This is a genomic window from Variovorax sp. LG9.2, from assembly GCF_035018885.1.
Lineage (GTDB): Bacteria > Pseudomonadota > Gammaproteobacteria > Burkholderiales > Burkholderiaceae_C > Variovorax.
On sequence record NZ_JASJXB010000002.1, the window covers coordinates 227,018 to 283,671 of the forward strand.

General features: G+C 63.9%; 56 protein-coding genes (2 of these 56 running past the window's edge). 30 read left to right on the top strand and 26 right to left on the bottom strand.

The annotated features are described in order from the left end of the window. Both QN413_RS03170 and fabI read right to left on the bottom strand, forming a co-directional pair. A protein-coding gene (locus tag QN413_RS03170) for a DNA ligase (protein WP_323495193.1) crosses the window boundary here: on the bottom strand, positions 1-823 show its 5' portion. The gene continues 53 nt to the left of window position 1, outside the view; 823 of the gene's 876 nt are visible here — the first part of the coding sequence; its start codon is at positions 821-823; the stop codon falls past the left edge of the window. 37 nt (positions 824-860) lie between these two features. Continuing rightward, complete coding sequence (gene fabI / locus QN413_RS03175) at positions 861-1,652, bottom strand: enoyl-ACP reductase FabI (RefSeq protein WP_323495194.1); 792 nt, start codon at positions 1,650-1,652, stop codon at positions 861-863. A 37-nt stretch (positions 1,653-1,689) separates the two neighbouring features. Here fabI and QN413_RS03180 point away from each other — a divergent pair, with 37 nt between their 5' ends. The 12 genes from QN413_RS03180 to QN413_RS03235 all read left to right on the top strand — a co-directional run bounded on the left by QN413_RS03180 (position 1,690) and on the right by QN413_RS03235 (position 17,802). After that, the gene (locus QN413_RS03180; RefSeq protein WP_323495195.1) at positions 1,690-3,486 is read left to right on the top strand and encodes an extracellular solute-binding protein; all 1,797 of its coding nucleotides are present in this window, start codon (positions 1,690-1,692) and stop codon (positions 3,484-3,486) included. Positions 3,487-3,496: 10 nt separating this feature from the next. Beyond that, on the top strand, positions 3,497-4,531 hold the full coding sequence (locus QN413_RS03185) for a microcin C ABC transporter permease YejB (protein WP_323495196.1): 1,035 nt from the start codon (positions 3,497-3,499) through the stop codon (positions 4,529-4,531). A 4-nt stretch (positions 4,532-4,535) separates the two neighbouring features. After that, positions 4,536-5,594 (top strand): ABC transporter permease, encoded by a 1,059-nt coding sequence (locus QN413_RS03190; RefSeq protein WP_323495197.1) that lies wholly within the window; start codon positions 4,536-4,538, stop codon positions 5,592-5,594. Then, entirely contained in the window at positions 5,591-7,213 is a 1,623-nt protein-coding gene (locus QN413_RS03195) for a dipeptide ABC transporter ATP-binding protein (RefSeq protein ID WP_323495198.1), read from the top strand. The genes QN413_RS03190 and QN413_RS03195 overlap by 4 nt, the downstream gene beginning before the upstream one ends. A gap of 8 nt (positions 7,214-7,221) precedes the next feature. Beyond that, a complete protein-coding gene (locus tag QN413_RS03200; RefSeq protein WP_323495199.1) occupies positions 7,222-8,427 on the top strand; it encodes a YbfB/YjiJ family MFS transporter in 1,206 nt (401 codons plus the stop codon). A 141-nt stretch (positions 8,428-8,568) separates the two neighbouring features. Beyond that, positions 8,569-9,222 carry a ribosome maturation factor RimP gene (gene rimP, locus QN413_RS03205; RefSeq protein WP_323495200.1) on the top strand — a complete coding sequence of 218 codons (654 nt, stop codon included), beginning with the start codon at positions 8,569-8,571 and terminating at the stop codon, positions 9,220-9,222. 15 nt (positions 9,223-9,237) lie between these two features. After that, positions 9,238-10,722, top strand: a complete 1,485-nt coding sequence (gene nusA / locus QN413_RS03210; RefSeq protein WP_187052082.1) for a transcription termination factor NusA — start codon at positions 9,238-9,240, stop codon at positions 10,720-10,722. 24 nt (positions 10,723-10,746) lie between these two features. After that, a complete protein-coding gene (infB, locus tag QN413_RS03215) occupies positions 10,747-13,644 on the top strand; it encodes a translation initiation factor IF-2 (protein WP_323495201.1) in 2,898 nt (965 codons plus the stop codon). Between the two features lie 21 nt (positions 13,645-13,665). Further along, complete coding sequence (gene rbfA / locus QN413_RS03220) at positions 13,666-14,037, top strand: 30S ribosome-binding factor RbfA (protein WP_187052080.1); 372 nt, start codon at positions 13,666-13,668, stop codon at positions 14,035-14,037. A gap of 2 nt (positions 14,038-14,039) precedes the next feature. Next, positions 14,040-15,020 (top strand): tRNA pseudouridine(55) synthase TruB, encoded by a 981-nt coding sequence (truB, locus tag QN413_RS03225; protein WP_323495202.1) that lies wholly within the window; start codon positions 14,040-14,042, stop codon positions 15,018-15,020. Beyond that, entirely contained in the window at positions 15,017-16,843 is a 1,827-nt protein-coding gene (gene typA / locus QN413_RS03230) for a translational GTPase TypA (RefSeq protein ID WP_187052078.1), read from the top strand. The genes truB and typA overlap by 4 nt, the downstream gene beginning before the upstream one ends. A 38-nt stretch (positions 16,844-16,881) precedes the next feature. Beyond that, entirely contained in the window at positions 16,882-17,802 is a 921-nt protein-coding gene (locus QN413_RS03235) for a DMT family transporter (protein WP_323495203.1), read from the top strand. 66 nt (positions 17,803-17,868) lie between these two features. Here QN413_RS03235 and QN413_RS03240 read toward each other — a convergent pair whose 3' ends face one another. The 6 genes from QN413_RS03240 to smpB form a co-directional block, all read right to left on the bottom strand. Next, positions 17,869-18,252 carry an ATP-binding protein gene (locus tag QN413_RS03240; protein ID WP_323495204.1) on the bottom strand — a complete coding sequence of 128 codons (384 nt, stop codon included), beginning with the start codon at positions 18,250-18,252 and terminating at the stop codon, positions 17,869-17,871. A gap of 72 nt (positions 18,253-18,324) precedes the next feature. Continuing rightward, positions 18,325-19,170 (bottom strand): anti-sigma factor, encoded by an 846-nt coding sequence (locus QN413_RS03245; RefSeq protein WP_323495205.1) that lies wholly within the window; start codon positions 19,168-19,170, stop codon positions 18,325-18,327. A gap of 7 nt (positions 19,171-19,177) precedes the next feature. Continuing rightward, positions 19,178-19,684 (bottom strand): sigma-70 family RNA polymerase sigma factor, encoded by a 507-nt coding sequence (locus QN413_RS03250; RefSeq protein WP_323495206.1) that lies wholly within the window; start codon positions 19,682-19,684, stop codon positions 19,178-19,180. 155 nt (positions 19,685-19,839) lie between these two features. After that, positions 19,840-20,943, bottom strand: a complete 1,104-nt coding sequence (locus tag QN413_RS03255) for a glycosyltransferase (protein ID WP_323495207.1) — start codon at positions 20,941-20,943, stop codon at positions 19,840-19,842. Continuing rightward, complete coding sequence (locus tag QN413_RS03260) at positions 20,940-21,548, bottom strand: putative colanic acid biosynthesis acetyltransferase (protein WP_323495208.1); 609 nt, start codon at positions 21,546-21,548, stop codon at positions 20,940-20,942. The genes QN413_RS03255 and QN413_RS03260 overlap by 4 nt, the downstream gene beginning before the upstream one ends. A gap of 87 nt (positions 21,549-21,635) precedes the next feature. After that, complete coding sequence (gene smpB, locus QN413_RS03265; protein ID WP_187052072.1) at positions 21,636-22,115, bottom strand: SsrA-binding protein SmpB; 480 nt, start codon at positions 22,113-22,115, stop codon at positions 21,636-21,638. Positions 22,116-22,178: 63 nt separating this feature from the next. On the opposite strand from smpB, the gene QN413_RS03270 reads away from it, so the two are divergent. Beyond that, complete coding sequence (locus tag QN413_RS03270; protein WP_323495209.1) at positions 22,179-22,625, top strand: type II toxin-antitoxin system RatA family toxin; 447 nt, start codon at positions 22,179-22,181, stop codon at positions 22,623-22,625. A gap of 5 nt (positions 22,626-22,630) precedes the next feature. Then, positions 22,631-22,960, top strand: a complete 330-nt coding sequence (locus QN413_RS03275; RefSeq protein ID WP_323495210.1) for an RnfH family protein — start codon at positions 22,631-22,633, stop codon at positions 22,958-22,960. A 38-nt stretch (positions 22,961-22,998) separates the two neighbouring features. Here QN413_RS03275 and QN413_RS03280 read toward each other — a convergent pair whose 3' ends face one another. After that, positions 22,999-23,535 (bottom strand): DUF4124 domain-containing protein, encoded by a 537-nt coding sequence (locus QN413_RS03280; RefSeq protein WP_323495211.1) that lies wholly within the window; start codon positions 23,533-23,535, stop codon positions 22,999-23,001. 194 nt (positions 23,536-23,729) lie between these two features. Here QN413_RS03280 and guaB point away from each other — a divergent pair, with 194 nt between their 5' ends. The 6 genes from guaB (at position 23,730) to QN413_RS03310 (ending at position 29,991) form a co-directional block, all read left to right on the top strand. After that, entirely contained in the window at positions 23,730-25,199 is a 1,470-nt protein-coding gene (gene guaB / locus QN413_RS03285; protein ID WP_323495212.1) for an IMP dehydrogenase, read from the top strand. Between the two features lie 8 nt (positions 25,200-25,207). Further along, on the top strand, positions 25,208-26,833 hold the full coding sequence (guaA, locus tag QN413_RS03290) for a glutamine-hydrolyzing GMP synthase (protein WP_323495213.1): 1,626 nt from the start codon (positions 25,208-25,210) through the stop codon (positions 26,831-26,833). Between the two features lie 167 nt (positions 26,834-27,000). Further along, positions 27,001-27,633, top strand: coding sequence for an FMN-binding negative transcriptional regulator (locus QN413_RS03295; RefSeq protein ID WP_323495214.1), 633 nt, complete (start codon positions 27,001-27,003; stop codon positions 27,631-27,633). Between the two features lie 39 nt (positions 27,634-27,672). Then, complete coding sequence (locus tag QN413_RS03300) at positions 27,673-27,921, top strand: hypothetical protein (protein WP_323495215.1); 249 nt, start codon at positions 27,673-27,675, stop codon at positions 27,919-27,921. 55 nt (positions 27,922-27,976) lie between these two features. Next, entirely contained in the window at positions 27,977-29,047 is a 1,071-nt protein-coding gene (gene tadA / locus QN413_RS03305; protein ID WP_323495216.1) for a tRNA adenosine(34) deaminase TadA, read from the top strand. After that, a complete protein-coding gene (locus QN413_RS03310; protein ID WP_323495217.1) occupies positions 29,044-29,991 on the top strand; it encodes an LD-carboxypeptidase in 948 nt (315 codons plus the stop codon). The genes tadA and QN413_RS03310 overlap by 4 nt, the downstream gene beginning before the upstream one ends. Before the next feature lie 47 nt (positions 29,992-30,038). On the opposite strand, the gene QN413_RS03315 is transcribed toward QN413_RS03310, so the two are convergent. Further along, positions 30,039-30,491, bottom strand: coding sequence for a hypothetical protein (locus tag QN413_RS03315; RefSeq protein WP_323495218.1), 453 nt, complete (start codon positions 30,489-30,491; stop codon positions 30,039-30,041). 242 nt (positions 30,492-30,733) lie between these two features. Between QN413_RS03315 and QN413_RS03320 the strand changes: the two genes are divergently transcribed. From QN413_RS03320 to QN413_RS03350, 7 genes are all read left to right on the top strand, one after another. Then, positions 30,734-31,678, top strand: a complete 945-nt coding sequence (locus QN413_RS03320; RefSeq protein ID WP_323495219.1) for an adenylate/guanylate cyclase domain-containing protein — start codon at positions 30,734-30,736, stop codon at positions 31,676-31,678. A gap of 216 nt (positions 31,679-31,894) precedes the next feature. Continuing rightward, positions 31,895-34,174: an AMP-binding protein gene (locus QN413_RS03325; protein ID WP_323495220.1), complete on the top strand. Its 2,280-nt coding sequence runs from the start codon at positions 31,895-31,897 to the stop codon at positions 34,172-34,174. 25 nt (positions 34,175-34,199) lie between these two features. After that, the gene (locus tag QN413_RS03330; protein ID WP_323495221.1) at positions 34,200-35,171 is read left to right on the top strand and encodes an ABC transporter permease; all 972 of its coding nucleotides are present in this window, start codon (positions 34,200-34,202) and stop codon (positions 35,169-35,171) included. 91 nt (positions 35,172-35,262) lie between these two features. Next, complete coding sequence (locus QN413_RS03335) at positions 35,263-36,276, top strand: sugar ABC transporter substrate-binding protein (protein WP_323495222.1); 1,014 nt, start codon at positions 35,263-35,265, stop codon at positions 36,274-36,276. A 22-nt stretch (positions 36,277-36,298) separates the two neighbouring features. After that, entirely contained in the window at positions 36,299-38,413 is a 2,115-nt protein-coding gene (locus tag QN413_RS03340; RefSeq protein WP_323495223.1) for an ABC transporter permease, read from the top strand. Next, entirely contained in the window at positions 38,413-39,579 is a 1,167-nt protein-coding gene (locus tag QN413_RS03345; RefSeq protein WP_323495224.1) for a strictosidine synthase, read from the top strand. Before QN413_RS03340 ends, QN413_RS03345 begins: the two co-directional genes overlap by 1 nt. Beyond that, a complete protein-coding gene (locus QN413_RS03350; RefSeq protein ID WP_323495225.1) occupies positions 39,576-41,135 on the top strand; it encodes a sugar ABC transporter ATP-binding protein in 1,560 nt (519 codons plus the stop codon). Before QN413_RS03345 ends, QN413_RS03350 begins: the two co-directional genes overlap by 4 nt. 69 nt (positions 41,136-41,204) lie before the next feature. Here the strand turns inward: QN413_RS03350 and QN413_RS03355 are convergent, their stop codons facing one another. Together QN413_RS03355 and QN413_RS03360 are read right to left on the bottom strand one after the other, a co-directional pair. Continuing rightward, positions 41,205-41,669 carry an SET domain-containing protein gene (locus QN413_RS03355; protein WP_323495226.1) on the bottom strand — a complete coding sequence of 155 codons (465 nt, stop codon included), beginning with the start codon at positions 41,667-41,669 and terminating at the stop codon, positions 41,205-41,207. Positions 41,670-41,808: 139 nt separating this feature from the next. Next, a complete protein-coding gene (locus tag QN413_RS03360) occupies positions 41,809-42,054 on the bottom strand; it encodes a hypothetical protein (protein WP_323495227.1) in 246 nt (81 codons plus the stop codon). Between the two features lie 79 nt (positions 42,055-42,133). On the opposite strand from QN413_RS03360, the gene QN413_RS03365 reads away from it, so the two are divergent. Both QN413_RS03365 and QN413_RS03370 read left to right on the top strand, forming a co-directional pair. Then, on the top strand, positions 42,134-42,784 hold the full coding sequence (locus QN413_RS03365) for a response regulator transcription factor (RefSeq protein ID WP_323495228.1): 651 nt from the start codon (positions 42,134-42,136) through the stop codon (positions 42,782-42,784). Then, positions 42,777-44,552 carry a hybrid sensor histidine kinase/response regulator gene (locus tag QN413_RS03370; protein ID WP_323495229.1) on the top strand — a complete coding sequence of 592 codons (1,776 nt, stop codon included), beginning with the start codon at positions 42,777-42,779 and terminating at the stop codon, positions 44,550-44,552. The genes QN413_RS03365 and QN413_RS03370 overlap by 8 nt, the downstream gene beginning before the upstream one ends. Before the next feature lie 21 nt (positions 44,553-44,573). Here QN413_RS03370 and QN413_RS03375 read toward each other — a convergent pair whose 3' ends face one another. From QN413_RS03375 to QN413_RS03435, 13 genes are all read right to left on the bottom strand, one after another. Next, positions 44,574-45,458: a FoF1 ATP synthase subunit gamma gene (locus tag QN413_RS03375; protein WP_323495230.1), complete on the bottom strand. Its 885-nt coding sequence runs from the start codon at positions 45,456-45,458 to the stop codon at positions 44,574-44,576. After that, entirely contained in the window at positions 45,455-46,987 is a 1,533-nt protein-coding gene (locus tag QN413_RS03380; protein WP_323495231.1) for a F0F1 ATP synthase subunit alpha, read from the bottom strand. Before QN413_RS03380 ends, QN413_RS03375 begins: the two co-directional genes overlap by 4 nt. Next, complete coding sequence (locus QN413_RS03385; RefSeq protein WP_323495232.1) at positions 46,971-47,714, bottom strand: hypothetical protein; 744 nt, start codon at positions 47,712-47,714, stop codon at positions 46,971-46,973. Before QN413_RS03385 ends, QN413_RS03380 begins: the two co-directional genes overlap by 17 nt. 15 nt (positions 47,715-47,729) lie before the next feature. Further along, positions 47,730-47,975: a F0F1 ATP synthase subunit C gene (locus QN413_RS03390; RefSeq protein WP_012494624.1), complete on the bottom strand. Its 246-nt coding sequence runs from the start codon at positions 47,973-47,975 to the stop codon at positions 47,730-47,732. Then, the gene (locus QN413_RS03395; RefSeq protein WP_323495233.1) at positions 47,972-48,673 is read right to left on the bottom strand and encodes a F0F1 ATP synthase subunit A; all 702 of its coding nucleotides are present in this window, start codon (positions 48,671-48,673) and stop codon (positions 47,972-47,974) included. Before QN413_RS03395 ends, QN413_RS03390 begins: the two co-directional genes overlap by 4 nt. Then, positions 48,670-48,969 (bottom strand): ATP synthase subunit I, encoded by a 300-nt coding sequence (locus tag QN413_RS03400; protein ID WP_323495234.1) that lies wholly within the window; start codon positions 48,967-48,969, stop codon positions 48,670-48,672. Before QN413_RS03400 ends, QN413_RS03395 begins: the two co-directional genes overlap by 4 nt. Continuing rightward, positions 48,966-49,256: an AtpZ/AtpI family protein gene (locus QN413_RS03405; RefSeq protein WP_323495235.1), complete on the bottom strand. Its 291-nt coding sequence runs from the start codon at positions 49,254-49,256 to the stop codon at positions 48,966-48,968. Before QN413_RS03405 ends, QN413_RS03400 begins: the two co-directional genes overlap by 4 nt. Further along, positions 49,253-49,726: a F0F1 ATP synthase subunit epsilon gene (locus tag QN413_RS03410; protein ID WP_323495236.1), complete on the bottom strand. Its 474-nt coding sequence runs from the start codon at positions 49,724-49,726 to the stop codon at positions 49,253-49,255. Before QN413_RS03410 ends, QN413_RS03405 begins: the two co-directional genes overlap by 4 nt. Further along, positions 49,723-51,159 (bottom strand): F0F1 ATP synthase subunit beta, encoded by a 1,437-nt coding sequence (atpD, locus tag QN413_RS03415; RefSeq protein ID WP_323495237.1) that lies wholly within the window; start codon positions 51,157-51,159, stop codon positions 49,723-49,725. The genes QN413_RS03410 and atpD overlap by 4 nt, the downstream gene beginning before the upstream one ends. Further along, positions 51,156-51,452: a hypothetical protein gene (locus QN413_RS03420; protein ID WP_323495238.1), complete on the bottom strand. Its 297-nt coding sequence runs from the start codon at positions 51,450-51,452 to the stop codon at positions 51,156-51,158. The genes atpD and QN413_RS03420 overlap by 4 nt, the downstream gene beginning before the upstream one ends. 16 nt (positions 51,453-51,468) lie before the next feature. Continuing rightward, the gene (locus QN413_RS03425; RefSeq protein WP_416352128.1) at positions 51,469-53,853 is read right to left on the bottom strand and encodes a phosphoketolase; all 2,385 of its coding nucleotides are present in this window, start codon (positions 53,851-53,853) and stop codon (positions 51,469-51,471) included. A gap of 16 nt (positions 53,854-53,869) precedes the next feature. Beyond that, positions 53,870-54,397, bottom strand: a complete 528-nt coding sequence (locus tag QN413_RS03430) for a universal stress protein (protein WP_323495240.1) — start codon at positions 54,395-54,397, stop codon at positions 53,870-53,872. 150 nt (positions 54,398-54,547) lie between these two features. Continuing rightward, positions 54,548-55,306, bottom strand: coding sequence for a hypothetical protein (locus QN413_RS03435; protein WP_323495241.1), 759 nt, complete (start codon positions 55,304-55,306; stop codon positions 54,548-54,550). Positions 55,307-55,501: 195 nt separating this feature from the next. Between QN413_RS03435 and QN413_RS03440 the strand changes: the two genes are divergently transcribed. Next, entirely contained in the window at positions 55,502-56,284 is a 783-nt protein-coding gene (locus QN413_RS03440) for a Crp/Fnr family transcriptional regulator (RefSeq protein WP_323495242.1), read from the top strand. Here QN413_RS03440 and QN413_RS03445 read toward each other — a convergent pair. Continuing rightward, positions 56,238-56,654, bottom strand: the 3' portion of a protein-coding gene (locus QN413_RS03445) for a PAS domain S-box protein (RefSeq protein WP_323495243.1). The gene runs 1,713 nt beyond the window's last position; only the last 417 of its 2,130 coding nucleotides appear in the window; its start codon lies off the right edge, out of view; the stop codon is at positions 56,238-56,240. The genes QN413_RS03440 and QN413_RS03445 overlap by 47 nt on opposite strands.

Sequence of the window (56,654 nt, forward strand, 5' to 3'; positions counted from 1 at the left end):
CGCTGGCGTTTGCACCGTTGAAACGGTAGGTCACCCAGGCGCCCACCGCCGGCGGGTTGTCGCGCTGCGCATCGGTGAAGCCGCCGCCGAGCTTGAAGCGTCGCCCTTCGGGTGTCTCGACCAGCAAGGCGCCGAGTCGACCGGTGTGTCGGCCCTTTCCCGGTAGTTGCTCGACCACGCGCGCCTCGGCATCGTCATAGGGTTTGAACTTGAGCAAGTCGCCATTGCGCTCGCCGCGATAGAGCGACGCGCCGCGATGCAGCATCAGCCCCTCGCCGCCCAGCTTGACGGTCTTGTCGAGCAGGGCCTGCAAGTCGGCATGCGTGGTCGTGTGCTCTTGAGCCACCGGCATCACCCAGGGCGCGCTGGTGATTGGCAGCAGCTTTTTCAGCGCGGCCAGCCGGAGGTCGAAAGTGCCGGGTTGGGCTGGCAAGTCGAACACCATGAAGCGCATCTCGCGCCAGGCAGCGTCGTTGGGCGTCTGGCTGCGCACGGTCGAGAGCGCACGCTCGAACTGGCCATGTCCGGCCCACAACTCACCATCGAGCGGCGTGCGAGGCAGTGGCGCAGTGAACCAGATGGGCGCTGTCACGCGCTCTCCGCCGCGCGTCCACAACTGCTTGCCATCCCAGTAGCCTCGAACGCCGTCGTACTTCTCGCTGACCCAGAAGCCGTCGAGCGACATGCCGCGGCGGTACACCTCGGCCAGCATCAGCGGTGGTGCCGGCTCGCGCGCGTAGGCTGCAGGAGCCAGCGATGTGACACTGGTGGCCGTGGTGATCGCAGCAGCGAAAGCCGCGTATAGAAAAATGCGCCGTTTCATATGGCCCTCCCAGGCACTCTCTCCGCGACGGGACCGGTCAGGATGCCGGTTCGTCGATTCCGCCGACGACCTGGCTGAAGCCACCGTCGACATAGGTGATTTCGGCCGTCACGCCGCTTGCCAGATCGCTCAACAAGAACGCAGCGACGTTGCCGACGTCTTCGATGGTCACGTTGCGACGCAATGGCGAAACCTCGGCGACGGCCGACAGGATCTTGCCGAAGCCCTTGATGCCGCTGGCCGCCAGCGTCTTGATTGGTCCGGCACTGATGCCGTTGACGCGCATGCCCTTCGGGCCGAGCGACCCGGCGAGATAACGCACCGAGGCTTCGAGCGACGCCTTGGCAAGACCCATCGTGTTGTAGTTGGGCAGCGCGCGAATCGCGCCGAGGTAGGTCAGTGTCAGCAGCGCCGACTTGTCGTTGAGATAGGGCAGTGCCGCCTTGGCCATGCCCGGAAAACTGTAGGCGCTGATGTCGTGTGCGATGCGGAAGCCTTCGCGCGTGATGCCTTCCAGGAAGTCGCCCGAGATCGCTTCGCGCGGCGCGAAGCCTATGCTGTGCACGAAGCCGTCGAACTTGGGCCAGCTTTGAGAAAGGTCGGCGAACAGTTTGTCGATTTGCGCGTCGTCACTCACGTCGCAATCGAAGATCAGCGTGGAGCCGAACTCTTTCGCGAAGTCGGCGGTACGGTCCTTGAAGCGCTCGCCGACGTAGCTGAATGCCAGTTCTGCGCCTTGCTGGTGGCACGCTCTGGCGATGCCGTAGGCGATGGAGCGGTTGCTCAGCACGCCTGTGATCAACAGTTTCTTGCCCGAAAGAAAGCCCATAAATTTGCCTCACATAAATCTTGTGCAGAATTCTCGCATGCGATGTTGGTTGCTTTGTCTGTGGATGCTCGTGGCAGCCCCCTCGTGGGCAGCCCATGCCTACGCACAATTCGGCGATATCAAATACCCCGAAGGCTTCACGCATTTCGGTTACGTCAACCCCGACGCACCCAAAGGCGGGGAATTGCGCATGGTGCCGCCGATCGCGGTCACCAATTTCGACAAGTTCAACCCGTTCACGCTCAAGGGCACCGCGCCGGCAGGACTGGGGTTGTTGGTGTTCGAGAGCTTGCTCATTGGCAATTCAGAAGAAGCCACGACCGCATACGGCCTGCTCGCCGAAGATGTCACGGTGGCGCCCGACATGCTGTCCGCTACTTTCAAACTGCGGCCGACGGCGCGCTTCAACGATGGTTCGCCAGTGCTGGCCGCCGACGTGGTCCATTCGTTCGAAACGCTGACCGGCAAGCTGGCCGCTCCCCAGTTTCGAACGATCTACGCGGAGGTGAAGCGTGCGGTGGCTGTCGACGAGCGCACCGTGCGATTCGAGTTTGCCAACCCCAATCGCGAATTGCCGCTGGTGGTAGGTGGCATGGCGGTGTTCAGCCGTGCATGGGGTGGCGGCAAGCCGTTCGATCAGATCACCAGCGATGTGCCGATTGCGTCCGGCCCGTACAAGCCAGCCAGCGCGCGGCTGGGACGCGATATCACCTACCTGCGTGACCCGAACTACTGGGGTGCGCAGTTGCCCGTGCGCAAGGGGCAGTTCAACTTCGACCGACTGACATTCAAGCTCTACCTCGACGAGACGGCGCGCTTCGAAGGCCTCAAAGCCGGTGAGTTCGACTTCATGCGCGAGTTCATTTCGCGCAATTGGGCGCGGCAATACAGCGGCAAGCAGTTCGATTCGGGCGAGGTCAAAAAGCAGGTCTTCGAGAACCGCAACCCTGGCGACTTTCAGGGGTACGTGTTCAACCTGCGCAACCCGAAGTTTCAGGACGTGCGCGTGCGACAAGCGATTGGCTTGGCGATGGACTTCGAATGGCTCAACCGGCAGCTTTTCTACGGCCTCTACAAACGCGTGGACGGCTATTTCCCAAACAGCGAATTTCATGCGTCGGGGTCGCCGACGTCGGACGAGCTGGCATTGCTCGAACCCTTGCGCAAGGAGCTGCGGCCCGTTGTGTTCGGGCCCGCTGTCGTGTCGCCGACGACCCTGCCGCCGGCGAGCTTGCGCGACAACTTGCGGCAGGCGCAACAGCTGCTGGCACAAGCTGGCTGGACATATCGCGACGGCGCGCTGCGCAATGCGAAGAACGAGGTCTTCGACATCGAGCTGCTCAACAACCAGGCATCGTTGATTCGGCTCATCACGCCGCTGCAAACGTCGCTGAGCAAGCTGGGCATCGACCTGCGGGTGCGCACTGTCGATGGCTCGCTGTACCAGCAGCGCATGGACAACTTCGAGTTCGAGATGACCACGGTGCGACTGCCTGGCAGCAATGCGCCGGGCGGCGAGATGTTCGAGCTGTTCGGTTCCAAGGCGGCGGCCACGACCGGCTCATCGAACATCTGGGGCATCGCCGATCCGGCGGTCGATGCGCTGCTGCAGAAGGTGGTGCAGGCCACGACACGCCCCGAGCTAACCGCCGCGATGCGCTCGCTCGACCGCGTGTTGTCGCATGGTTACTACTCCATCCCGCAGTGGTACAGCGATGCGTTCCTGGTCGGCTATCGGCCGGCTGGCTTTGTGCTGCCGCCGACCCTGCCGCCGTTTTATCAGCCAGATTCGTGGGCTATGGCGACCTGGTGGGCGTCGCCTTCCAACAAGTAGATCAACGCCAATGGCCGGCTATATCCTCAAACGCTTGTTGCTGATGGTGCCGACGCTGCTCGGCGTACTCATCCTGACGTTCGTGGTGACCCAGTTCGTGCCCGGCGGGCCGGTAGAGCAAATGGTCTCGCAGCTGCAAGGCCGCGACTCGGGCGGTGAGCGTGCAGCGTCGAGCGGTGCAGGTTACCGCGGGCGGCAGGGACTCGATGCCAAGCGCATCGAAGAAATCAAGCAGCTTTATGGCTTCGACAAGCCGCCGATCGAGCGCTTCTGGGGCATGCTGAAATCTTTCGCGCGTTTCGATCTCGGGCAGAGCTTCTATCAACGCAAGGACGTCTGGCAACTGGTGAAAGAAAAGCTGCCGGTGTCGATCAGCCTCGGGTTGTGGACCTTCTTCATCAGCTACCTCATCGCGGTGCCGCTGGGCGTCGCCAAAGCGGTACGCGCCGGTTCTCGCTTCGACTTCGTGACCACGCTGGTCGTGCTTGTCGGCTATGCGATTCCCGGCTTCGTGCTCGGGGTGGCGCTGCTGGTGATCTTCGGCGGGCAGTTGCAGTGGTTTCCGCTGCGCGGGCTCACCTCGTCTAACTGGGACAGCATGACCTGGGGCGCACGCATCGTCGACTATCTGTGGCACATCACCTTGCCCATCACCGCGATGGTGCTCGGCAGTTTTGCGGTGACCGCCATGCTCACCAAGAACTCGTTCCTCGAAGAGATCCGTAAGCAATACGTGCTGACCGCGCGCGCCAAAGGTCTGTCGGAGCGGCAAGTGCTGTGGAAGCATGTGTTTCGCAATGCGCTGATCCCGATCATCACGGGCTTTCCGGCGGCTTTCATCGGTGCGTTCTTTACCGGATCGTTGCTCATCGAAACGCTGTTCTCTCTGGACGGGCTGGGTTTGCTGAGCTATGAGAGCGTGATCCGTCGTGATTACCCGGTGGTCCTCGGCACGCTTTACCTCTTCACCCTGATCGGCCTGGTGACCAAACTCATCAGCGATCTTTGCTACGTGTGGGTCGACCCGAGAGTGAAGTTTGACTGAGCCCATGAACACGATCGTGGCGCCTGCGCGCTCAGCCCCGTCGCTGTCACCGGCGCGGCGCGCGTGGCGGCGTTTTCGACGCAACCCGCTCGGGTTTTGGAGTCTCGTGCTTTTCAGCATCCTCGTCGTACTGAGCCTGTTCGCCGAATTGCTGTCGACCGACAAGCCGCTGGTGGTTCGATACGAAGGCCAAACGTACTTTCCGGTGATGCGCGACTATGCCGAAAAGACCTTCGGCGGCGACTTCGAAACGCCTGCCGACTACCTCGACCCCTTCATCCGCGAGCGCATCACGCGAGGACCGAACTGGGCGCTCTATGCGCCCAACCCGTACGGGCCAAAGACGCTTAATTATTTCGCGAAGTTTCCCAATCCTTCGGCGCCGTCGCGTGACAACCTTTTCGGCACCGACGACCGTGGGCGCGACCTGCTGGCGCAACTGATCTACGGTTTCAGGGTGAGCGTGTTGTTCGCGTTGGCGCTCACGTTCATCGGCACTTTGCTGGGCGTGATCACCGGCGCCATCCAGGGCTTCTTCGGCGGCAAGACCGACCTTGCGTTTCAACGCTTCATCGAAATCTGGGGCTCGATGCCGGAGCTCTACCTGCTCATCATCTTCAGTGCGATCTTCGCGCCCAGCATCGCATTGCTTTTGATTCTGCTGAGCCTGTTCGGCTGGATGGGCTTGTCCGATTACGTCCGTGCCGAGTTCCTGCGAAATCGCCAGATGGACTACGTGCGCGCCGCACGCGCACTGGGGGTCGGCAACATGCAGATCATGTGGCGCCACATCCTGCCCAACAGCATGACGCCGGTGGTCACGTTCTTGCCGTTTCGCATGAGTGCCGCGATCCTGGCGTTGACCTCGCTGGATTTTCTGGGGCTCGGTGTACCGCCAGGCACGCCATCGCTGGGCGAATTGCTGAGCCAGGGCAAGGCCAACATCGACGCCTGGTGGATCTCGCTGTCGACCTTTGCCGTGCTGGTCGTCACGCTCATGCTGCTCACTTTCATGGGCGATGCGCTGCGCGACGCGCTCGACCCGCGCAAGGCCGAAAAATGAAGTTCGAACCGCTGCTCGAGGTGAAGAATCTGCGGGTCGCATTCGGCGACAAGGAAGTCGTGCACGGTGTCGACTTCAGCATCGGTGCGGGCGAAAAGCTTGCGCTCGTCGGGGAGTCGGGTTCGGGCAAAACGGTGACTGCGTTGTCGCTGTTGCGACTCGTGCAAAACGCCACGGTGAGTGGCGTCGCCAGGCTTCAGGGTGGCGACAAAGATTCAGGTTTTCGCGATCTGCTGTCGCTCCCTGAGCAGCGACTGCGCGGCATCCGCGGCAAGGAGATCGCGATGATTTTCCAGGAGCCGATGACAGCGCTCAACGCGCTCTACAGCGTCGGCGACCAGATCGCGGAGGTGCTCGAACTGCACGAAGGCCTGTCGGCGCGTGCTGCCCAGGCTGCAGCGGTCCAGCTACTGGCCGACACCGGCATCGCCGAGCCGGCACGGCGGGCGCAGGCACTACCACATCAGTTGTCGGGCGGGCAGCGCCAGCGCGCCATGATCGCCATGGCCCTGGCCTGCAAGCCGCGGGTGCTGCTGGCCGACGAGCCGACTACTGCGCTCGATGTCACGGTGCGGGCGCAGATTCTCGAACTGCTGGCCGACCTGCAGCGCCGCTACGGCATGGCGGTGCTGTTGATCACGCACGACCTGAATCTGGTCCGCAAGTTCGCCGATCGCGTGGCCGTGATGGAAAACGGCGACATCGTGGAGCAGGGCGATGTTGCGGCGGTGTTCGACGCGCCGCGCCATGCCTACACGCGCAAGCTGATCGACAGTCATCCGGTGCGCAACGTGAGCCCGGTGCCGAGCAAGAACGATGCGGCGCCTGTGCTTCAGGCCGAAGCGCTGCGAGTGGTCTACCCGGTGCCGCGCCCCGGCATCGCCGGATGGTTCAGCAAGGGATCGTTCGTAGCCGTCGAAGGCGCGGATTTCCGCATCGTGCCGGGCGAAACGCTGGGTGTGGTCGGCGAGTCGGGCTCGGGCAAGTCGACGTTGGCGCTGGCCGCGCTGGGCTTGCTGCCGCACGGTGGCACGCTTGCAGTGACGGGGCAACGCTGGGCCGCCGGCAAGGGCGCTGATCGGGCACTGCGCCGCGTCATGCAGGTCGTCTTTCAAGATCCGTTCTCGTCGCTCTCACCGCGGATGACAGTCGAGCAGATCGTCGGTGAGGGGCTGCTTGTGCACGAGCCGGCGCTCGGCTCGTCCGCGCGGCGGGATCGCGTGCTGACGGCGCTGGCCGATGTCGGCTTGACGGAGGTTCAATTCCACGCGCTGCTCGACCGTTATCCGCATGAATTTTCGGGTGGCCAGCGGCAGCGACTGGCCATTGCGCGTGCCCTGATCGTCGACCCGCAGTTGCTGGTGCTCGACGAACCTACAAGTGCGCTCGACGTCACGGTGCAAAAACAGGTGCTCGGTCTCCTGCAAAAGCTGCAGCGCGAGCGCGGGCTGAGTTACCTGCTCATCACGCACGACGTCGAAGTGATTCGGGCCATGGCGCATCAGGTGATCGTCATGAAGGACGGTGCCATCCTGGAGCGCGGCAGTGTCGATGAAGTGCTCGACTCACCACACCATCCCTACACGCAAACACTGGTCCGGGCTGCATTGGCCACCTGAAATGAAGAATGACAAGTTTTGAATCGGATCGACGCGGAGCCTGGCGTGCGGCGCTGGCTTGCATGGTCACGCTCGCGGTAGCCATGGGCCTGGGGCGCTTCGCTTTCACACCGATGCTGCCGATCATGTTGCATGAGGGCAAGCTCGACCTGCAGGCGGGCGGTTTGCTGGCGTCGCTCAACTACCTGGGTTACTTCGTTGGTGCGGTAACCTGCGCGTCGCTCCGGGTCAAGGCCACAACGATGGTGCGCAGCGGCCTGATTGCGACCGCGGCGTTGCTGATCGGAATGGGATTGCTGCACGGCTTCAGCATCTGGGGCGTGCTGCGGACGGCCGCTGGCGTGATGAGTGCTTGGGTGTTTGTCTTTGCGTCCGGCTGGGGCGCACGCCGGCTCGCAGAAACCAATTCGCCGATGCTGGGCGGCGTGATCTTTACCGGGCCAGGCGTTGGCATCGCGACGACCGGCCTGCTTGGCGGCGTGGTGGGGCGGTGGGGCTCCGATGCGGCGTGGATCGGTTTCGGCATCGTGGCGCTGGCGCTGATCGCGGTGATCTGGCGCGTGTTCGACGATGGCGCGAAGGCAGTGCCAGCGTCGGTGGGCATGTTAGCGACGCCTCGTTCTGCTGCAGCGACTCAGGCGGCGCGCGGGGACGCCGGCTGGTTGATCGCTCTGTACGGTATCGCCGGCTTTGGGTACATCATCACAGCGACGTTTTTGCCTGTCATCGCGCGGCAGGCGTTGCCTGGGTCTCCCTGGCCAGACCTTTTCTGGCCCTTGTTCGGGCTGGCGGTGATCGTCGGCGCGCTGATCGGCGCCCGAGCGCCAACGCATTGGGACAACCGGCTGCTCATGGCCATTGCCTATGCGCTGCAGGCGGCAGGTGTCGTGCTGTCGGTGGTTTGGCCCACCATCGTCGGCTTCGCGCTTGGCAGCTTGCTGCTCGGCTTGCCGTTTACGGTCATCACGCTGTTTGCCGTGCGCGAGGCGCGGCGGCTCCGCGGCAATTCAGCGGCAGGGCTGATCGGCTATGCGACGGCGTCTTATGGCGTCGGCCAAATTCTGGGGCCGCTTTTTGCTGCGCCGCTGGCGCAGCGCACCGGTTCGTTCGGGGTGCCCTTGCTGGTCGCGGCGGCAGCCTTGGCGCTCGGCAGCGTCATGTTTGCGTGGGTATGGTCGAAATCGCGTGCCTCAAGCCGCGTGGCAGCCGTCTAAGGCCTGGGAAAGCCTTTATTTGTCACCTGAATGGCATATAATTCGAGGCTCACGACCAAACGGGCGGGTACCAACCGCCCGTTTTTTTTGGTCTGTGCATTTCCGGCATTCCGGCTTTCCAGATAGGGCACCTTCGAACACGTGGCATTGCAGCAGACAGTGGAACAAACCGTGGTCGCGACCGTTAAGGGGTTGGGCTACGACCTCGTCGAGATCGAAAGATCGGCCGGGGGGTTGCTGCGCGTGACGATTGATTTGCCATGGAAGGCCCCCAACTCGGAAGCTGTGGCTGCCGGCTTGCCCGATGCTGCCGTCACGGTGGAAGATTGCGAGAAGGTCACGCGGCAATTGCAGTTCGCGTTGGAAGTGGACGGTGCTGAATACAAGCGGCTCGAGGTTTCCTCGCCGGGTATTGACCGGCCGCTGCGCAATGAGCAGGATTTCGAGCGTTTCGCAGGCGAGGTGATCGACCTCACGCTGAAGGCCCCCATGGGAGCGGCCGCGGCGGGCCAGGTGTCGCCCACCCGCAAGAAGTTTCGCGGCACGCTGGAGCGTGTCGAAGGTGCGGCTGGCGCCGACGGAAGCGATTCCGTCAGAGGCTGGCAGATCGTCTGGAGCGAAGAGCCGAAGACCAAGCCTGGACAAAAAGTGAGCAAGAAGCGTGAGCCGGCCCCGTTGCAGGCGCTCGGCTTCAGGTTGGACGAGCTGCGTGACGCGCGGCTCGCGCCGATTGTGGATTTCAAGGGTCGCAAGACGAAAACCGCCAAAGCCGCCACAGGCAATGGACAGGATTGATCGAGGAGCAGTGGCATGAATCGCGAAATGTTGATGTTGGTGGATGCGATCTCGCGCGAGAAGAACGTCGAACGTGACGTCGTCTTCGGCGCGGTCGAGTCTGCGCTGGCCCAGGCCACCAAGAAGCTCCACCAGGGCGACGTGGACATCCGCGTGGTCGTGGACCGCGACAGCGGTGACTACGAGACTTTCCGCCGTTGGCATGTCGTTCCGGATGAAGCCGGCCTGCAGCTGCCCGACCAGGAAATCCTCCTGTTCGAAGCCAAGGAAGAGATGCCCGACATCGAGGTCGACGAGTACATCGAAGAAACGGTGGACTCGGTACCCATCGGCCGCATTGGCGCGATGGCGGCCAAACAGGTCATCCTGCAAAAGATCCGCGACGCCGAGCGGGAGATGCTGCTCAACGATTTCATGTCGCGCGGCGATAAGATTTTCGTCGGCACCGTCAAGCGCCTGGACAAGGGCGACATCATCGTCGAGGCTGGTCGCGTCGAAGGGCGCCTGCGCCGCAGCGAAATGATCGCCAAGGAAAACCTGCGCAATGGCGACCGCGTCCGCGCCATGATCATGGAAGTCGACCTGACGCTGCGCGGCGCGCCGATCATCCTGTCGCGCTCGGCGCCGGAATTCATGATCGAGCTGTTCCGCCAGGAAGTGCCAGAAATCGAACAGGGCCTGCTCGAAATAAAGAGCTGCGCTCGCGATCCGGGCTCGCGTGCCAAGATCGCCGTGTTGTCGCACGACAAGCGTGTCGACCCGATCGGCACCTGCGTCGGCGTGCGCGGTACGCGTGTCAATGCCGTTACCAACGAGCTGGCCGGCGAGCGCGTCGACATCGTGCTGTGGTCCGAAGATCCAGCGCAGTTCGTCATCGGTGCTTTGGCTCCCGCCAATGTGTCGTCGATCGTCGTCGATGAAGAAAAGCACGCCATGGACGTGGTGGTCGACGAGGAAAACCTCGCCATCGCCATCGGCCGCGGTGGGCAGAACGTGCGCCTTGCGTCCGACCTGACCGGCTGGAAGATCAACATCATGGACGCCAACGAGTCTGCGCAAAAGCAGGCCGTCGAAACCGATGCCAGCCGCAAGCTCTTTATGGAAAAGCTCGATGTCGACGAGGAAATGGCCGATATCCTGATCTCCGAGGGCTTCAACAGCCTCGAAGAAGTGGCTTACGTGCCGATCTCAGAACTGCTTGAAATCGAGAGCTTCGACGAAGACACGATCAATGAGCTGCGCACGCGTGCAAAAGATGCGCTGCTCACAATGGAAATCGCCAAGGAAGAGGGCGTCGAGACCGTCTCGCAAAATCTGCGCGACCTCGAAGGCCTGGACCCTGAGTTGATTCCAAAACTGGCCGAGGCGGGTGTACACACCCGTGACGACCTGGCCGACCTTGCGGTCGATGAACTTACCGAGATCACCGGCCACAGCGCCGCTGACGCCACGACCCTCATCTTGAAAGCCCGCGAACATTGGTTCGCTGGCCAAGAGTGACGGTCATGAAGGCACGAAACCAATATGTCCAGTACCACTGTCGCCGAGTTCGCGAACGAGCTCAAGAAGACTCCCGAAACCTTGCTTGACCAGCTCAAGAGCGCAGGCGTGCCCAAAGCCGCGCCTACCGATGCGCTCACGGAGGCCGACAAGCAGCGCTTGCTCGGTTTCCTGAAGGCCAGCCACGGCACGGCCGAGCCCGAGCGCAAGAAAATCACGCTCACCAAGAAGTCGACCAGCGAGATCAAGCAGGCCGACGCGATGGGGCGTGCCCGCACGATCCAGGTCGAAGTGCGCAAGAAGCGCACATTCATCCAGCGCGATGAAGGGCCGACCGCGGCGCCCGAGCCGGTGCATGAGGCTGAGGCGCCTGCTGCCCCTGGCATAGACGAAGCTGAATTGGCGCGGCGCGAAGAAGAAGCTCGCCGTCAGGCCGAACTGATTCGCCGCCAGGAAGAAGAACTGGTCGAAAAGCGCCGCATTCGCGAAGAAAGCGAAGCGCGAGAGCGCGAGCACGCCGAGCGTGCTGAAAAAGCCGAACAGGAAGCACGCGCCGCCGAAAAGAAGGCGGCTGCTGTGCCGGCCGTCGCGACCGAAGGCGCGTCCAGCAAGGCTGCGATAACCGAAGAAGCGACCAGTGCTGCTGCCACCAAGGCGGCAGCCGACGCCACCGTGGCGCAAGCCAAGGAAGACGCCAAAGCCAAGGCCGCGGCCGATTCGAAGGCCCGTGCCGACGAAGAATCTGCACGTGCCAAGGATCTGGACGAACGCCGCCGCAAGGCACTCGCCGAAGCCGAAGCCATCCGCGCGATGATGAATGCGCCCGCTCGCGTGCTTGTGCCGCACAAGGTGCCCGAAAAGCCTGCGCCAGAAGTCAAGCCGGCCGTTAAGGGCACTTTGCACAAGCCCGCCACGCCCGCGGCACGTCCCGGCGCACCTGCAGCGCCTGGCACGACCGCGCCCGGCGCCAGCAAGGACGTCAAGTCCGCCAAGCTCTCGTCGAGCTGGGCTGGCGATCCGGCCAAGAAGAAGGAAATCAAGACCCGCGGCGATGCCAGCGGTGGCGTCGGTCGCGGCAATTGGCGCGGAGGCCCGCGCGGCCGTCGTGGCAGCAACGATCGTGGCGGCCACGAAGATCAGCAGCAAGCCGCTCCGGTCGAAGCGCGCGTGCTCGACGTGCACGTGCCGGAAACCATCACCGTGGCCGAGCTTGCGCACAAGATGGCCGTCAAGGCCCAGGAAGTCATCAAGCAGTTGATGAAGGCCGGGATCATGGCGACCATGAACCAGTCACTCGACCAGGACACCGCGATGGTGATCGTGGAAGACATGGGTCACAACGCGATGGTGGCGGCACTGGACGATCCGGAAGCCTTCACCGACGACGACGCGGCCGCACAGACCGCAGAGTCGTTGCCACGTGCACCCGTGGTTACGGTCATGGGTCACGTCGACCACGGCAAGACTTCGTTGCTCGACTACATCCGCCGTGCCAAGGTCGCAGCGGGCGAAGCCGGCGGCATCACGCAGCACATCGGTGCCTACCATGTGCAAACCGATCGTGGAATGGTGTCGTTCCTTGACACCCCGGGTCACGAGGCGTTCACCGCCATGCGAGCCCGTGGTGCACAGGCCACCGACATCGTCATCCTCGTGGTGGCGGCCGACGACGGTGTGATGCCGCAGACCAAGGAAGCCATCAAGCATGCGAAAGCTGCCGGTGTGCCGATCGTGGTCGCGATCAACAAGATCGACAAGTCCGATGCCAACCTGGACCGCGTCAAGCAGGAGCTGGTGGCCGAAGAAGTCGTGCCCGAAGAGTACGGCGGCGAAGTGCCTTTCATCTCTGTCTCGGCCAAGACCGGCCAGGGCGTTGACGAACTGCTCGAGCAAGTGCTGCTGCAGGCTGAAGTGCTCGAACTCCGTGCGCCGGTCGATGCCGCTGCCAAGGGTCTGGTCATTGAAGCGCGCCTCGACAAGGGCCGTGGTCCCGTCGCGACCGTGTTGGTCCAGTCCGGTACGCTGAAGACTGGCGATGTGGTGCTCGCCGGCTCGACCTATGGCCGCGTGCGCGCCATGGTGGACGAAGACGGCAAGACGATCAAGACCGCGGGTCCATCGATTCCGGTCGAGATTCAGGGCCTGACCGAGGTGCCGCAAGCCGGCGACGAGTTCATGGTGATGGCCGACGAGCGCCGTGCGCGCGAAATCGCCACCTACCGTGCCGGCAAGTTCCGGAACACTAAGCTGGCGCGTTTGCAGGCATCGAACCTGCAGAGCATGTTCACGGACCTGTCTGCAGGCGAGGTGCAGACGCTGCGCCTGATCATCAAGGCCGACGTTCAGGGTTCGCAGGAAGCATTGGCGCAATCGTTGCTCAAGCTGGCGACCGAAGAAGTCAAGGTGCAGATCGTGTACGCCGGTGTCGGCGGCATCAGTGAGAACGACATCAACCTGGCCATCGCGTCGAAGGCGGTCGTCATCGGCTTCAATGTGCGGGCCGACTCTGGTGCGCGCAAGCTGGCCGAGAACAACGGCGTGCAGCTGAACTACTACAGCATCATTTACGACGCTGTGGACGAGATCAAGGTTGCGATGTCCGGGATGCTGGCGCCCGAACGCCGCGAAGAGATCATCGGCTCGGCCGAGATCCGCACGGTGTTCGTCGCTTCCAAGATCGGTACGGTCGCAGGTTGTATGGTCACTTCGGGTTCGGTCAACCGCAGTGCACATTTCCGTTTGCTGCGCGAGAACGTGGTCGTCTATACCGGCGAGGTCGACTCGATCAAACGTATGAAAGACGACGTGCGCGAGGTCAAGGAAGGCTTCGAATGCGGTATCAAGCTCAAGAACTACAACGACATCAAAGAGGGCGATCAGCTCGAGTTCTTTGAGATCAAGGAAATTGCCCGGACGCTGTAAAGCGCCCAAGCGAACCTGGCCATGCCCAAGAGAAAAGCCGCAGCCCCCAACCGCTCGTTCAAGGTTGCTGATCAGATCCAGCGCGATCTGACGGAACTGATCGCGCGCGAGTTGAAGGACCCGCGCGTAGGCATGGTCACGATCCAGGGGGTCGAAGTCACGCCCGACTACGCGCACGCCAAGATTTTCTTCAGCGTGCTCACGGGCGACATTGTCGAGACCACCGAAGCGTTGAATCAGGCAGCCGGATTTCTCCGCAACGGCCTGTTCAAACGCCTCCATATCCATACCGTGCCGACGCTGCACTTCCTGTTCGACCGAACCACCGAGCGTGCGGCCGACATGAATGCGTTGATCGCTCAGGCCGTCGCCTCCCGCTCGAAGGACGAGTAGCCATGAACGCCCCTCGCACCAGGGTGCAGCGGCGCCCCGTGCATGGGGTGTTGTTGCTCGACAAACCTCTCGGCCTTTCGAGCAACCAGGCGTTGCAGCGGGCCAAGTGGCTGCTGCGCGCAGAAAAGGCGGGGCATACCGGCACGCTCGATCCGTTGGCGACTGGCGTATTGCCGTTGTGCTTCGGTGCAGCGACGAAGTTCAGTCAACTGCACCTCGAGGCCGACAAGACCTACGAGGCCACGGCCCGACTGGGCGTGAAAACATCGACCGGCGATGCTGAAGGCGAAGTGATCGCAGAACGTGCAGTTCACCTCGCTGCCGAAGACCTGAAACGTGTCGAGGCGCGGTTCACCGGGCCGATCCGCCAGATTCCGCCGATGTACAGCGCGTTGAAGAAAGACGGCAAAGCGCTGTACGAATACGCCCGCGAAGGCATCGAGGTCGAGCGTGCGCCGCGCGACGTCGTCGTGCACAGGCTTTCGGTCACTGAGACGCCCGACATGGCGCCGTACCGCGCCGTGAAGATCGCCGCGACAGTGACCAAAGGAACTTACATCCGCACGCTCGGCGAAGACATCGGCGAAGCATTGGGTTGCGGCGCTCACCTGACTGCATTGCGCCGCACCGCGACGGGTGACTTCGACGTCTCGCAATGCGTGACGCTCGAAGCGCTCGAAGCCATGGCCGAAGACGAACGGCTCGCGCTCTTGCTCCCTGCCGAGTCCCTCGTCGCCGGCCACGACCGCGTCACGTTGGGCACGGAAGATGCGGCGCGGTTCCTGTCCGGCCTGCGCCGGCGCGGCGATTGGGCCGATGCAGCCGAGGTGGCGGTATTCGGCATTGAGCCTGCTGCGTTTTTGGGCTCGGCCCATATCGTGGCCAACGAATTGATTCCGGGGCGCTTGCTGAACCCCATTGAAATCCAGCAAATCCTTTTGAACGCCCCCGTCCCCCATTTTTTCTGCGAAACGACATCATGAGCATCAAGCAAATCCGCAATATCGCCATCATTGCCCACGTCGACCATGGCAAAACCACGATGGTCGACCAGCTGCTGCGCCAGTCCGGCACCTTCGCCGAGCACGAGAAAGTGGTCGACACAGTGATGGACAACAACGCGATCGAAAAAGAACGTGGCATCACGATTCTTGCCAAAAATTGCGCCGTGACCTGGGAAGGCACGCACATCAACATTGTCGACACTCCCGGTCACGCCGACTTCGGCGGCGAAGTTGAACGCGCACTGTCTATGGTCGACGGCGTTGTGCTGCTGATCGACGCGCAAGAAGGCCCGATGCCGCAAACGCGCTTCGTGACCAAGAAGGCACTAGCCCTCGGCCTCAAGCCTATTCTGGTGGTGAACAAAGTCGACAAGCCCGGTGCGCGCCCTGACTTCGTTGTCAACGCGGCGTTCGACCTGTTCGACAAGCTCGGTGCGACCGACGAGCAGCTCGATTTCCCGGTGGTGTACGCCTCGGGCATCAATGGCTGGTCGTCGATGGAAGAAGGCGAGGCGGGTGAGCAGTGGGGCCCCGACATGTCGGCGCTCTTCAACACCGTGCTCAAGCACGTGCCGGCTCAAAAGGGTGACCCGGATGCACCGCTGCAATTGCAGATTTCCGCACTCGATTTCTCCACCTTCGTCGGCCGCATCGGCGTTGGCCGCATCAGCCAGGGCACCGTCCGGCCGATGATGGACGTGGTTGTGATGGAAGGTACGGACGGCAAGGCCGTCAAGGGTCGCGTCAACCAAGTGCTGACGTTCCAGGGACTGGAGCGCGTGCAAGCGACGGAAGCCGGTCCGGGCGAAATCGTGCTGATCAATGGCCTGACCGACATCGGTATCGGCGTCACCGTGACCGATCCGATCAATCCGGCACCGTTGCCCATGCTCAAGGTCGACGAGCCGACGCTGACGATGAATTTTTGCGTCAACACGAGCCCGCTCGCCGGTCGTGAAGGCAAGTACATCACCAGCCGCCAGATCTGGGACCGCCTGCAGAAAGAGCTGCAGCACAACGTAGCGTTGCGCGTCGCCGAAACCGGGGAAGAAGGCATCTTCGAGGTCATGGGCCGCGGCGAACTGCACCTCACCATCCTGCTGGAGAACATGCGCCGCGAAGGTTACGAGCTCGCTGTGTCCAAGCCGCGCGTGGTGTTCAAGGATATCGACGGGGTGCGCCACGAGCCGATCGAAATGGTGACCATCGACGTCGAGGAGCAGCACCAGGGCGGCGTGATGCAAGCCATGGGCGAGCGCAAGGGCGATCTGGCCAACATGGAATCGGACGGACGCGGCCGTGTTCGTCTGGAGTACCGCATTCCGGCGCGCGGCCTGATCGGCTTCACCAACGAGTTCCTGAACCTGACGCGTGGCTCGGGTCTGATCGCGAATATCTTCGACAGCTACGAACCGCACAAGGGCGACATCGGCGGCCGCAAGCAAGGCGTACTGATCTCGATGGACGACGGTGAAATTTTCACCTACGCCCTGGGCAAGCTGGACGACCGCGGCCGTATGTTCGTGCGCGCGAACGATCCGGTTTATGAGGGCATGATCGTCGGCATCCACAGCCGCGACAACGATTTGGTGGTCAACGCCACCCGTACCAAGCAGCTGACCAACTTCCGCGTGTCTGGCAAGGAAGACGCGATCAAGATCACACCGCCGATCGAACTCACGCTCGAATACGGCGTGGAGTTCATTGAAGACGACGAGTTGGTCGAAATCACGCCAAAGAGCGTTCGTCTGCGCAAGCGGTTCCTGAAGGAACACGAGCGCAAGCGCGCCGGCCGCGACTAAAAAACTGCGGGCTTTCGAAGACCGTGAGTTCGAGTCGGATGGCGGCTGACGAACATGCGGTGACTTCGGGGCGCATGGCCCACGGACGTGCCGTGTGGCTCATGGTTCTCGTCACGCTGATGTGGGCTACAGCCGGCGTCGTGACGCGCCACTTGGAGCATGCACGGAGCTTCGAGGTCACTTTTTGGCGAGCGTCATTCACCGTGTTGTCGCTGCTTGTGATCCTGCCGACCTGGCGCGGCCGGGCGGTGTTCTCGACGATCCGGCAGGGCAACCGTTCCCTCTGGGTATCTGGCGTCTGCTGGAGCGTGATGTTCACGGCCTATATGGTCGCGCTCACGCTGACCAGCGTCGCGAACGTGCTGGTGACGATGGCGCTGGCGCCTTTATTCACCGCGCTCGCGGCTCGTCTGTTCATCGGGCACCGGCTGGCAACGCGCACCTGGATCGCGATCCTCGTCGCGGGCATCGGCATCGGTTGGATGTACGGCTCCGAATTTTCGAGCGCCGGTGGTCAGCTTCTCGGCACACTGGTTGCGTTGTGCGTACCGTTGGCCGCTGCGGGCAATTGGACGGTCACGCAACACGCGCATGCAGCCGGACACGATGTGGACATGGTGCCTGCGGTGTTGATCGGTGCGGCTTTGTGTGCCTTGGCTACTTTGCCGCTCGCATGGCCCTTTCAAGTCAACGCTCACGACCTCGGCTTGCTGGCATTTCTGGGATTGGTCCAGCTGGCCATTCCCTGCGTGTTTTCAGTGATGTGCGCCCGTGTGCTCAAGGCACCGGAGTTGTCGCTGCTGGCGCTGCTCGAGGTGATCTTCGGCATCGCTTTGGCTTGGCTTGGCGCGGGCGAAGAACCCGCTTTCCGCGTGCTCGCCGGGGGTACTGTGGTCATCGCTGCGTTGGTCGGCAACGAGTGGCTCGGACTTTCGAGGCGCAGCGGCAAATCGGTCTGAGCCAAGAAAATAAAAAAGCCGGCACTTGGCCGGCTTGGCTGAGCCAGCGCGCAGGCGCTCAGGCGCTCAGGGGCGCGCAAGCTTCCACGCATTGTTGAAGTTGTCGCCCGTTCGATCGCCCGCCCTGGCGTCGTTCGCGTAGTAGTAGAGCGGGGAGCCCTTGTAGGCCCACTGCTGGGTGGCATCGTCGCGCACGATGATGGTGTAGCCGCCCATCGGCTTGGCCGTTGCGGCGACCGGCAGCGCCGGCCAGAGCTTGGCGCACGCCGCATTGCAGACCGACTTGCCGCTGTTGACGGTGTCGCGGTTGAACGTGTAGAGCGACTTGCCGTCAGGCCCGACGAGCACGCCATCAGATGTCTTTGTCGGCGTGTCGGCCATCATGGACGACATGCTTGCGCAGCCTGCCAGCAGGGTGACGGCGAGGATCGATGCACTGAGCAGTTTCATATCAAGTTTCTCCTTCGGTTTCAAAAAAACGCCGGCACATTGGAGCTGTGCCGGCGACCAGTCTAAATTGCCCTAAGACAGCTGACGGTAGGTGACCGTCGCCAATTTCATCAACGCGTCGCGCGGCAATTTGCCGGCGACGGCATAGCCGAACCCATGATCGACCCAGTAGAAGCTGGGTACCGGCCCCTCCGATGTGAAACGGAATGCCGTTTCCCGAGATGGCGTGAAGGCACTCGCCGCGGCGTCCAGGGCACCGATGTAAAGGGTCACCCGTTCGCCAGTGGCGCTTTCGAACATGAACTGGGCGCGCGCGCCTTCGTCGCCCGGCAACAGCCGACCTCCGACCAGCGAATAGCCTTCGCTCGAGAGATCCGGCACTTTGAGTGGCCGGTCGAGCCGCTTCGAGAGCCATTGCACCAGATGCTGTTGCTCGGCGGCAGCGACCTCCACGGGATGGCGCTTTTCGGGCGCATACACCGCATGCGCCACCGACGCCGCATGCACGAATTCGTGCGACGCAAGCGCCCCTGTGGGCGCCGGTCCGGGCCCAGGCGCCTTCGCCAAGGTCGTGCCGTGCGACAGCGTCCACTGTGCGTTGACCAGCCAGCCGGCGCCAAAGGCGATCGCGAAGCCCGCGGCCATTCCACCCCAGCGCGTCCACACCGACTGCGCTGCATGGCGAGCCGATCGGGCGCCCAGCGCGTTCAGTAGTGGTGCGGGGATCGGTTCGTCGAGCAAGCTGAGGTGCAACTGGCGGAGCGCATCGCGCTGCACTCGCCACGAGGCGACGCGGGCCGCAAGAGCCGGCTCCCGCTTCAGCAAATCGTCGATCGCGGCACCGCGTTCGAGCGCCAATTGGCCGTCGACGAAAGCATGCAGTTCATCGTCGGAAACGGAGGAAATGTGGGCGTTCATGTTCAGCTCACTTGAGGCGGCGCAGGCCAGGTCGGTTAGGCGTTGCGCTGGTACCTTCCATCAGCTCGTGCAAACGTGCGCGAGCACGCGACAGCCGGGACATGACCGTGCCGGCCGGGATGCCGAGTACTTTTGCGACTTCGGCATAAGAGAGGTCTTCCAGTGTGACCAACAAGAGCACCGCGCGCTGTTCCTCGGGCAGTTGATGCAGGCAACGTTGCAGATCGATACCGTGGTCGCGCCCTGACTCGACGGCGCGAAGTTCATTCGATACGTCTTCGAGCGACACGGTTGCGCGAGGCGGCGTCCGGCGCATTTGGCTGGCAAAGAGGTTGTGCATGATGGTGAAAAGCCATGCGCGCAGATCGCTGCCGACGGTCCAAAGCCGCCATTTGCTGCAAGCCCGCTCCAGCGTGTCCTGAACCAGATCGTCGGCCGCCCAGGCGTCGCCGGTCAGCACGCGCGCATAGCGTCGCAAGCTGGGAATGTGTTCGATCAGGGGCTGCGAATCCATGCGTTGGCTCAGTGCGTCGCCGTTTCGCCGCGACAGAGCGAAGCGGTAACGCAAACGATGACATTGGCGAGGAGTCGTGTGGAAGACAAGGCGGTGCTCCTTTCCACACACGAACGCCGAAAGTCGTCGGTTTATTCCACCGACCCGCAAAAAGACTAAGTGGTGCTCAGGACCTCGCTATAAGCCGAGACAAATCGCTTTGCGATTCGCGGCCAGTCATACGCGTCTGCGAACGCCACGCTCGCGCTGCGCATCGACTGCTGGTGCGGCTGATCCATCGACAGGAACTCGACCAGTTTCGCAAAGTCGGCGTCGCTGCCGTCGAATGCGAGGCAGAGGCCGTTCTGGCCGTTCTGCACGAACTTGTTCATTGGCTCGACGTCACGGCACACCACGAGCAGCCCAGCCGCCATCGCCTCGAGCAAGGTCAGACCGAAGCCTTCGTATTCGCTGGCGGTCGCGAAGACGGTTCGATCGCGCAAGGCTGCTTTCAAATCGATATCGTTCATCGGCGGCGCCAGCCGCACGCTGTCTTGCAAACCCGCGCTGTCGATGCGCGCCTGGAATTTGCAAGCCAATCCGCTGACGTCCGTTCCGGTGATGAGCAGGTCGAGCGGATAGCCCATGGCCTTCAGTCGCACGGCGTAGTCGAGCAGGCGATCGACGCGCTTGTTTTCGGAGAGGCGACCCCAGTAGACCCAGCGCCGCAAATCGTTGCTCGGGGGCCGGTCGGCAATTTGGTGGCGCTGCACGTCGATGCCGTTGCCGGTCACCCTGATCCGCTTGGTGAACCGGCCGAAGTAAGCAGCGTCGTTTTCGCTGGTCGCCAACACCAATCTGTAGGAGTCGAGCATGCGGCGCAGCGCGAACTCTTCATGCAGTCGCTTGGCGCCTGCCAACCGGCGCGTGTGATGAAAGCCGCCATGGGTGCTCAGCACCCGCGGAAGTTGGCTGCCGGACAGCATGACGCCTACCGACAAGGCCATCAATTGAGGATCGTGGATATGTAGCAGGTCGAAGCCCTGAATCGCCTGCCTCAACTGCGGTGCGTATCCGACCAGTTTGCTGCCGATCAGTGGCACGTCGGTGACTTTGATACCTTCGACCGTGCGCGTCTGCAGCCGCTTGTGATCGGGGGAAACATAGAGCACCTCTACATCGACGCCCAGTCGCTGGCAGTGCACCGAGAGATTCAACACCACTGTCTCGATCCCGCCGATCTCCGGATGGAACGTCGGCGTGATGTTCAGGACTTTCACCGGCCTGCATCTCCGGGTGCGCTCGTGTCGCCGGCCGTACCGAGGATGACGCGGCGTTTGACGAACTGCGCCGGGTTGCCTGCATAGACGCCCCAGGGTTCGAGCGATTTAAATGCAACCGCGCGTGCGCCGAGCACCGATCCCTCGCCGATCTCGACGCCGGGACCCACAAACGCTTCAGCAGCCACCCATACGTCCGCGCCGATGTGGATCGGCTTGGCGATCAGCTGAAAGTCGCGAGTACGGATGTCATGGCTGCCGGCGCAAAGGTGTGCGCCCTGTGAAACCAGCGCGCGTTCGCCGAGCGAAATCGGCGCCATGTTGTAACAGTTGACGCGATCCGCTAGCAGGCTGCGGTCGGCCATCTGCAGGTGAGGTGGATACCAGACTTTGGCGGTGCCCCTGACATCACAGGCAACGCCCATGCGGGCGCCGAACAGCGTGAGCAAGAAGCGGCGCCATGCGCCGAATGGCGGTGGCGTCCAAGATGCGAGCAAGGCCCACGTCAAGTTCCACAAGGCGCGAAAAAGGCGGTTCGAGAGACTGAAACTCGGTCCGCCCTCGCGTGAATTGACCTGACTTGCGTCGAGAGGTTGAAGCGCCATGTGTTTGAAAAATAGTGGGCGGCGTGGTCCGAGCGCAGAAATTCGCTCGTGACACTGTTACGTTCTGTGACTATAACGCCAAAGTTCTCATTTGCTGAACTTCTTCATCGCGCGCTCGACTTCACGCTTGCCTTCGCGGTCCTTGATCGTGTCGCGCTTGTCATGCTCGGCTTTGCCCTTGGCCAGTGCGACCTCGCATTTCACCTTGCCTGCCTTCCAATGGAGGTTGAGCGGCACCAGGGTGTAGCCCTTTTGTTCGATCTTGCCGATCAGGCGGCGAATCTCTTCCTTGTGCAGCAAGAGCTTCTTGGTGCGGACCGAATCCGGCGTGATGTGGCTCGACGCGCTGTTAAGCGGGTTGATCTGCAGGCCGATGACGAAGAGTTCTCCATTACGGATCACCACATAGCCATCGGTCAGTTGCACCTTGCCTTCGCGCAGCGATTTCACCTCCCAGCCTTCGAGCACGATGCCCGCCTCGAAGCGCTCTTCGAAGAAGTAGTTGTAAGCGGCCTTTTTGTTGTCGGCGATGCGGGAGGAGGGGTCTTGTTTCTTTTTGGTTGCCATGGCTCGGAAAGGTGGGGTCGGCATGGCTTCAATACAATCCGTCGCGCACGCCGTGCCGATTCTATGAAAACCGTTCAAAAGTCCGTCCTCATCTGGTACAGCGCCGAGGAGATGTACGCCCTGGTCACCGATGTTGCCAAGTACCCCGAGTTTTTGCCCTGGTGCAATCGGGCTAGCGTGATTGACCAGGACGAAAGCGGAATGACTGCTGAAGTCGGCCTTTCGTTCGGCGGAATCCGGCAGAGCTTTACGACGCGCAACACACAGATTGCCGGTCGCGAAGTGCAACTCAAACTGGTCAGCGGACCCTTCTCGAACCTCGATGGTGTCTGGAAGTTCACGCCGGTGGGCGAAACTGGCGAGCGGGCTTGCCGAGTCGAACTGAACCTGAACTACGGCTTCAGCAATTTCGCGCTGCAGGCCTTGATCGGCCCCGTATTCGACAAGATTGCATCGAGTCTGGTCGAGGGGTTCGTCAAGCGCGCCGAGCAGGTTTACGGCAAGAGCTGAATCGCATGCAGATCACGTTGGTCTATTCGCCAGGGCCCCGCCAGATCTTTGAAGAGACCGTGACGCTGTCCAATGGTGCGACGGCGCAGGATGCTCTGATCGCCAGCCGCCTTCCCGCCTCGTTCCCTGCGCTCGATTGGGCTGCCTTGCCCGTGGGCGTCTGGGGCCGGGTATGCGAATGGGACCGTGTGCTGGCAGAGTATGACCGGATCGAGCTGTGCCGGCCACTGAAGGTGGATCCCAAGGTGGCGCGACGCGAGAGATTTCAACGCCAGGGTGCGCGCGGGACCGGGTTGTTTTCCAGCCGTCGCCCGGGTGGAAAGGACGGTTACTGACTTGAGCTGCAAGCCTGCTCGGACGCCTGCATGCAAACTTACTTGCAGTCGCTGGCAATGACCGTCTGCAAGCGCTGCTGCTCTTCGGCACGCGCCTTGTCGTCGATGATTTCGCGTTCGCCCTGGGCGTTCAAGCGCGCCACACGGATGCCGCTGTCGAAGGTGGCCTTGCTCTGTCTTGCGCGATTGCAGTTTTCGGCTTTTGCCTGCGCGACCTTCTGAAGCTCTGCTGCGCGCTTGGCCTTTTCGGCTTCTTCCGCCTTCTTCGCTTTTTCTTCGAGTTCCTTGTCGACGCCGGATGGCCGAGCGCCACTCGCAGCCATGGCGGGCGCAGGCGCCGTGCCCGGTTCCGCTGCATCGGGAGCGGCCGAAGGGGTCCCTTGCGAGAAGGTCACCCGCGGACTGCCTCCGCCCGGGCGGCGCACGATGTTCTTTTCCGGAATATCAGGCGGCGGCGACTGGTCGCTGAAAACCTTCTTGCCCGCGCTGTCGATCCATTGCCATTGCGCGCTTGCGACCGTCGGCACGGCGCAGACCAATGCAAGGACGAGCGAATTCAAGTGGACGAACTTCATGGCGGGCAGTTTAGCGCTCCCTTACCTTTTGCAACGTTTTGACGTGGCTGATTTGAGGGGATCGCGGGGAAACAGCCACAGTTCGCCTCGAATGTGGCGCGGCGCCACATCTCCCTCCTTCCGGCCCTTGGTCCGGCTTTTGGTCCGGGTAAGTACGGGGCCATCGCTACAATCCGTCTTTTGGAGCCTTCCCCATGCGCCTTCTCGGCAAAGCGCTGACCTTCGACGATGTGTTGTTGGTGCCAGCGTTCTCCCAGGTCCTGCCCAAGGACACCTCCCTCGCCACCCGACTTTCCCGCAACATCACGTTGAATCTGCCGCTCGTTTCAGCGGCGATGGACACCGTGACCGAAGCACGCCTCGCCATCGCGATCGCCCAGGAAGGCGGCATCGGCATCGTCCACAAGAACCTGACGGCGCAGCAGCAGGCCGCCGAGGTGGCCCGCGTGAAGCGCTACGAATCCGGCGTGCTGCGCGACCCGGTGGTGATCACGCCGACGCATTCGGTGCGGCAGGTGATGGCACTGTCTGACCAGCTCGGCATCTCCGGCTTCCCGGTGGTCGACGGCGGCAGGGTCGTCGGCATCGTGACCGGCCGCGACTTGCGCTTCGAGACACGCTACGACGCGCCTGTCAGCGAGATCATGACGCAGCGCGACAAGCTCATCACCGTCCCCGACGGCACGACACTTGCGGACGCCAAGGCGCTGCTCAACAAGTACAAGCTCGAGCGATTGCTGGTCATCAACAGCGATTGGGAACTCAAAGGCCTGATCACAGTCAAGGACATCACCAAGCAGACCAGCTTCCCCAATGCAGCGCGTGACGCCTCCGGGCGTTTGCGCGTGGGTGCAGCCGTTGGCGTTGGCGACGGCACCGAGGAGCGCGTGGAAGCGCTGGTGGCCGCGGGTGTCGACGTCATCGTGGTGGACACCGCGCACGGCCACAGCGCTGGCGTGATCTCGCGCGTGCGCTGGGTCAAGAAGAACTATCCACAGATCGACGTGATCGGCGGAAACATCGCGACCGGCGACGCGGCACGCGCGCTGGCCGACGTGGGCGCCGATGCGGTCAAGGTCGGTATCGGCCCGGGCTCAATCTGCACCACGCGCATCGTGGCCGGCGTTGGGGTGCCGCAGATCATGGCGGTCGACAGCGTCGCCACCGCCTTGCAAGGCACCGGCGTTCCGCTGATTTCCGACGGCGGCGTGCGCTATTCGGGCGACATCGCCAAGGCCATCGCAGCCGGCGCCAGCACCGTGATGATGGGCAGCATGTTCGCCGGCACTGAAGAGGCGCCGGGCGAGATCGTGCTCTACCAGGGTCGCAGCTACAAAAGCTACCGCGGCATGGGAAGCATCGGCGCGATGCAGCAGGGCAGTGCCGATCGCTACTTCCAGGAATCGACGACCGGCAACCCCAACACCGACAAGCTCGTGCCCGAAGGCGTCGAAGGCCGCGTGCCGTACAAGGGCTCGATCGTCTCGATCGTCTACCAGATGGCTGGTGGCGTGCGGGCCAGCATGGGCTACTGCGGCTGCGCGACGATCGAAGACATGCAGAACAGGGCTGAGTTCGTCGAGATCACGACCGCCGGCATCCGCGAGAGTCATGTGCACGACGTGCAGATCACCAAAGAAGCGCCCAACTACCGGGCCGAGTGACCGACCCCATGCAACACGACAAAATCCTGATTCTCGATTTCGGCTCGCAGGTAACCCAGCTGATTGCCCGCCGCGTGCGCGAAGCCCATGTGCTGAGCGAAGTGCACCCGTGCGACGTCAGTAACGAGTGGATTCGCAATTACGCGAAGGATGGGTCGCTCAAGGGCGTGATCCTCTCTGGCAGCCATGCCAGCGTGTACGAAGACACGACCGACAAGGCACCGCAGGCGGTGTTCGAACTCGGCGTTCCGGTGCTCGGCATCTGCTACGGCATGCAAACCATGGCGCACCAGCTTGGCGGCAAGGTCGAGGGCGGCCATAAGCGCGAGTTTGGCGCAGCGGCCGTTCGTGCACGCGGTCATACCGACCTGTTGAACGAGATTGCCGACTTCAAGACCGACGAAGGTTTCGGCATGCTCAACGTGTGGATGAGCCATGGCGACAAGGTTACCGAGCTGCCACCCGGCTTCAAGCTGATGGCGTCTACCGAGAGTTGCCCGATTGCCGGCATGGCCGACGAAGAGCGGCATTTCTATGGCGTGCAGTTTCATCCCGAAGTCACGCACACGCAGCAGGGCACGGCGATCCTGCAGCGCTTCGTGCTCGACATCTGCGGCTCCAAGCCCGATTGGGTCATGCGAGATCACGTGGCCGAGGCGGTTGCGAAGATCCGTGAGCAAGTCGGCGACGAAGAAGTCATCCTCGGTCTGTCGGGCGGCGTGGATTCATCCGTTGCTGCCGCGTTGATCCATCGGGCCATCGGCGACCAGCTGACATGCGTCTTCGTCGACCACGGCTTGCTGCGCTTGAACGAGGGCGATCTCGTCATGGAGATGTTCGTCGGCAAGCTGCATGCGAAAGTGATTCGCGTCGATGCCAGCGAGCTGTTCCTCGGCAAACTTGGGGGGGTAAGCGACCCGGAAGCCAAGCGCAAGATCATCGGCGGCGAGTTCGTGACCGTGTTCAAGCAGGAAGCTGCCAAGCTGACCAGCGCGGGCGCCAAGGGTGCCAAGTGGCTGGCACAAGGCACCATCTATCCGGACGTCATCGAGTCCGGCGGCGCCAAGTCGTCGACCGGCAAGAAGAAGGCCGTGACGATCAAGAGCCACCACAACGTCGGCGGCCTGCCGGAGCAACTGGGCCTGAAGCTGCTCGAGCCGTTACGCGATCTTTTCAAGGACGAAGTGCGCGAACTCGGCGTGGCGCTCGGCCTGCCACCTGCAATGGTGTACCGCCACCCGTTCCCCGGCCCCGGCTTGGGCGTGCGCATCCTCGGCGAAGTCAAAAAGGAATACGCCGACTTGCTGCGGAGTGCGGACGCGATCTTCATCGAGGAGCTGCGCAACTTCATCGACCCGGCCAGCGGCAAGAGCTGGTACGACCTCACGAGCCAGGCTTTCGTCGTCTTCCTGCCGGTAAAGAGTGTCGGCGTGATGGGCGATGGCCGTACCTATGACTACGTCGTCGCGCTGCGCGCGGTGCAGACGAGCGACTTCATGACTGCGGATTGGGCTGAGCTGCCGTACGCGCTGTTGAAGACGGTGTCGGGGCGAATCATCAACGAGGTGCGCGGGATCAATCGCGTGACTTACGACGTGAGTTCGAAGCCGCCTGCGACGATCGAGTGGGAGTGAGCGTGTTCTTCCGGGCAGCTCAATGCGCCCATAGGGCGGTTCTCGCCATCAGCGTTCTTGCTCTTGTTGAAATGGCACCTCAACGTCGGTAACGTGGTGCATCAGTGAGCCGCCGCCTCGCGGACAATTCGCACCATCGCTCGCCCCGAGACGCCCCGAGACGCTCCATGTACCTGCCGCCCCAATTCAATTTCAAGGACCTCGCGATTGCGATCGAGCTGATGCGTGCCAACGCGTTCGCCAGCCTGATCTCGAACGACGACGATGGGCTGCCTTTCGTCTCGCATCTGCCGCTGGTCGCGGAGCAACACGAAGACGGCACGATCGTCTTGCTCGGGCACTGCGCAAAGCCGAATCCGCACTGGCGCTACCTCGAAGCCCGACCCAAAGCCGTCGTGACATTTCTCGGGCCGCATGCCTACATGTCGCCTGCGGTCTATCCGGACCTGGCCCGCGTGCCGACCTGGAATTACCTCGCGGTGCACTGCAAGGTCGAGTCGGCACTGGTGACCGAGCCAGCCGCCAAGGACGAGCTGCTGAAAAAGCTCATCGCCGAGCATGAGCCGGCCTACGCACAACAGTGGCGCGATCTTGGCGAAGACTTTCAGCAGAAGATGCTGACCGGCATCGTCGGCTTCACGCTGCGGGTGACCGACCTGCAGTGCAAGCTGAAGCTCAATCAGCACCGACGCGAAGCGCATGCCGAGATGTATTCGCGCTTTTCTGCAGGGTCGCCGGACGAGCAGGCACTGGCTGAGTGGATGGTGCGGCTGGGCATGAACACGACCGCAGCTGCGTGAGATGAGCGACAGACATAAGCGACAGACAAGGAATCTGACATGCGCATTTTCGGATTGGTCGGTTTGCTGGTGGCCCTCGTGATCGTCGGCCTGCTGGCGAAGAAGCAGCTCGCGCCGATCGCCGCGCCGACCTTGCCAGCTACAACCTCCGTACCCGGTGCGCCAGCGCCCGCCGCCGGTACAGCGCCGGCCAACGCACGCGAGCAGAGTCAGCAAATGCAGCAGCAGTACAAGCAGGCGATCGATGCGGCGATGCAGCCGCAGCGCAAGATGCCCGAGGACAATTGAAAGCCCTACGAAGGGCCGCTCGCGTCTGCGACATCCGCTCAGGCACCGGCGACCGATGACAGACAAGGATTGGATGGCGCTCGCATTGAGCGAAGCGCAAGCCGCCGCCGACGCGGGCGAAGTGCCCGTGGGTGCCGTGCTCGTGAAAGACGGCTTGCTGGTCGCCAAAGGCCGCAATACGCCCGTGGCGCAGCACGATCCGAGCGCGCACGCAGAGATCAACGCACTTCGGGCCGGCGCAACGGCACTCGGCAACTATCGGCTCGATGGCTGCGAGCTTTTCGTCACGCTCGAGCCTTGCGCGATGTGCGCGGGCGCGATGCTTCATGCGCGGCTGGCGCGTGTCGTGTTCGGCGCGGCCGACATCAAGACGGGCGCTGCCGGATCGGTCGTCGATCTCTTTGCCGAGCCACGCTTGAACCACCGAACGCGCGTCGTGCGCGGCGTGCTCGAAGCGCAGTGCAGCGAGTTGCTTCAGCGCTTTTTTCGCCAGCGCCGTGATGCCGCGCGCGAAAGCGTCCAACCGCTGAGCGACGATGCGCTGCGCACGCCGCCAGAGCGCTTTACCGGCCTGACTGACTACCCCTTCACGTCTCGCTGGATCGACGACCTCCCGAGCTTGCGTGACTGGCGCATGCATTACGTCGACACGGCACCTGCGGTCCCGAAGCCCACGTTGCTGTGCCTGCACGGCCCCGGAGAGTGGAGCTACTTGTTCAGGTACCTCCTTGCCATGTCCGGCCCACGCATGCTGGCGCCCGACCTCATCGGCTTCGGCATGAGCGACAAGCCCAAGCGCGATGTCGTGCATCGGCTCGACTGGCATCGCGACGTGCTGATTGAATGGCTGGATCGTTTGCAGACGGGTCCGATGGTGCTCGTGCACAGCGCGGCAGCGACCGACCTTGCGACGCTGTTGTCGGCGGCAGCGCCACGCCAGTTCGTGGGTGTGCTCACTGCGCCTGAAGGTGGCGAGGCCGTAGCGCACGCGTGGCGTGCGCCGTTTCCAGACCGTGGCCACGAAGCGGCATTGCGGGCGCTCCCGCCAGCCGCGGCAACCTCCGGCCCGAGCCCTTCGCAGGCGCTCCAATTGATAGAGGACGCGATGGGATACTTCCGCGAGTGACAAAACACATCTACATCTATTCCCCCGCCAGTGCGGTGCGCGACCGCGCCGCTTTCAAGCGCGGCGTCGCACGGCTCAAGGCACTGGGCTACGAGATCGAAATCGACGAAGCGGCGCTTAGCGTGCACCAGCGTTTCGCCGGCGACGACGCCGTGCGGCTCGCCGCCATCTCGCGTGCTGCCGCAAGCCACGCCGACGTGGCGCTCATCGCACGCGGTGGCTACGGCCTGACGCGCATCCTCGACGCGATTCCGTACAAGGCCATTGCCAAAGCGATCGAGCACGGCACCGAGTTCGTCGGCCTGAGTGACTTCACCGCGCTGCAGAGCGCGCTGTTCGCAAAGACCGGCGCTGTGACCTGGGCCGGCCCGGCGGTGGGCGAAGACTTCGGAGCTGAAGAAGGCGCGGACGACATCATGGAAGACTGCTTCGGCGACTTCACGAGCGGGCAGGGCGAGGGAACGGGCTGGCGCGTTCCGGTCCGCGACGCGGCCGCCATGGCGTCGCCGTTGAAAAGCATTCACGGTGCCACGTTGTGGGGCGGCAACCTGTGCGTGCTGACCAGCCTGCTCGGCACGCCGTATTTTCCGGCGGTCGACAAGGGCGTGCTGTTCGTCGAAGACGTGAACGAGCATCCTTATCGCATCGAACGCATGCTTGACCAGTTGCGTCATGCGGGCGTGCTGGCGCGTCAAAAGGCGATCGTGCTGGGTCAGTTCACAAGCATGCGCAAGATCCCCGGTTACGACCGCGGCTTCGACCTGCAGGCCGTAGTGACGCGACTGCGCGGCTTGCTGAAGATTCCGGTGTTGACGGGGCTACCGTTCGGCCATGTGCCGACCAAAGTGATGTTGCCGGTGGGCGCCAAAGTCGAAATGGCGGCCGACGAGAGGGATGTATTTTTGGTGTGGGGTCATCGGCACCACCGTGACCACGCGCATTGACCTGAAGAAGTCAGTCTCGATCTGACTTGTTCAGACCGAAAACTTGTTCAAACCGGGAAACGCTGGTGAATGCGCGGGCCCATGGTGTTGGGCAATCCGCCTTTGAACATGCCGTTGATCTGCTTGACCTGACGGCGCGCTTCCAGCTCGCCATCGACTTCGCTGATTGCGGCCAACAAGTCTTGCCGGAGATACCAGAGGGCTTCCACGTCTTCGGCAAAGCGCACGCGTTGCATCAGGCGCTGGACGTTCTGGCCGGTGTGCACCTGCAACAGTGACAACATCACCGTGCGAATTTGCCCTGTCTTACGGTCGGCAGAGCGGCTCCAGCCAATGCCGGGGAAGGACAGAAGTCGAAAGAAGCTGCTTGGGGAAACCATGACGCGGGAGCTATTTGCCTGGAGACTTGATGAACGTACGTTAATGGGCGTCAAGCGGTGGCACAAGCCCGGACACACTTTTTCATCATTAAAAACAACATACTTCACGAAACTGTTCAAGCGCTTTCCCAAGAGTTGATACATTAGTTTTAGTTTTGGGTGATCAGGGATGCGATGAGGGCTGAGAAAAGACCCTGTTGAATCCAGCCGCGGGCCTGCGTTCGTACTTCGGACGCACATTGACATTGGAGAGCGCAAAACGATCGGCGGCTGCATCGAGCCTGCACGTCGCTAATCGCTAACGCCTAGAAACGAATGCTTTGCCATAATCAAACAGCTGTCGCTACCAAAAAATTCACAAAATGGGCATTCAAACCACCGTCGTCTTTGCGGACCTGACCGGAAGCACGCGGGTCTTCGAGGCCATGGGAAACGCGCGAGCGACGGAAACCGTCACGCGATTGATTCAGTGGATCGGCGGCGTTTGCGAATCCCACGGCGGGCGCGTCGTCAAATCGTTAGGCGATGGCGTCTTCGCGACATTTCAGAGCGGGCCGGCTGCCACTGCAGCCGTGCTGGAGATGCAGCGCAATCACCAGAAGCGGCTGTCTGTCTGGCCGGCGCCGTTGCGCATGGACCTGCAGATCGGCGTGGCGAGCGGAGAAATCGTCGAGGTCGACGGTGATTGCTACGGCGATGCCGTCAACCTGGCTTCGCGCCTGAGCGACCTGGCCGGCCCGGGTCAGATTTGGGCGACCGATTCGGTGATCGAGCAGCTGCACGACGGCAGCGTTCGGCATCGCAATCTGGGCCCGATCAACATTCGCGGCCGCAACGAGATGGCGATCGTCCATCGCGTCGACTGGCAGGAAGAGGTTTCGGAGTTCCTGACGATGCCGGCATCGCTGGCGCCGCAAAAGGCGCCCGACTCGACCTTCGGCCAGATCGAGCTGGCCTGGCTCGATGTGCGCTCGATGTTCCGTGCAGCGGAGTTGCCGATTCATTTGGGACGTGTCGACGATGCGCAGTTCGTCGTCAACGACCCGCGCGTGTCGCGGCTGCACGCGCGCATCGAGGCGCGGCAAGGCAGTTGCGTGCTGGTCGATGTCAGCACCTACGGCACCTGGGTGCGTTTTCACGGTACCGCCGGTGCCAGCGGCGAGATCGCATTGCGCCGGCAGGAGTGCGTGCTGCACGGCAGCGGCGAGATCGGCTTGGGCGCGCCCTTGAGCGACTTCAGCGCACCGACGATTTCGTTCAACACGACCGGCGGCAACGTGCTGCTGGCGCGACGCGACGCGCGCTAATTGCGTTGCGTCGACCATCGGTCGACGTTCGGGTAACACCCGCCCCGCTTCGCCCGATGCTGCGCTGCAGCTAAGGGCAAATCAGCATACGCACCTGCCATACAACGGCAGAAACTCGCGCTCAGTCAGGATGCTTACCGTCCGGTAACCTCGTATCTTCGAGGGCGCCTCGGGTTGGTCGACCGCATCCATGGCTTCAGATAGACGAGGAGTCGCATGGGTACTGAGCTCGGGGATTCGCCTTGGCGGACCGACCGTGAAAGGCAGCAGCCACGCAGCGCCAAGCGCGACGCCGTGCTCACCGCGGCAGCACGCCTGTTCACGCACCGCGGCTTTCAGGGAACCTCGCTCGACGACATCGCGCAAAGCCTCGGTGTCACCAAGCCGACCCTCTATCACTACGTCGCGAACAAGGAAGAGATCCTCTTCGAGTGCGTGCGCCGTGGTCTGGGTGCGCTGCGGGCCTGCATCGACGAAGCGACCGAGCGCGGCCTCGCGGGTCGCGAGCGGCTCCGCGCCGCGATGGAAAACTACGCCGGCATCGTGACCAGCGACTTCGGCCTTTGTGTGATCCGCATCGGCGAAGACCCGCTGTCGGAGCCGCGCCGGCGCGAGCTGCGTGCGCTCAAGGGCGAGATCGATGTCGAGTTCCGCACTCTGATCGAGGCCGGCATGGCCGAAGGCTGGATCGCCGCCGGCGATGCGGCTATGGCGGCCTACACGGTGGTTGGCGCATTGAGCGGCGTGGGCCGTTGGTACCGGCCAGAGAACCGCGCTGCCCACAACCTCGAAGACGCGGTGCGCCATTGCATCGAAATGCTCATGCGGGGCGTGCTGAGCGCGCCGTCGCAACACAGTGCCGCGGTGCCGCTTCGTGCACGCCCCGGCCCTTGGGGAGAAACCATGTCGGAGATGCGTCGCGAAGTTCATTTTGGGGACCGCGTGGTGCGCTGCTTTACGCCGCGACGCGTGCATGTGGCGCAGTTGCTGGCCGACGTGCTCGCGGCACGCCCGGATGCCGAGGCCTTGGTCATCGGGCCGTTACGACTCACCTGGCGCGGCTTGCACCATGCCGTGTGCAAGTGCGCAGCCGGCTTGAAGCAGCGCGGCACTGGTCCTGGCGATCGGGTCGCACTGTTCATGGACAACAGCGCCGAGTTCGTGATCGCCATCTATGCCTGCGCGTGGCTTGGCGCGGTCGCCGTGCCGATCAGCTCGCGAGCCCGTGCGGCGGAGATTGCGTATTCGCTCAACGATGCGGAGGCGCTCGCACTGGTGTGCAGCCGCGAGCTCGCCGAGTTCGTTCCTGCGTCGACGTCGGTGCCATCGTTGCGGCATCGCCTGGTGGTCGGCGGAGCGAAACAAGGCTTCGAGCCTTTCAGCGACCTCATGCAGGCGCAGCCGCTCACGCAACCGCACGACAGCGCCGAAGAAGACCTCGCCGTGCTGCTCTACACCTCGGGCACGACCGGCAAGCCGAAGGGCGCGATGCTGAGTCACCTCAACATCGTGCATTCGGTGATGCACTTCGTGCAGGCCATGGGCCTCGGCCCGGACGATCGCAGCGTGGTGGCAGTGCCGCTCAGCCATGTCACCGGGCTCGTGGCCGAGCTCTACACGATGCTGCATGCTCAAGGCTGCGTCGTGCTGATGCCGCCCTTCAAGGCTGGCGAATTCGTGCGGCTCGCGGCTGAAGAGCGCATGACCCACACGATCATGGTGCCCGCCATGTACAACCTGTGCCTTTTGCTGCCAAACCTGCAGGAGCACGACCTGCATCACTGGCGCATCGGCGCCTTCGGCGGCGCGCCGATGCCTTCCGCCAGCATCGAAGCGATGGCCGAGCGCCTGCCCAACCTCACGCTGATGAACGCCTACGGGTCGACCGAGACCTGTTCACCGGCGACCATCATGCCGCCCGGCCAGACACCGCAGCATCGAGACAGTGTCGGCCTGGCTGTGTCGTGTGGCGAGATCAGCATCGTCGACGACGACGGCAATGAAGTGCCACGCGGCGAGGCCGGCGAGATATGGATCGCCGGGCCGATGGTGTCGCAGGGCTACTGGCGCAACGAGGCCGCCACCGCCACCGAATTCAAGGGCGGCTACTGGCGTTCCGGCGACATCGGCAGCATGGATGCCGATGGCTATGTGCGCATCCTCGACCGCAAGAAAGACGTCATCAATCGCGGCGGCTACAAGATCTTTTGCGCCGCGGCAGAGAGCACGATCACCGAGCACCCGGAGGTGATCGAGGTCGCTCTGGTCGGCGTGCCGTGCGCCGTGCTCGGCGAGCGCGTGCATGCCTTCGTTTGCGTGCGGCAACTGGATGCGTCGACACAGGCCGCGGCACTGCAGGCTTTCAGCAGCGAGCGCCTTTCCGACTACGCCGTGCCGGAGACCTGGACCATCGGCACCGAGCCGCTGCCGCGCAACCTGAACGGCAAGGTCATGAAGCGTGCGCTGCGCGATTCGTTGCATGTCGCCATGACCTGAGCCGGAATTCGTCACAAAGCCATCGATGAAAAAAATCCACATCTCGCAGCAGAGCATCGTCTTCGTACTGTTCGTGCTGATGTTCCTCGGCTTCGCGCTCCTGTTGCCCGGCTTCGCGCAGGTCGACAACCTGCTCACGCTGCTGCAGAACGTCGCCATCCTCGGCATCCTCGGGCTCGGCATGTCGGTGGTCGTCATCGGACGTGGCATCGACATCTCGATGATCGCGGCGCTCGCGGTGCCGTCCGGGCTGCTGCTGCAGCTGATGCAAAACGGCATGAGCTTGCCTGCCGCCTGCGCACTGGCTGTCGGGTTGTCGCTGGCGTTCGGGTTGGTCAACGGCTGGCTCATCGCGTATGCCGAAGTGCCGTCGCTCTTCACCACGCTGGCTTCGGGTTTGTTTCTCGCGGGGTTGGGCCAGGCGTTCTTCTTTCAACTCGAAGTGGTGCAATGGCCGAGCAATATGGACTCGATCGCCTGGATGGGGCGTGGCACGTTCGCCGGCCTGCCGATGCCGGTTGTCATGTTCGGAATCGCTGCGGCGGGGCTCGCACTGTTTTTGAAACGGCTGCGCGCCGGCGCCTTCATCTACGCCATCGGCGACAACCCTTTCGGCGCGCGCGCCACGGGCTTGCCGACCCGGCCGATCGTCGTGCTGCAGTACGTCATGGCCGCGTTGATCGGCGTCTTCGCCGGCATCGTGATGGCGGCTTCGGTCAACAGCATGCCGACGCGCATCTTCAACTCCACCATGATCTACGACGTGGTGCTGGTGGTGGTGCTGGGCGGCATCGGACTTTCCGGCGGCCGCGGTGGTGTGCTCAACGTGATCATCGGCACGCTGCTCATCGGAACCATGCTGAACGGCATGACGATCCTCGACATCTCCTATTCGGTACAGAACATCGTCAAGGGCGTGGTACTGCTGGTCGCCATCCTGGTCGACTCGGCCTTCAATCCGCGCAACGAGGAGACCGCCCAGCAGGGCGACATCTGACCTCGACCAATTGCTTTTCTCAAGTTCCGTTAGTGCCCCGCGCCAGGCATCCATTGGCGCTGTTCTTAAATACAAATGAAGGAGACACAGCATGCATCTCGGACAAAAAATCGCGACTGTCGCTTGCCTGACCCTCGGCCTCGCCGCCGCGCAAACCGCGCTGGCGCAGGGCAAGGGGCTGGACGAGCCGTTCCGTGACGGCTACAAGAAATCACTGGATGGCAAGACCGTCGGCTTCATCCCGGTGGCGATGGGCTTCGACCTGGCGCAGGGCTGGTACAACGGACTGAAGAAGGAGCTCGAGCCTTCGGGCATGAAGGTCGTCGCGCGCGACCCCAACTGGAACACCAACTCCGGCGCGCAGGCTTTCACCGCGCTCATCGCCGAGAAGCCGGCTGTCATCGTCATCCATAACCCCGACGTCGCGACCTACGCCAAACTGATCGCCAAGGCCGAGAGCGAAGGCATTTATGTGGTGCAGATCAACATGCGATCGGTACAGCCGTCGACTGTGTTCGTCGGCGCCGATTGGGTCGATGTCGGCGAGCGCAATGCCGAGTCCGTCGTGGCGGCTTGCAAGGGCAAGTCGAACAAGATCGCCATCGTGCAGGGCGCGCCGACGGCAGCGACCAGCGCCTACACGTTGAAGGGCGTGGAGAACGTGCTTGCCAAAAATCCGCAGATCAAGGTCGTCTCGAACCAGGCGGCCGACTGGGACGCCGCCAAGGCCAAGGCGCTCACGCAGACCGTGCTGAAGCAAAACCCCGACCTGTGCGGCATCATCGGATTTTGGGACGGCATGGACATCGGCACTGCTGCCGCGGTCAAGGAAGCGGGTCTCACCGGCAAGGTGTTCCTCGCGACGTCGGGCGGTGGCGAGCAGAAGGGCGCCTGCGACCAAGTGAAGTCGGGCGCTTTCGATTCCGACATCAGCTACGACGTGCCGACCCAGGCCAGCAACATGGCCGCGATGATCAAGTGGCTGGTGCAGAACGGCATCAAGCCCGGCTCCGCCAAACAGAACATCTACACCACGCTGGTGCCCATCACCAAGGAGAACGCGAGTGCCGACGGCACCTGCTGGAAACTGACCGCCAGCAAGTAACGCGACCGGCTGCGTTCTTGCCATGAATGAAACACTGACGCGGCTGCGTTACCGCTACTGGCCCGACCACTGGGTCGGCGAGATCCTGTCCAAGCGATGGACCGAGACCGCCATCCCGGTGCTGCTGCTCATCGTCGTCGTCATCGCCTCCGGGCGATTGATCGGCAATTTCTACACGCCGGGCGTGCTGGCCGACACGCTCCGGCAGGCCGGCGAGATCGGCCTCATCGTGCTCGGCATGGCGCTGGTGATGATCGTCGGCGGCATCGATCTGTCGGTCGGGTCGATGTTCGCGCTGACCAATTTCTGCGCGCTCATGCTGATGCACGTGCTCAAGTGGCCGGTGGCTTTCGCGGTCCTCGGTACGCTGGTGTGCGGCGCCTGTCTGGGCGCCATCAACGGCTTGCTGATCGGCTACCTGCGGCTGCGCGCGTTTCTCACTACGCTCATCACGCTGATCATCTTCAGGTCGGTGTATGAGATTCTGAGCATGCAGTATTCGACCGAAATCGCCGGCAATCTGCCCGATTCGGAAGTCTGGAATTTTCTGGGCGACGGCACTTTTCTCGGGCTGCCGACGGTGGCTTGGGTCTATGCCGTCGCGGCCATCGGCGGGCACTTGCTGCTGACCCGGCTGCGCCTCGGATGGCACATCATGGCCATCGGTGGCTCACGCCGGTCGGCCTACAACGGTGGCATCGCGGTGCGGCGCACGGTGGCGCTGTGCTATGTGGGCTGCGGCATTCTTACCGGCGCGGGCGGCTGCTTTTTCGCATCGAGACTCGCCACGGCGGGCGCCGACATCGGCGTCGGCATGGAAGTTCTGGTGCTGACGGCGGCGGTGCTCGGCGGCATCAGCCTGGGCGGCGGTCGCGGCTCGGTCACCAAGGCGATGGTCGGCACGCTACTGGTGCTGTTGATTACCAACGGGCTGACCTCGATGTCGGCGCCTGGCGGCGTCATCCGCATGGTGCTGGCGGCCATCCTGGTGCTGGCCGCGGTGATCGATGTGCGCTGGCTGAAGAACCGACAGCGCATCATCAGCAAGGTCTACATCAGCCCGACTTATCACAAGCTCGGCGACGCGCCGGACTGTAGCGAGGAGGCCGCAGGCCGCTATGCGCTGAACAACAAGCTGCGTGACGTGACGCTGATTGGACTCGGACGAATCGAGGCGCCCGAAGACGTCATCCTCGACCGCGAAGACAACCTCTACGCGGGCTCCCGGCACGGCGACATCATCCGTTTCTTTGCGCCTGACTACGAGCGCATGGAAATCTTCGCGCACATCGGCGGCCAACCGCTCGGCATGGCCTTCGACCGCGAGGACAACCTCTATGTGTGCGTCGGCGGCATGGGCCTGTATCGCGTCACGCCACAGCAAAAGGTCGAGCGCGTCACCGATGAAACGAACCGCAGTTGGAGCTCGATCAACGACGACAGCCGGTTGCGGCTGGCCGACGATCTCGACATCGCCGATGATGGCCGCGTGTTCTTCAGCGAAGCCACGGTGCGCTACGAAATGGACGAGTGGCCGGTCGATGGGCTGGAGGCGCGTGGCAACGGTCGCATCGTGTGCTACGACCCACGCGACAACTCGACTCGCACGGTGTTGCGCGACCTCAAGTTCCCCAACGGCATCGCCATCGCGAGCGACGGGCAATCGATCCTGTTCGCAGAAACCTGGGGCTGCTGCGTCAAGCGCTACTGGTTCGACGGACCGAAGAGCGGGCAAGTCGAGATGGTCATTGCCGACCTGCCAGGCTACCCCGACAACATCAACCTGGCATCCGACGGAAACTACTGGCTGGCGCTGGTCGGCATGCGTTCGCCGGCGTACGACCTGGCCATGCGCATGCCGGGCTTTCGCAAGCGCATGGCGTCGCGGTTGCCGGTCGACGAATGGCTTTTTCCCAACATCAACACCGGCTGCGTGCTGAAGTTCAGCGAGGCCGGCGAGGTGCTCGAAACGCTGTGGGATCTCGGCGGCGAGAACCATCCCATGATCACTTCGATGCGCGAGCACAAGGGCCACCTGTACCTCGGCGGCATTTCCAACAATCGCATCGGCCGCTACACGCTGCCCGGAGCCGACCCCGGCTTCAACCAGTACGAGCGCCGCTGGAGGGCTGCCTGATGTTCGACACCATCCGTCAATTCAGCGATCGCGTGCTGGGCCGCGGCGACGCTGCCATCACCGTGCCGGTCATGGACGGCGCACTCAAGCCGAATCGTGTGCTCGACGATGCCGAGGTCGTGGCGACGCTGCCTGATATCGACGACCTGGCCACAGACGGCACGATGCTCTTCGCAACGGCCGGCGCGGTGCTGTATCGGCTGGACGCTGGTCGACTCGTCGAGGTGCAGCGCTTCGATGCGGATATCACCGCGCTAGCGGTACGGTCCGCGGACCGGCTGGCTGTGGCGTTGGCCGGCAAGCGGATCGTGCTGATGTCCAGCGACCGCAAACGACCGGGCAACCTGATCGAAATCGCCACTCTGGACCGCCTCGGCGACGCGCCGTTGCACAGCGTCAACGCGCTCTCGTTCGAAGCCGACGACAGCGTGCTCTTCAGCGATGGATCGACCCGGCGCGGCCCGGACGATTGGTGCCGCGACCTGATGGAGAAGGGACAGACCGGCCGCGTGGCTCGGTGGCGCGTTGGCCTGGGCGCCGGCACGAACAGTGGGCCGGGCACCGTCGAACTGCTGGCAAGCCGTCTGCAGTATGCGTACGGTGTGTTGCCGCGAACCGAAGCTGTGGCGGACCGGCAAGTCAAGGCGGGCGGCGTGCGCTATAGCGAGAGCTGGCGCCATCGCGTCGTGCAGGCCGGGTTGCAGGCCGGCTCGCAGCCCGTGCTCGCCGATCTGCCCGGCTACCCCTCACGCATGGCGCCTGCTGCACGCGGCGGCTTCTGGCTGACCTGCTTCGTCTGCCGCACGCAGCTCGTGGAGTTCGTGCTGCGCGAAGATGCCTACCGCACGCGCATGCTCGAAAGCGTCGACCCGCGCTACTGGGTCGCGCCGTCGCTGCGATCCGGCACCAGTTACCTGGAGCCGTTGCAGGGCGCCGGCGTCAAGCAGATGGGTGTGCTCAAGCCGTGGGCACCACCTCGCTCTTACGGGCTGGTGCTGCACGTCGATGCGCAAGGGCACACGACAGAGTCGCTGCACAGCCAGGTCGACGGCCAGCACCACGGCATCACCGCAGTCGTCGAGTTCGGCGGTGCGCTGTACGCTGCATCGAGAGGCAGCGGGCGATTGCTGCGCGTGCCGTTGACCGGCCCAGGAGCCATGCAATGACCGACTTGATCAACGCTGCAGAGGCTGCCGCTGTGGCCGCCGCATCCGCACCTTCCGCCGCCGAAGACATCGTTCTCGAACTGCGCGCCGCTACCAAGAAATATGCCGGTGTGCCGGCCATCGAAGACGTGTCGTTCACGCTGCGGCGGGGCGAGATCCATGCGCTGCTCGGCGAGAACGGCGCCGGCAAGTCGACGCTGACCAAGGTGATGGCCGGCGTGGTGCCGCTGTCGGGCGGGCAGATGCTGGTGGAAGGGCAACCGGTCGAGTTGCGCACGCCACTCGAAGCGCGGCACCGTGGCATCGCGATGGTCTTCCAGGAGACCAGCCTGGTGCCGACGATGACGGTGGCACAGAACCTCTATCTGGGGCAAGAGGCTTTCTACAACCGCCTGCGCGGCGTCTACATCTCGGCGCAGCAGTTCCTGCAGTCGCTCAACTTCGACGTCGATCCGACCGCGACCGTTGGCATGCTCGGCGCGGCCAAGAAGCAGATGGTGGAGATCGCCCGCGCGGTGCTGCACCAGGCCCGCATCATCATCTTCGACGAGCCGACCGCCAGCCTGACGCCGGAAGAAAAGAAGTACTTCTTCGACCTGATCTTCAACTTGAAAGCGCGCGGCGTTTCGATCATCTTCATTTCGCACGCACTCGAGGAGGCGCTGCTGTTGGCCGACCGCATCACCGTGTTGCGCGACGGCCATCACGTGGTCACCGACGACAAAAAGAATTTCGACCGCACGCGCATCGTGCAGGCGATGGTCGGGCGCGACCTCTCGCAAACGCTCTACGGCCAGAAGAAGACGACGGTGCGGCCGCGTGGCGAATGCCTGCTGTCGGTGCGCAATCTGCGCATGGCGTCGATGGTCAAGAACAACTCGCTATCGGTCTTCGCGGGCCAGATTACCGGCGTGTTCGGGCTCGTCGGTGCCGGCCGTACCGAAACCTTCAAAGTGGTGGCCGGGCTTATCAAGCGCGATTTCTTCCACGGCGGCGAGGTGCTGCTGCGCGGTAAGCCGGTGCGTTACAAGGTCGCGCGATCCGCGGTACGCGACGGCATTGCCTACATCACCGAAGACCGAAAGATCGAAGGCTTCTTCGAGACCATGTCGATCTCGCAGAACATCTACATGGGCTGGCTGGGAAAGCTCGGCAGCGCTTTCGGCGTGGTGTCGGGTGCCAAGGCCAAGGCGGTGGGGGAGCACTGGATCAAGCTGTTGAACGTGCGCGCCATCAGCAAGGACGTAAAGGTGATCGAGCTGTCGGGCGGCAACCAGCAGAAGGTGGTGATCGCCAAGTCGCTGGTGCAGGACCCCGACATCATCATCTTCGACGAGCCGACCCGCGGCGTCGACGTGGGCGCCATCGCCGAGATCCATGCGGAGATCAATCGGCTGGCCGACGCCGGCAAGGCTGTGGTGGTGATCTCGTCCTACTTGCCCGAGGTGCTGGCGTTGTCGGACCGCGTCCTGGTCGCCAAGCAGGGCAAGGTGGTGACGGAGTTTTCGGCGACCGAGGCGACGCAGGAAAAGATCATGTACGCGGCGATCCACTGACGCCGACCCACCGACGCCGACCCACTGACGCCGACCCACTGACGCCGTTAGGCGCCAGTGCTCACCAGGTCAGACCGGCCCGAGCAGCGTGCCGCGGCACCCCGCCGATTTGCAGTAGCACGGGTAGCCCGTGCGGGGCTCCGACTCATCGACGGTGAGCGCATAGTCGATGAAGAGTTCGTCGCCCGCGCGCACCGGCTTGATGGTGCGCACTTCGAGCACGATACGGCGCCCCTTTCGCTGGACCTCGACCGCCTCGCAGTTGGGCTCGCATGCATGGTTGAGGTGCCGCGTCGCGTTGCCGCCGTCGGCGCCGTCGATCAGCGTGCCGTCCGAGAGGCCGAAGAGATAGGTGAGGCTGGAGTCCCAGTCCACCGCCTCGGCCTGTTCGGCGCTGTAGCGGCGACCCGCGTACTGGCCCAGCTTGGTGCCGACTGGCAAGTCTTGCGACGCGAAGGCGCCGAGTCCGTGAACGCCGCTGTCATGGACTTCCACGCCGGGAAGTGAAAGGGCGGTGAGATCGATCTGAATCATGAAGATGAGTAAAGCAAAAAACGGCCCATTCCGACAAGCGGTCGGCGGGCAAAGAAGTGGAGGACGAGAGGCAAAGGCAAAGGCAAGAGCCAAGGTGGGGGGCAGAAAGCAGAAGTTGTTCGTTGTGCCGGACTGCGCCTCAGCTCCGATCCAGCACCAGCCCGGCGCATAACGCCACGCCGACCACGTAGAGCATCCAGGTGCGCGATATCGCATATGGATAGAGCATCAGCGCGACGCCGAGCCACAAGGTACGCGGCTTCTTCTGCTTGCGCCCGTAGCGGAATGCGACCCACCCGACCAGCCCGAAAATGATGGCACCCACGATGTACGCCGGGCTCGGCAACTCGAGTCCGAGCGATTGAAGTGCAGCCAGGTCATCCATCGCGCCGATCGTAATCGGCAAACCGGGGCGTTCCCGCGCTTCACAAAATCTCACCGATACTCGCGCCCGGAGGTAGAGGATGAACGTACTGATGGTCGACGACCACATGATGTTTTTGCAGGGCATGAAGAACCTGCTGAATGTGCTGGTGCCCGAACTGCGCGTCGAGACCACCGGCGACATGATGCAGGCCACTGCGCTGGTGCAGCGCACGCCTTTCGATCTGGTGCTGCTCGACTGGCATTTAAACGATGGCGACGGCACCCAATCGATTCGCCGTCTCCGCGACGCTGGCTGCATGGCGCGCGTCGTGGTTTTGTCGGGCGAAACCAATGCGGCACTGATCCGCCAGTCCGTCGAACTCGGCGCGGCTGGCTTTATTCCCAAGAAGTACAGCTCCGAGATGATGGTTGCAGCGCTGCGCAACGTGCTGGCGGGCCGGATCTTCTTGCCGTCCGAAGCGCTCGACGGCAGCGCAGACCGTGGCGACCAGCCTGCCACTGTCACTGCTACCGTCGCCGACCCGCGTCTCTCGAACCTCACCGTGCGGCAGATGGACGTTTACCGCGCAGCGACCCGTGGTTTGCCCAACAAGCTGATCGCGCGCCAGCTCGACATCGCCGAATCGACCGTCAAGGCGCACCTCACGGCTGTGTTCAGCGCGCTGGGCGTTCGCAACCGCACCGAAGCCGCCTACCAGGCGTCGCGCGAGGGCGTGCGGGTTGACTGAGGCATCGCGCGAGGCGAGCGTCGAGCGTCGCATCGCCGAGCGGCGCGTGGCGTTGATGACCCAGTATTCGCGCCGTCTGCCGGCGGTCTACATCGGCTACATCGTTATCGCCGTGGTCGCGGTTCGGCAAGGCCTGCACCTCTGGCCCTGGGTCTGGCTCGCCTGCACAGGCGCGGTGATGGTCTACCGCTTCAGCCTCGGTCGCACCGTCGAGAAAATGAAGTCGGTCGAAGAGCGTATCGCCGCACTCCCGAAACTGGTGCGCGGCTTCACGATGAACGGGCTGGCGACCGCGCCCATCGTGCCGCTGGCCTTCACCGCGCCCGACAACGTCGCGCCGCTGCTGGTCGGCATCATGCTGGTGGCGGGTTGCGCGGTGGGTGCGGCGTCGGTCGCCGGTTCGCAGCGCGCCTTCATCGGGTTTTGCAGCCTGACCTTCTTGCTGATGGCCGTCGGCTGGGCCTGGCGCGGCGAGACGCTGGGCATTGCGCTGTGTATCGGCATCGTCACCATGTACCTCGTCTTGCTTGCCAGCGTGCGCGACCATGGGCGCAATCTGAAGGAGCTGATGGGGCTGGTCGAAGACAACGCCCGGCTTTCTGACGCGGTCGAGGCGGAGCGCGACCGTGCCGAGGCGGCGAGCGAAGGCAAAACGCGTTTTTTTGCCGCGGCCAGCCACGACCTGCGACAGCCGCTGCATGCGCTGTCGATCAACGCGACCACGCTCGACATCCTGGCCGAGCGCGGCACCGACACCTTGCTGAAAGAGGTGAGTCGCGGCATCGGCAGTGCACTGCGCCAGAGCAGCGGGCTGCTCGACGGCCTGCTCGATATTTCTCGCCTCGACGCGCACTCGATTCACGCCGATCTCGCGGCACACGACATCGGCGCACTGCTGCGGGCGGTGCGCGACGAGTATCTGGCGCTGGCCACCCAGCAGGGCCTCGGGCTCGAGCTCCGATTGCCGGACGAGCCGTTGTGGGGCCGCACCGACGGCGACCAGCTGATGCGCATTCTCGGCAACCTGATGAGCAACGCGATCAAGTTCACCCGGCGCGGCGGCATCACGCTGTCGGCGCAGCGCGAGCCCGATGGCCGCTTGCAGATCGAGGTGGCGGACACCGGCACCGGCATCCCGGCGGATCAGCGCGAGCGCGTGTTCGAGGAGTTCTATCAGCTCGGCAATCGGTCTCGCGACCGCTCGCAGGGTTTGGGTTTGGGGCTGGCGATCGTGCGACGCACGGCGGCCCTGCTGAAGCTGGATGTGGCGCTCGACAGCGAGCCGGGCCGCGGCACCACCTTCACGCTGCGCATGGATGCCGCCGAGCCGGAGCAGCACGACATGGCGCACGATGCCGGCACTACGCCGCGTGCGTCCGACGGCCGAAAGCTGGTCGTGCTGCTGGTCGACGACGAAGCCGAAGTGCGCTCCGCGCTGTGCACCTACCTGGCGCAGATCGGCTGGTCGGTCGAGGGCGTCGAAAGCGGTGCTGCGGCGGAGCAGGTGCTGCGAAGCGGCTTCATGCCCGATGTGCTGGTGGTCGACTTTCGCCTGTTGAAGGAAACGGCTCTCGACGTGATCGATCGACTGCGCCGGCTGCTCCCCGCATTGCCGGCCGTGATCGTGACCGGGGAAACGGCGCCCGCGCGCTTCATCGAGCTGTCGGCGGCTGCGACCCGTGTGTTGCACAAGCCACTTGCCGGCGAGCTGCTCGCGCGCACTTTGCAGGACGTGGTGGCGGCCGCGCCGTGCCCCACCCCGGCCTGACCTGCCGATCTGCCTGTGCTGTCAGCAGCGCGCGGCGGCCGTGGCGCCGGCCGCCAGCTCGATGATTTCGGCGGTGATCTCGTCCTGACGCACACGCCGCTGCGTCGCTTGCAACGCCGCCAGTCGTTGGTCGACCTGGTGGCGTGCGGCTGCCATCGCTTCCATGCGCGCTTCGTTTTCGGCGGCGAACGCATGGAGCGCGGCCCGACAGATTTCGGCGTAGAGGTAGTCCTCTGCGAGCGCCACGACCAGGCCGGATGGCGCGAGGTTGAGCAATGGCCGCTCGGCATTTTCGGGGCGCGGAAATAGGCTGAAATCGACAGGGAACAGGCGCTGGCGTCTCACATGCACGCCGTGGCCGGGCTGCCATTGGCTGGAGATCACATCGAGCGTGTCGATGGCGCCGATCGCTATGCGCGCATACAGCGCCTGGACAACGCGCTCGGCCAGCTTGGGGATGGCAGAAGAATGCGAGGGCATCGCCGCTTGCCAGGCCACCGAGACGCCACGTGACGCAGCGACTGCGCTTCCACGCGTGCCGATCAAGAAGACTTCTGGCTGTGCTGCGTCGGCGCCTTCTGCAGGGCCCGAGTAAGAGCCAGAGCGTGTATTCAGGGTGTCGAACACACGCTCGCTGAACGCACCGGCAAAGCCTTGTTCCGCCGTGAAGACCAGCAAGGCAGGCCGCGTAGGGCGCGGCGCAACGGATGACGGGTCGGCTGCTTCGAAATCGAGCGCGCGGCCCATCGCTGCAGCAATCGTTTGTGCATACGCATCGACCGCCGCCAGCTGGTTGCGCGCCTGCTGCGCACGTGCCGCAGCGACGCCGCGCATCGCGTTGACCACGGCGCCGAGTTGCCGCACGCCGTCGATGCGCGCATCGATGTCGGCGAGGCGTTCGGTCATGGCAGGACAGCGGTGACGTAGTGCTTGAGCGCATCGAGCAGCGACTCGCGCTGTGCGTCGTCCAGCTTGCCGTTGTCTTGCACCGCTTGCACAGCGTTGGGCGCGTCGCGGTCCATCGCGTCGGCGAGGCCCGCCCTGAACTCCGCGATGGTCGCCAGCGGCACCGCATCGAGCAGCCCTGCCTGCACCGCCAGCACCAGCGCGACTTGGTCGGCGAGCCGCAGTGGTGCATGCTGCGGCTGGTTCAGGATGGCGCGAATGCGGGTACCGCGCGCCAGCTGGTTGCGCACGCGGGTCTCCACCATAGCGCCGAAGCGGGTGAACATTTCGAGCTCCAGGAACTGCGAGTAGTCGAGCCGCAGCGTGTCGGCTGCCTTGCGCAGCGCCGGCGCCTGCGTCTTGCCTCCGACCCGGCTCACGCTGGTGCCGACGTCGACCGCGGGCTTGTGCCCTTCATGGAACAGGTTGGCGTCGAGGACGACCTGGCCATCGGTGATCGAGATCAGGTTGGTCGGAATGAAGGCGCTCAAATTGCCGGCATCGGTCTCGGCGATCGGCAGCGCAGTGAGCGAGCCGCCGCCTTTTTCCGGAGACAGCTTGGCGGCGCGCTCGAGCAGCCGCGCATGCACGTAGAACACGTCGCCCGGGTACGCTTCACGGCCCGGCGACTGGCGCGTGAGCAGGGCGATCTCGCGGTGGCTCGCAGCGTGCTTGCTGAGGTCGTCGATGACGATGAGCGCATGCTGGCCGCGGTCCCGAAAGTACTCCGCCATCGTGAAGCCGGCGAAGGGCGCGATCCACTGCAACCCGGCCGAGCTGGACGCACCCGCCACCACCACGATGCAGCGCTCCGGTGCACCCAGCGTCTGGATCGCCTCGATCGCGCGCCGCACCGCCGAACTCTTCTGCCCGACCGCGACGTACACGCAAACGATGTCGCTGTTCTTCTGGTTGATGATGGTGTCGATGGCGATGGTGGTCTTGCCGCTGGCCCGATCGCCGACGATCAGTTCCCGCTGGCCACGCCCGAGCGCGAACAAGGCATCGATCACCAGCAGGCCGGTCTGCACCGGCTGCGTCACCAGGTCGCGGTCGATGATGTCGGGCGCCGGCCGCTCGATCGGCTCCCTCGTGTGGCGGGCAAGCGGTCCCTTGCCGTCGAGCGGCCGGCCGAGCGAATCGACCACGCGGCCGAGTAGCGCCGGACCGACCGGCACGCGCACCACGTCGCCGCTGCCACGCACCGCATCGCCGGCCTCGATGGCATCGACGGCGTCGAGCAGAACGCAGCCGATGCGGTCGCGCTCGAGCACCTGCGCGAAGCCGAACTGGCCCTTGTCGAAGCGCAGCAATTCGTCGAGCCGGATGTCGGGCAGACCCGAGACGAACGCGATGCCGTCGGCCACTTCTTCGACACGGCCGATCTGCTCGGCGCGCGGCGCGAGCACCGTGGCGGCGAGTTTGCCGCGCGACTGTTCTAGCCACGCGTCAGCGCGGACATCGTCCTTCAGGTCAGGCGACGATGTCATGGGCCAGCTCCGAGCGGATGTGTTGCAGGTCGGCGCGCCAGCTGTTGCTGACGAGCAGATGCGGGCCACGCAGTTCGAGCCCCGCGACCAGCGCCGGCTCGACGGCGAAGACGAACTGCGGCGCGGCGCCGAGTGCTTCGGCGATCTGCTGGCGCGCACGGTCTGCATCTTCGGCCGCGAGCGGTGCGGCACTCACGACGTCGAGCGCTACGCCTGCAGCCGCGATGCCGTGGCGCTCCGCCTCGGACAGTGCGCGAAGCTTGTCGAGCAAGCGAACCAGAAACGCGGCTTGCAGAGCAGGACCGGCCAGCGGCGCACAAAGGCGCGAGGCGATGTCGATAGCCAATGCGCTGGCACTGCCGCGCCACGCGCTTTCGGCGGCGGCCTTCTCCTTCGCAGCGGCTTCGTGTGCTCTGGCTTCGATGTCCGTGGCTTGCTGCATCGCTGCTTCGATGCGCGCGGTGTGCGCCAGCTCGGCAGCGGCGTGGGCGTCGGCCAGGAGGGTGTTGCGCTCCTCGACAAATCCGGCGCGTGTGCGGGCGATGTCGGCGAGTGCCGCAGCCGCCAAGGCGCGTTGTGCCTCCGCATCGGCCAGCGTCTGGCCCGCTGCGACTCGACGCTGTTCGATCATGGCCGACACCGGCTTCCAGAAGAAGTGCCCGAGCAGCCAGACCAGCACCAGAACGTTGACGGCCTGAAAGCCGAGCGTCCACCAATCGACGGTCATCGCGTCACTTTCGCGTCACTTCAAGAGCGGGTTGGCGAAGAGCAGCAGCAGGGCGATTACCAGGCAGTAGATCGCCATGGTCTCGATCATTGCCAGCCCGACGAAGAGCGTGCGCGAGATCGTGTTGGCCGCCTCGGGTTGCCGCGCGATGGCGTCCATGGCGGCGGCGACTGCGCGACCCTCCGCGAGCGCCGGGCCGATGGCCCCGAAAGAGACCGCGAGCGCAGCCGAGACGATGCTGATGAAAGCCAGCCAGTTCATGGTGAAGTCCTTGGGTCTGAAATTGATGGGGATGGGGTGTTGGCTTCTTCGACCGCGCTGGCGATGAACACCATCGCCAGCACCGCGAAGATGTACGCCTGCACGGCGCCGGTGAGCAGGTCGAGCGCCATCAACGGAATCGGCACCAGCAAGCCGGCCAGCGACGCGACGATGCCCACGACGAACACGCCGCTCATCACGTTGCCGAAGAGGCGCACCAGCAACGAGAAGGCCCGAGTGATGCTCTCGATGAAGTTGAGCGGAATCATGATCGGATTGGGCGCCGCGAAGGTCGCCAGGTAACCGCGAACGCCGACGGTGCGGACGCCGTACCAGATGACCGAAAGAAAGACGAGGAGGGCGAGCGCGGCATCGGTCTCGAGCCGCGCGGTCGGTGGTTCGATCCCCGGCACCAGCGACGACCAGTTCGAGACGAAGATGAAGATGAACAGCGTGCCGATGAAGGCGCGGTACGGCGCCGGCGCGACGCGCATGGTGTCGCGGATCTGGCTGTCGACGACTTCCACGATCATCTCGAAGGTGGCTTGCGTGGCCGACGGCACCAGCTTCAGTCGACGGCGAATCGCGATGGCGCCGAGCACCAGCACGGCCATGATCGCCCAAGTGATGAGCACGGCGGCGGCGATCGGCACCGACCCGACGCGGAACAGCGGCGCGCTGGTGAGCGGCGAAATCAAGCGGCTTTCTCCTTCCGCGGCGATACGTCTTCGACGCGGCGCATGCGCCGGACCGAGACGAGGCGGGCGATGAAAATTCCCAGGGCCGTCGCAAGCAGCGGCAGTGCGCCTTCGAGCGCCACCGGCACGAGCACCGCACCCAGCAAAACGAAGCGGCCGATCGACAGCGCGATCACTTTGCTGATGGGTGCGCCGCGCGCGAACATGCGCGCGTTGCGCCACAGGCCGTAAAAGTACAGCCACCCCAGACCGAAGCCGACCGCCAGATGGGCCGCGAGCAGAAGCGCGGTGCTCATGTGGACTTCATCCATTTCCACGCCGACCAGCATCCGAGGCCGAGGCCTGCCAGCAGCAGCGGCGCGGTACAGAAAACGCCCGAGCTGAACTTGCCGTCGAGCCAGCGGCCGAGGAACACACCGAGCAGCGTGGGCGTGACGATCATCCAGCCGAGCACGCCGATCTGTGCAAGACGGCGCCCGACGGACGGCTCGCCTTCAGCCTGCGACTTGCGGTGGCGCTCGCTGCGCAGGCGGCTCTCCTGCACCAACGGGTCGTCATGTTCGGGGGGCGGCGATGCACTCATGCCGAACGTCCCGAACGTCCGGCTTGCGCCGATGGCCCGTACCCCATCGGCGCGCGTGAACGCAAGTGGCGCATGAGCTGCCGAATCGCGTTGAGCTGCAACTGCGCGCTCACCACGTGCTCGACGCGCTCGGCGTCGAGGTCGGTGCGAAAACGCGTCAGTACCTCTTCGTCGAGCGTCGCGAGGTCGGTCCCCACGACTGCTTCGCGCGTGGCGATGGCGATGGTCTGGCCGTTGGAGACCGAGAAGACGCCGCGCCGGACGGCGCAGTAGTTTCGGTTGGCGGATTCGCTCCGCTCGCTTCCGGGTACTCCGTTCGTCCAGCTCACCACCGATATCGCGAGGCTGGTCAAAAAATCCGCATGGCCGGCGAAGATGCCGAAGCTGCCGCTGGCGTCTTCGGCGCGCAGCGAGTTCACCTGATCGTCTTCGACCACGATGGTGAGGGGCGTGGTGATGCGCAGCTTCATGCGGGTTGTGTCGCCGCGGCGGCTGCCGCGGCCGCCTGCTCCTTCTGCCGCGCCTCGTCGAGCGTGCCCACCATGTAGAGCGAGCTTTCGGACCAGCTGTCGCACTCGCCGTCGAGGATGGCGCGGCAGCCAGCCAGCGTATCGGCGAGGACGACGCTGCGGCCGGGCGTGCCGGTAAAGGCTTCGGTCACGGTAAAGGGCTGCGTCAGAAAACGCTGCAACCGGCGCGCGCGCGTCACGGTCAGCCGGTCTTGCGCACCCAGCTCTTCGACGCCGAGCAGCGAGATGATGTCCTGCAGTTCCTTGAAGCGCGCGAGTGCCTCACGCACGCTTTCTGCCAAACGGTAGTGCGCCTCTCCGACGACCAGTGGATCGAGCAACGCCGATGACGACGCCAGCGGGTCGATGGCCGGATAGAAGCCCTGCGCCGCGGCGTCGCGCGAGAGCATCACGATGCTGTCCATGTGGCTGGAGATCGTCGTCACCGCAGGGTCGGTGAAGTCGTCGGCCGGCACATAGACCGCCTGGATCGCCGTGACCGAGGCACCCGCCACCGAGGCGATGCGTTCCTGCAGCGAAGCGACTTCGGTCGCGAGCGTCGGCTGATAACCGACGCGCGACGGCAGCCGGCCGAGCAGGCTCGACACTTCGCTCCCGGCCTGCACGAACCTGAAAACGTTGTCCATCAACAGCAGTACGTTCTGGTGCTTCTGGTCCCGAAAATACTCGGCGATCGTCAGTGCCGTGAGCGGCACGCGCCAGCGCGCACCGGGTGGTTCGTTCATTTGGCCGTATACCAGCACGGTGCGTGGCAGCACCCCCGAGCCGCGCATGTCGTTGAGCAGTTCGTGCCCTTCGCGCGATCGTTCACCGACGCCGGCAAACACCGAGATGCCCTGGTACTTCTCGACCATCGAGTGGATCAGCTCCATCACCAGCACCGTCTTGCCGACACCGGCACCACCGAACATCGCAGCCTTGCCGCCCTGCGCCAGCGGCGTCAGCAGGTCGATGATCTTGATGCCGGTTTCGAAGACGGTATTGCCCGACGTGCCTTGCGCCAGCGTCGGCGGCAATGCGTGGATGGCGCGCCGCGGTGTGTCGGCCGGCAGGGCAGGCCCGCGGTCGCGCACGGCACCGACAACATCGAGCAGGCGCCCCAACACTGCATCGCCGACCGGTACCGAAATGGATTGGCCGGTGGTGCGCACTGCGGTGTTGCGCGCGAGGCCGGCCGTCGGTTGCAACGCGATGGCGCGCACCGTCGCAAGGTCGAGATGGCCGTGCACTTCGAGCACGAGCGGCTCGCCTCGGTCCCAGTCGATTTCGAGCGCGGTGTGAATGGCAGGCAGTGCGCCTTGGTCGAAGCGCACATCTATCACGGCACCACGCACCGCCACGACGCGGCCTTGCGGTGCGCTCACGGAGGTCATGGGCCGGCAAAGATCGGCGACGGGCCCACTGCGGGAGGGATGGTGGTCGGAGCCGCTGTCGAGGCCACCGCGACCTCATCGCGCATCAGGGCGGCCAGGCCCAGCGCCGTGATTTGCATGACGGTCGCGTGCCCGGAGTAGATCGTGTGCCCCGCCCCATGCCGCAGCGGCGGCAGATCGGCGTCGATCAGGTGCGACATGCGCAGCACGATGCACTTCTCGATGTCGCTTTGGGCGTGCAGGTCGATCGGAAGCAGCGAGCAGCGGAGCCGGCGCAACAGGTTCATCGGCATGATCTTCTCCTTGCTTTCAGGGTGCGACCGGATGTGCCGGCCACGTCCACCCGAGGACGTCCGGCATGTCGATGCCGTGCTCTGTGATGAAAGCGCGGTGCTCCAGCAAGCGGTCGCGCAGATGCTGCTGCACATGGCCGGCGCTGTTGCGCACGCGATCGACCCGGTCGATGGCATCGGCCGCCAGATGGAAGCGGTCGAGTTCGTTCAGCACGGTCATGTCGAACGGCGTGGTGGTGGTGCCTTCTTCCTGGTAGCCGTGCACATGGAAATTGCGGTGGTTGGTGCGCTTGTAGGTCAGGCGATGGATCAGCGACGGATAGCCGTGGAAGGCAAAGATGACAGGCGCATCGGTCGTGAAGATCGAGTCGAACGCCGCGTCCGACAACCCATGCGGGTGGCTGGTCGGCGACTCCAGCGCCATCAGGTCGACCACGTTGACGACACGCACTTTAAGGTCGGGCAACTGGCGACGCAGCAGATCGACCGCGGCCAGCGTCTCGAGCGTCGGCACATCGCCGGCGCAGGCCATGACCACGTCGGGCGCAACGCCGTCGTCGTTGCTGGCCCAGTCCCAGATGCCCATGCCGATCTTGCAGTGGCGGGCGGCGGCATCGATGTCGAGCCACTGCGCTTCGGGCGGCTTGCCGGCGACGATCACGTTCACGTAGTTGCGGCTGCGCAGGCAATGGTCGACCACCGACAGCAGGGTGTTGGCGTCGGGCGGCAGGTACACGCGCACGACCTCGGCCTTCTTGTTGACGACGTGGTCGATGAAGCCCGGGTCCTGGTGACTGAAGCCGTTATGGTCTTGCTGCCAGACGTGGCTGGTCAGCAGGTAGTTGAGCGACGCAATGGGGCGGCGCCAGGGAATGTGGCGCGTCACCTTCAACCACTTCGCGTGCTGGTTGAACATCGAATCGATGATGTGAATGAAGGCTTCGTAGCAGGAGAAGAGGCCGTGGCGACCGGTCAGCAGATAGCCCTCGAGCCAGCCCTGGCACAGGTGCTCGCTCAGCACTTCCATCACACGGCCATCGGCGCCGACGTGGTCGTCCCCAGGCTTGACTTCGGCGGTCGAGGTGCGGTCCGTCACCTCGAACAGCGCGCCGAGCCGGTTCGATGCGGTTTCGTCCGGGCCCATCACGCGGAAGTTGCTGTTGACGTCGTTCATGCGCATCACGTCGCGCAAGAAGGCGCCGGTGATGCGTGTGGCTTCGGCGGTGCTGGCACCCGGCCGCGGCACGGCCACGGCGTAGTCGCGAAAGTCCGGCAACGCCAGGTCTTTCAGCAGGAGGCCGCCGTTGGTGTGCGGATTGGCGCTCATGCGGCGCAAGGCCTTGGGTGCGAACGACGCGATCTCGGGGCGCAGCGTGCCGGCCTCGTCGAACAGCTCTTCGGGCTTGTAGCTGCGCATCCAGTTTTCGAGGATTTGCACATGCGACGGGTTCTCGACGAAGCCGGTGAGCGGCACCTGGTGCGCGCGGAACGTGCCTTCGATCGGTACCCCGTCGACCACCTTGGGGCCGGTCCAGCCCTTGGGCGAGCGCAGCACGATCATTGGCCAGCGATGGCGTTTCTTGAAGCCATCGGAGCGGGCTTCGGTCTGGATGGCGCAGATCGCATCGAACGATGCATCGAGCGCGGCGGCCATTGCCGCATGCATGGCCAGCGGCTCGTGGCCGGACACGAAGTGCGGCTCGTAGCCGTAGCCCCGCATGAGCTGGGTCAGCTGCTCGTCGCCGATGCGTGCCAGCACGGTCGGGCCGGCGATCTTGTAGCCGTTCAGGTGCAGGATGGGCAGCACCGCGCCGTCGCGTGTGGGGTTCAGGAACTTGTTGGAGTGCCAGCTGGCTGCCAGTGCACCGGTCTCGGCCTCGCCATCGCCGACCACACAGCAGGCGATGAGGTCGGGGTTGTCGAACACGGCGCCGAACGCGTGAAGCAGCGAATAGCCGAGCTCGCCGCCTTCATGGATCGAGCCCGGCGTTTCAGGCGCGACGTGGCTTGGGATGCCACCCGGAAACGAGAACTGCTTGAAGAGCCGCTGGATGCCTTCGGCGTTTTGCGTGACGTACGAGTACACCTCGCTGTAGGTGCCTTCGAGGTAGGTGTTGGCCACCACGCCGGGACCGCCGTGGCCCGGACCCGCGATGAAGATCGCATCGAGGTCGCGGGCGACGATAGCGCGGTTCATGTGCGCGTAGACAAAATTGAGGCCCGGCGTGGTGCCCCAATGGCCGAGCAGCCGCGGCTTGATGTGCGCCAGCGTCAGTGGCTCGCGCAGCAAGGCGTTGCCCATCAGGTAGACCTGGCCGACCGACAGGTAGTTGGCGGCGCGCCACCAGGCGTCCAGCTGCGAGAAGTTGGTGGGGTTCGCGGTCGGTATCGGCAGTGACATCAGCATGGGCTCCGGGTTATTCGATCGACAACGCAGCAGAAGGCAATTTCACGTGGACCGTCTGGCTCGATGCGGCGGTCTTCTTGGGCGTGTCCGGAAGTTCGGGTGCACGCACGAGGAGCACCGGTACCGGTGAATGGCGCAGCACCTGCTCGGCGCTGCTGCCGAGAAACGCACGCCCGACGCCACGGCGTCCGTGCGTACCGAGCACGATCAAATCCGCTCCCCACGACGTCGCCTGCGTTGTCACGAGCAGTTCCACCGTGGCGGCGAGGCCGTCGAGCAACACGGAGTCGACCGGTACGCCCGCCGCCTTGACGGTCGCAGTCGCGACTTCGAGCAGCTTGGCGCCGTTTTCGCGCACGACCGTCAGCCACTCACCCGAGCCCGCATAGCACTCCATCGCGAAGCCTGCGGACAGTTCATCGGTCACGTGAATCAGCCGGAGCCGGCCACCGGTCAGTTTGGCCAGTTGAATCGCTTCTTCGAGGCCGCGTGCGGAGGTCGCACTGCCGTCGATGGGAACCAGGATCTTTTGGTACATGGCGCGCTCTTTTCTGAAATAGGGGGGCCGTGAGTGAGATGAAGTCGTTGGCGTCAGTATGGAAGCCGTCTTTTGGCCGAGCTTGATAAAGATCAAGGGAAATCGGCATTGCCATCGGCTCGAACGGAGCGCGAAATTTCAGCGCTCGGTTCAACGTGCCAGGAGGGTGATCAACAGCACCGCTTGCAGCACGAAGCGATGGTTCGCTGTTCGTTGCGCATCCTCGACGCTTGCCGCCGGGCCGACCAGCACCCAATGTTCGGTATCGGTTGCATCGACGACAAAGGGCGCGTCGATTGCCGACGCATCCTGAAGCGCATCGACAGGGGTGTCCATCGAATGCACGTCGAAGCCGAGTTGCCGTGCGCCCTGCAGGAAGCTTCGACCGCGGCCGGTCGTCACGTCGCCGACAAAGAGCAGCGCTGCCTCGGCTGTATTGGCCGCGGCGGCTACATTGAGCGGGCGCTGCTCGCACAGTGCCATGAGGTCGGCCAGCACCGCAGCGGGATGCCCTTCGAGCCCGCGGTAGACGGGAATGCCTGCCTGGCTTTCGATCTGCGCAGCCGAGATGGCCGACACGCTCCCGCAATCGACGGCGTCATAAAGGCGGCCGAGCATCTTCGGCAAGTTTTGGAACTCGCTCCCCGGTGGCCCGATCGAGTCGCCCAGCCAGACATCCGCGACCCGGGCGCCGAGGGCTGCTGCTGCGTCCTGGAACACCGAGTCGTCCTGCGGCGCCGACGTGGCGCGCAACAGCGCCAGGTTCTTGCCCGCGAGCGGCAGCCCCTCGCCGACCAGGGCGTTGGCCTTGAGGCTGCGCGCGAGGTCGAACGTGCGTCGAACATCCGCTCCGCCCAAGCCCTGGCTTGGCCAGAAAGTTCTATCGACAGGTGCGGCGGGCAAGTTCATAGGCGTGTCCGACCTTAGGTGCGCCTTCAAATCGGCGATTGATTTGCGTCAAGCCATTGCGCAAAAAAGGTGGCAGCGCACTCAAGACACAAAGCGTTGACGGTCTGTTACGCAACGCGCCCTTGCGGTGGTGAAGCTGTTGCACTCGGCGAATAGGCTTACCTCACTCCATCAGGAACCTACAAGGAACCCACCATGTCATACGCCGCACTGCAGCAACCGATGCCACTTTCGAACCGTGCCACGCTCTCCATCCCGAGCGCCGGACCGAGCGCGGCACAAGCCCCGCTGCAGCGCATCGGCGACATGCTGCGGCTCATCGAGCAGAGCGTGCCGGTCACCAAGCGCGTCGTGCGTGCCGGCGATTCGGTCTATCAGGCGGGGCAGGATTTCGAATGTCTCTACGTCGTCAACGCCGGCTTCTTCAAGATGGTCAACCTGTCGAGCGAAGGCCGCGAGCAGGTCGTCGGCCTGCATCTCAAGGGCGACTGGCTCGGTCTCGACGGCATCGCGAACGCGCACTACGGCTGCGACGCGGTCGCAATGGACACCGGCGAGCTATGGGCCATTCGCTACGACGACCTGCTGCGCGCCAGCCTGCGTACGCCCGCATTGCTCACCGCATTGCACCAGACCATGAGCCGCGAACTGGTGCGAGAGCAGGATTCGATGCTGTCGATGTGCACGCTGTCGGCCGACGCGCGAGTGGCCGGCTTTCTGCGCTATTGGGCTGAAGCGTTGGCCCAGCGCGGTCTCCGCACCGATCAATTTACCCTGCGCATGACGCGCGCCGAGATCGGCAACTACCTCGGCATGACGCTCGAATCGGTGAGCCGAGCACTGTCGCGGCTGGCACGGGGGGACGTGATCCGCTTCTCGGAGAAGGGGCGTCGCGACATCCATATTCCCCATGTCGAAGCGCTGACCGCTTTCATGCAGCGCGGGTCGGTAGCGTCGGCGGCAGTGGCGCTGCACTGAGCGCCCGCAGCATCGCGCGCTCCAGCTCCAGGCGCGTACACGGTTTGGGCAGCAACTCCCAATCGGGCGGTGCATCGGCCAGCTCGCTCGAAAAGCCCGACATCAGCAGCACTGCCAACGCGGGCCGCAACGCATGCGCCTTGGCCGCCAGTTCCGTGCCCTGCATGCCGACGCCGAGCGCGATGTCGGTCAGCAGCAAGTCGATCGCGCTGCCGGCCATCAACGAGGCCAGCGCCTGCTCGGCCTGGCCGCAGGCGACGGCCTCGCATCCCATCGACGCCAGAAACTTCTGCAGCACGCTCCGTACTTCGGCATCGTCTTCGACCAGCATCACGCGAAGGCCATGCGGCACAGCGCCATGCGTGACGTC

Excerpts from the sequence above, each read along its gene's own strand:
- fabI (WP_323495194.1), bottom strand. The coding sequence starts at position 1,652 with ATGGGCTTTCTTTCGGGCAAGAAACTGTTGATCACAGGCGTGCTGAGC.
- QN413_RS03180 (WP_323495195.1), top strand. The coding sequence starts at position 1,690 with ATGCGATGTTGGTTGCTTTGTCTGTGGATGCTCGTGGCAGCCCCCTCG.
- QN413_RS03185 (WP_323495196.1), top strand. The coding sequence starts at position 3,497 with ATGGCCGGCTATATCCTCAAACGCTTGTTGCTGATGGTGCCGACGCTG.
- QN413_RS03190 (WP_323495197.1), top strand. The coding sequence starts at position 4,536 with ATGAACACGATCGTGGCGCCTGCGCGCTCAGCCCCGTCGCTGTCACCG.
- QN413_RS03195 (WP_323495198.1), top strand. The coding sequence starts at position 5,591 with ATGAAGTTCGAACCGCTGCTCGAGGTGAAGAATCTGCGGGTCGCATTC.
- QN413_RS03200 (WP_323495199.1), top strand. The coding sequence starts at position 7,222 with ATGACAAGTTTTGAATCGGATCGACGCGGAGCCTGGCGTGCGGCGCTG.
- nusA (WP_187052082.1), top strand. The coding sequence starts at position 9,238 with ATGAATCGCGAAATGTTGATGTTGGTGGATGCGATCTCGCGCGAGAAG.
- infB (WP_323495201.1), top strand. The coding sequence starts at position 10,747 with ATGTCCAGTACCACTGTCGCCGAGTTCGCGAACGAGCTCAAGAAGACT.
- rbfA (WP_187052080.1), top strand. The coding sequence starts at position 13,666 with ATGCCCAAGAGAAAAGCCGCAGCCCCCAACCGCTCGTTCAAGGTTGCT.
- truB (WP_323495202.1), top strand. The coding sequence starts at position 14,040 with ATGAACGCCCCTCGCACCAGGGTGCAGCGGCGCCCCGTGCATGGGGTG.
- typA (WP_187052078.1), top strand. The coding sequence starts at position 15,017 with ATGAGCATCAAGCAAATCCGCAATATCGCCATCATTGCCCACGTCGAC.
- QN413_RS03235 (WP_323495203.1), top strand. The coding sequence starts at position 16,882 with ATGGCGGCTGACGAACATGCGGTGACTTCGGGGCGCATGGCCCACGGA.
- QN413_RS03240 (WP_323495204.1), bottom strand. The coding sequence starts at position 18,252 with ATGAAACTGCTCAGTGCATCGATCCTCGCCGTCACCCTGCTGGCAGGC.
- QN413_RS03245 (WP_323495205.1), bottom strand. The coding sequence starts at position 19,170 with ATGAACGCCCACATTTCCTCCGTTTCCGACGATGAACTGCATGCTTTC.
- QN413_RS03250 (WP_323495206.1), bottom strand. The coding sequence starts at position 19,684 with ATGGATTCGCAGCCCCTGATCGAACACATTCCCAGCTTGCGACGCTAT.
- QN413_RS03260 (WP_323495208.1), bottom strand. The coding sequence starts at position 21,548 with ATGGCGCTTCAACCTCTCGACGCAAGTCAGGTCAATTCACGCGAGGGC.
- smpB (WP_187052072.1), bottom strand. The coding sequence starts at position 22,115 with ATGGCAACCAAAAAGAAACAAGACCCCTCCTCCCGCATCGCCGACAAC.
- QN413_RS03270 (WP_323495209.1), top strand. The coding sequence starts at position 22,179 with ATGAAAACCGTTCAAAAGTCCGTCCTCATCTGGTACAGCGCCGAGGAG.
- QN413_RS03275 (WP_323495210.1), top strand. The coding sequence starts at position 22,631 with ATGCAGATCACGTTGGTCTATTCGCCAGGGCCCCGCCAGATCTTTGAA.
- QN413_RS03280 (WP_323495211.1), bottom strand. The coding sequence starts at position 23,535 with ATGAAGTTCGTCCACTTGAATTCGCTCGTCCTTGCATTGGTCTGCGCC.
- guaB (WP_323495212.1), top strand. The coding sequence starts at position 23,730 with ATGCGCCTTCTCGGCAAAGCGCTGACCTTCGACGATGTGTTGTTGGTG.
- guaA (WP_323495213.1), top strand. The coding sequence starts at position 25,208 with ATGCAACACGACAAAATCCTGATTCTCGATTTCGGCTCGCAGGTAACC.
- QN413_RS03295 (WP_323495214.1), top strand. The coding sequence starts at position 27,001 with ATGTACCTGCCGCCCCAATTCAATTTCAAGGACCTCGCGATTGCGATC.
- QN413_RS03300 (WP_323495215.1), top strand. The coding sequence starts at position 27,673 with ATGCGCATTTTCGGATTGGTCGGTTTGCTGGTGGCCCTCGTGATCGTC.
- tadA (WP_323495216.1), top strand. The coding sequence starts at position 27,977 with ATGACAGACAAGGATTGGATGGCGCTCGCATTGAGCGAAGCGCAAGCC.
- QN413_RS03320 (WP_323495219.1), top strand. The coding sequence starts at position 30,734 with ATGGGCATTCAAACCACCGTCGTCTTTGCGGACCTGACCGGAAGCACG.
- QN413_RS03325 (WP_323495220.1), top strand. The coding sequence starts at position 31,895 with ATGGGTACTGAGCTCGGGGATTCGCCTTGGCGGACCGACCGTGAAAGG.
- QN413_RS03330 (WP_323495221.1), top strand. The coding sequence starts at position 34,200 with ATGAAAAAAATCCACATCTCGCAGCAGAGCATCGTCTTCGTACTGTTC.
- QN413_RS03335 (WP_323495222.1), top strand. The coding sequence starts at position 35,263 with ATGCATCTCGGACAAAAAATCGCGACTGTCGCTTGCCTGACCCTCGGC.
- QN413_RS03340 (WP_323495223.1), top strand. The coding sequence starts at position 36,299 with ATGAATGAAACACTGACGCGGCTGCGTTACCGCTACTGGCCCGACCAC.
- QN413_RS03345 (WP_323495224.1), top strand. The coding sequence starts at position 38,413 with ATGTTCGACACCATCCGTCAATTCAGCGATCGCGTGCTGGGCCGCGGC.
- QN413_RS03350 (WP_323495225.1), top strand. The coding sequence starts at position 39,576 with ATGACCGACTTGATCAACGCTGCAGAGGCTGCCGCTGTGGCCGCCGCA.
- QN413_RS03355 (WP_323495226.1), bottom strand. The coding sequence starts at position 41,669 with ATGATTCAGATCGATCTCACCGCCCTTTCACTTCCCGGCGTGGAAGTC.
- QN413_RS03360 (WP_323495227.1), bottom strand. The coding sequence starts at position 42,054 with ATGGATGACCTGGCTGCACTTCAATCGCTCGGACTCGAGTTGCCGAGC.
- QN413_RS03365 (WP_323495228.1), top strand. The coding sequence starts at position 42,134 with ATGAACGTACTGATGGTCGACGACCACATGATGTTTTTGCAGGGCATG.
- QN413_RS03375 (WP_323495230.1), bottom strand. The coding sequence starts at position 45,458 with ATGACCGAACGCCTCGCCGACATCGATGCGCGCATCGACGGCGTGCGG.
- QN413_RS03380 (WP_323495231.1), bottom strand. The coding sequence starts at position 46,987 with ATGACATCGTCGCCTGACCTGAAGGACGATGTCCGCGCTGACGCGTGG.
- QN413_RS03385 (WP_323495232.1), bottom strand. The coding sequence starts at position 47,714 with ATGACCGTCGATTGGTGGACGCTCGGCTTTCAGGCCGTCAACGTTCTG.
- QN413_RS03390 (WP_012494624.1), bottom strand. The coding sequence starts at position 47,975 with ATGAACTGGCTGGCTTTCATCAGCATCGTCTCGGCTGCGCTCGCGGTC.
- QN413_RS03400 (WP_323495234.1), bottom strand. The coding sequence starts at position 48,969 with ATGAGCACCGCGCTTCTGCTCGCGGCCCATCTGGCGGTCGGCTTCGGT.
- QN413_RS03405 (WP_323495235.1), bottom strand. The coding sequence starts at position 49,256 with ATGAGTGCATCGCCGCCCCCCGAACATGACGACCCGTTGGTGCAGGAG.
- QN413_RS03410 (WP_323495236.1), bottom strand. The coding sequence starts at position 49,726 with ATGAAGCTGCGCATCACCACGCCCCTCACCATCGTGGTCGAAGACGAT.
- atpD (WP_323495237.1), bottom strand. The coding sequence starts at position 51,159 with ATGACCTCCGTGAGCGCACCGCAAGGCCGCGTCGTGGCGGTGCGTGGT.
- QN413_RS03420 (WP_323495238.1), bottom strand. The coding sequence starts at position 51,452 with ATGCCGATGAACCTGTTGCGCCGGCTCCGCTGCTCGCTGCTTCCGATC.
- QN413_RS03425 (WP_416352128.1), bottom strand. The coding sequence starts at position 53,853 with ATGTCACTGCCGATACCGACCGCGAACCCCACCAACTTCTCGCAGCTG.
- QN413_RS03430 (WP_323495240.1), bottom strand. The coding sequence starts at position 54,397 with ATGTACCAAAAGATCCTGGTTCCCATCGACGGCAGTGCGACCTCCGCA.
- QN413_RS03435 (WP_323495241.1), bottom strand. The coding sequence starts at position 55,306 with ATGAACTTGCCCGCCGCACCTGTCGATAGAACTTTCTGGCCAAGCCAG.
- QN413_RS03440 (WP_323495242.1), top strand. The coding sequence starts at position 55,502 with ATGTCATACGCCGCACTGCAGCAACCGATGCCACTTTCGAACCGTGCC.